Genomic DNA, 57,671 nt, shown 5'->3' on the forward strand with positions numbered 1-57,671 from the left:
TAACTTGATTCTACAAGAAAAGGGCTCCCTTTTTCTATTTATTCATTTACACAAACTATTTTACGCTCTCCTTCGTTTCAACAATTAACATAAAAGGCTAATTTAGAGTATAATTCAACGAGAAACATAATCCTAAAAAGTGGAGATAGTACAAAAATATGATTTCATTCTTTTTAACCGCACTACGCTTATTGAAAGCCATTGGTAAAGCATTATCCCGTCCTGCATTCAAGTCGCTGTTATTCACGTTGTTTGTGATTCTCTTATCGGGGACGTTATTTTATACGAGTGTAGAAGGATGGGGTGTGCTGGATACCATCTATTTTGGTGTCGTCAGCCTCATTCCGAGCAGTGTCGAAACGGGCCTGACGCCTGTCACCAACGCGGGAAAGATATTCACCATGATGTATTTGGTCGTAGGGGTTGGCGTAATGGTCAGTATGCTTGGAATGATCGCTAAAGAGGTCATTGACTTTAAACCTGAGCAAAATAAAGGCAACGATAAATGATTGGATTTCTAAGTATACGAAAGCACCCCTAAAGTTGAGTTCTGGCATTCAACTTCACGGGTGCTTCTTAATATCATTAATTTTTTAGAAAGCGTAATTCTAAAGAAGTGGGGATACTAGCTGCGCGAATCCTTCTTTTATTTTAATCCAGTTGCTGCGGGCTTTATATTTTTCTTCAGTAAGCAAAGTGGCATCCTGAATATCAGCTTCGTATATCTCACGGTAATGCTTAGCCTGTTCTTTATCATATATGAAGGCATTGACTTCAAAATTCAAGGAGAAGCTTCTGACATCGACATTTGTGGTGCCGATGCTGAGGACTTCATCGTCCACCATAACGATTTTCTGGTGATTGAAGCCTTTTTCATAAGTGTGCACGATCGCGCCCATTTTGACCAGTGTGCCGGCATTGGAATATGTCGCCCAATAGACGAAGGGATGGTCTGGGAAGCTCGGAATCATAAGGTGGACCTTGACCCCACTTAAAATGGCAATTTTCAATGCTTCAAAGAAGGCTTGATCTGGGATGAAATAGGGTGTTTGGATATATATGGAGTCTTTAGCGCTGTGTATCATTTGCATATACCCATATTTAATCTGCTCCCATTCTTCATCGGGTCCACTGGTGACGATCTGGATTGGTTTCTCGCCGTGGGAGGGTACTTCAGGAAAATAGCGATCTTCATTTTCTATGCGATCGCCGCCAGGCTGGGAATTCCAATCCAGCAGGAAGCGAAGTTGTAGCGATCTCACCGCATTACCCTGTATCTTGAGGTGGGTGTCCCGCCAGAAGCCGAACTTCTTGTCCCGTCCCAAATATTCATCGCCCACATTAAATCCACCAACGTATCCGATGTTCCCATCAATCACGACAATCTTCCGGTGGTTACGATTGTTCACACGTGGGTTGATCAATGGAAATATGCTGGAGAAGAATGACTTGGCGTCCCCGCCTTCTTTTTTGAGCGTGCTGAAGCTTTTTAGGCTGAGACGCCGGGACCCCATGTCATCATACAGGATTTTAACCGTAACGCCTTCCTTCTGCTTTTCGAGCAGCGCATCATAGAGCGTCTGACCGATCCCGTCCAATTTTAGAATGTAGTACTGGAAATGGATGTGATCCGTTGCGTTGCGGATATCTTCAAGCAGGGAATCGAATTTATCCCGTCCGTTTGTAAATGTCTGGATGCTGTTGTTCGTCGTCAGGAAAGACTGGTCGTTATAGAGCAGCATGTGGATCATCTGGTGATATTTTTTTGTGGTTTCGTTCGGAAACTTAAATGATCCATCCTCCAGGGATTCCAGTTGATTTTCAACAAGATGGGACATGCCCAATTTCTCATCTTCTGGAATGGCGAATATGCTTTTCCTGTATATGGTGCGGCCAAACAGCATGTACAGGATGAACCCTATGATGGGCAGGAAGAATAGAATCAGCAACCATGCCCAAAGGCTTTGTGCATTGCGCCGTTCAAGAAAGACAAGGCTGATCGCCAGCAGAATGTTTAAAATGATGATGACTGTAGTGATGATGCTGAGAATATAAGTATCAAATATATAATCGAAGAAAAACCAGTCCATTTATCCACCTCGTAATCATTTTGATGTCACTGAAATCCTCTGCGCATTATACCATAATAAACTGTAGAAGAAACTGCATAGTGCATCGAAAGCGATGGCGTCACGTCTCAATCAACTGGAAGATAAGAAGCAGCTGGTTGATCTGCAGAAATAAAAAACAAATCTCCCCTAATCTACAAAAGTAGGTTGGGGGAGATTCATGTTTGATGATTTTTTTATATTGGAACAGATTCAGTTTTTTAAAGCATGGAACCGAGATCAGAAGCAGCGGTAGGATAGGCATACGTCATCTGTTTAAGGTCCTCTGTCTTCAGCTTGAACTGGATCGCTGTGGCGAAATGATTGATGAGTTCATCCGCTTCCCGGCTGAGCAGGTGGGCGCCGAGCACCTGATCGGAATCTTCATCGATGATGATTTTAACCATTGCGTACCTTTCATTGGTCCGCTTGTAGGTGTACCATTCCGAAGTATCAATTTTATTGACTCTGACGTTGTACCCTTGTTCTCTGGCCGCTTCTTCCGATAACCCCACTGCCGAGAGTTTGGGCAGTGAAAATACAACACTTGGCATCACGTCGTAGTTTGGTGTGCGCTGATTGCCGCCGAGTAGATTGGCAGTCACGACTTGTGCTTCCATGGAGGCGACCGGAGTCAAGGGCAGCCCTTTTGTCGCGGCTGCATCTCCCGCTGCATACACGCGGGGGTTGCTGACACTCTGTAGATATTCATTGACGGAGACGCCTTTTTTCTCCCAATCCACATTTCCCTTTTCAAGGTTCAAATCATCGATTTCAGGGACACGGCCTGCGCCATGGACGACGAGATCGCCGTCCAGTTTGAAGGATTCGTCCTCTTTAATGCCTTCGACCGTAAAGGCCGCCCCTGTCTTTTCAATGGATTTGACTTCTGTGTCCAGGTGGATCTGAATACCGTTTTCTTCAGAACTTTTCACCAGCAGGTCGACAAGCTCCGGATCAAAGTTCTTAAGTGGCTGCGCCCCACGTTGGATGATGTGCACTTCGGCGCCGGCACGGGCTGCGATGTGGGCAAATTCGAACGAGATATATCCGCCACCGACAAAAATTATTTTTTTAGGCAAGGCATCGAGTTCCAGAAACTCATCACTGTATGTCAGATGCTCAATCCCTTGGATTGGCAGCTCGACCGGCTTTGCACCGCTCGCAATCAGAATGTGCTTGCCTGTAAGCTGATCTTCTCCAACTTGAATCGTTTCTTCATCTGCAAATGATGCCCGTCCGTGGAACGTATGGATCCCTGCCTTATGCAGCTTTTTGACTGTTCCGTCGGGCACCGGTTCTGTAAATGTCCGCTTGAACGCCATCAGTTCGGACCAGTTGATGGTTGCACCGGGCACCACGCCTTTGCCGCCCATTCGTTCCATACCGTCAATCATCTCTGCCGCCCCTACCAGAACTTTTTTGGGGTCGCATCCTCTTAAAGGACAAGTGCCTCCGTAGGGCCGAGAATCTATCATGGCCACTTCCCATCCCGCTTCCCTGCATTTCATTGCTGTAGAGGATGCAGCGGGCCCTGTACCGACTACCACCAGATCAAAATTCGTTTTCATTATCAGACAGCTCCTATTCGTTTTAAATGATTTCCTACACATCTTCTCTAAAATCAGGGTGTTTAAACTTATATGCCTTCTATTTTCAAATCGGCATCATCGTATCCAATGGTCAAAGAGTGGACCGTCCTGGCCGAATACGGGGTCGTCATCGGGGAGTGGGACGTGTGCGATATTTTCGATTGTTTCAGGCCTTTCTTCCTGTTTACCGTAGCACATATCAAAATCGGCACCGCCCGGATAGGCACCGTAGTTGGCATAGTCATCACTTGCTTTGATTCTTTTATGGCCATAGCCGGCTGGCAGGATGATGACGTCGCCTTTCTCCGCTTCAATCGTTTCACCTTGCGCACCGCCCAACTGCAGTGTGGCATGTCCTCCTTTGACCGCAAGCACTTCATGGGTGTTGCTGTGGTAGTGGTGGAAAGGGTGGACGGACCCGAGCCACTCCCCGGACCAATCATTGGAGTTAAGTGTGGCGGGAATGTCGTCACCATCTTCAAATACGCTTTTATAGATCAACAGGGGAAAGTTGGGGTGGTTGGGTATCTTGCCATCGTCTTCTAACTTTATCGGAATGACTTCAATAGCTTCAGCACGTTTCATCTTCATCCCTCCATATACTGATTACTATCCTTTTACCGCTTCTGTCTGAAAATACCCCTTCCCTCTATTTATCAATCCATTTCACAGTATTCCATGCACCAGTCGCGCTAATTTATTATTGTCTTGCCAGGCGACTGACTCGTAGAAATCGCTGTTGATAAACGGGTAAGTTTTGCTTAAAAACCACATTTTGTTATATAATAAAGAGTATTGATAAAGTCTGTTTAATATTTGTAAAATTCTGATATTTTAGCGAAACGAATGAAATCATCTATAGAGACTCTACATAAGGGATAATGCTTCGTTGAAGTGGATGAAGTAACTGTCCATATATTGGCGTTAAGTTATCGCAACTCTTGATATTAAAGCGTTTCAACTTTATTTAGTGCCCGTCATCCCCCCTCGACGTTATTTGCGGGATAATCTTATATTCTACTCTATCTTAATTCGCTATGAATCATCTGTATAGAACCTTTATGATTCATTGGAGGTTAAGGGACAAGGTAGAGAATGAGGAAGTGAAAACATGTCAAACATAAAAGAGTTATTGAATAGACGCTATGGATATTTCATCCTATTCCTTTTTCTATTCTGGTTGAAAACATACATGGCTTACTGGATTGAATTCAGTCTGGGCGTATCCGGTATATTCGAACACATCATTTTGTTCATCAACCCGATTGCGACGGGCGTCATATTGTTGTCCATCGCACTATTTTTCAACAATCCTGTGTTAAGGAAATGGGCAATGTTCACAATACTACTGCTCATGTCCGTATTATTATATGCGAACATACTATATTACAGGGAATTCGCTGACTTTCTGACGTTTAACATCGTATCGGGCACCAACAATGTGACCGGCGCCTTATTCACTTCCACATTTGAAATGATGCGGGTCTGGGACGTGTTATATTGGGTCGATCTCATGTTGTTTGGCTATCTATTCTTCTATAAAAAGGAGGCACCGCTCGCCGAAGATAGGAAAGAACAGAAGAGGCGTACCAAAGCCTTCGTTACATTAGTGGGTGTCCTGCTTTTGGCAGGAAACCTGATATTGGCGGAGATCGATCGCCCTCAATTATTGACGCGCACTTTTGACAGGAACTATATCGTCAAATATTTAGGTTTGAATTTCTTTACCGGTTATGATGTGTTCCAAGCATCGCAAAAAAACCAAATGCGAGTGAGTGCCGACGAGTCAGATTTAGCGAAGGTGTTTAACTTTTCGGCCGAAAACCATGCAGCGCCAAATCCAGAATACTTTGGGGCGGCAGAGGGCCGCAATGTCATTATGATTGGATTGGAAAGTGTGCAGCAGTTTTTAATTGATTACAAGCTGGAAGATGAATATGGCAACACTCAAGAAGTCATGCCATTCCTTTCCAGCATCTATGACAATGAGGCCTCATATAGTTTTGAGAACTTTTTCCATCAGACCGGCCAGGGCAAGTCATCGGATGCTGAAGTTTTAGGGGAGTTGTCATTGTATGGTCTCCCTCAAGGCAGTATGTTTCAATCGTTGGGAGCGACAAATACATTCCATTCAGCACCAAATATTTTGGCGCAGCATGGGGGCTATACTTCAGCTGCTTTTCACGGAAATGTCGGCTCTTTTTGGAACAGGACGGATACTTATCAAAGTTTCGGCTATGATTTCTTCTTTGATTCCGAGTTTTATGATGTGTCTGGAGACAGATCAATGGAATATGGCTTGAAGGATAAATTGTTTTTCCATGACTCGGTGGAGTATCTTGAACAGCTGCCTCAACCATTCTACTCCAAGTTCCTCACTGTCTCCCATCACTTCCCTTACCCTTTGGATGAGGAAAATGTGACGTTTCCAGCGGCCCGAACAGAGGATGACACAATCAACAACTATTTCGTCACCGCACATTATGCGGACCAGGCGTTGGAGGAATTTTTCAATTACCTGAAGTCAAGTGGCTTATATGAGGATTCGATCATCGTCATGTATGGTGACCATTATGGTATTTCCAACATGAGAAACCCGACATTGGCACCGTTGGTGGGGGAAGAGTCGGGAGAGTGGAATGAATACAATGATACGCAAATGCAAAGAGTGCCGTTCATCATGCATGTCCCCGGCGTTGAAAATGGTGAAGTGTTCGACACATACAGTGGTCAGGTGGACATGCTTCCAACCTTAATGCATCTACTCGGCGTGGAAACAGATGGCTATCTATTTATGGGACAGGATATTCTATCAGAAGAACACGATAATACCGTCCCACTCAGAGATGGACGTGTGGTGACGCCGGAATATACTTTCTTGGGAGAGGAAATCTATGATACAGAGACAGGGGAGGAACTGCAGGATCAGTTTACCGAAGAGGAATTGGAAGCACTTTATCGCTATAGAGATAATGCGAGAGAAGAGCTGAATCATTCCGACGAAGTTTTGATGAAAGATCTACTGCGTTTCTATAACCCTGAATCTCTGGATGGATTGAAAGAAATCGATTATTTATACCGTGATCAATTGGATATTCTCAAGGATCACCCAGAGAAAGACGAAAGCCTGATTGAACAAAATGGTGGAGCATCGAGCGTGCATCTGTATGAAACAGATGCACCGGAGCTCGAAGGATCAGAAAGTGGTGCACCATATGAAGGTTATAATCCACCAAGTCCGCCGGAGTGAAGCAGGTCAAAACTGAAATAAGAATATTGAAGCTTAAAAGACAATATATTAGTCTTTAAAAGCCTCTTCAGAAAAGTATGGACTGGACACATTCAAGTAGACAGTTAAAAAAGAATCGGTTATGGTTGGCACAGCTCATCGGAGCTGTGCCATTTTTAATGTGATGCGTTCGGTGTTGAAGAATGTGATGAATCGGTCGATATCGCGCTTCAAGGCATCGAACGTCTGATACCTTTTGAAACATTGAAAGAAGTCAAAATTAAAAAAATCAAAAAAGAAGACTTGGTTACATGATTCAAACGTCTTTAGGGAAAGAGAGGAATAATTACAGTTATTTCTATTATTTCCAATACAAATTATAAAAGGAGTGTAGGTTATGTATTTGATGCATCGTATCAGTCATGAAAATAACGCTTCGGTAAAGTTGCTTAAAGAAGAGAATTTGCTTCCTATCGGTTGGTCTATGTTGAAAGGCGAGAAAGCCGAGAGGGTCTTAAGAAATGCAAAAGAAATGGAACAACATGAATTTAGAGACGATTTTGTAGAGTTGGGCAATGAAATCAACAATGATTGGTTGACTGCAAGGAGAAGCAATTACCTGTACAGGTTTTTGAAGTTGGATAAAGGAGATAGGGTGCTGATTCCGAAATCTGGTGAACTGGATCTTTGTGAAGTGACCGGGTCCCCTTACGCCTACGATAATCCGGAAGATATAGATATAGGATTTGTAGTCCCGGTTAGAATGATCAGTACGGGAATAAGCAGGCATCGATATGTCCCAGCTGATTTAGCGTCCAAGTTGAAATATAGAGGAACTAACCTATATCTTAATGATAGGGATATAGATACAATAGAGAAGATGATTATAAAACATGGAAATAAAGTCCCGGTCTATGACTTCACTCCTACAAGAGATAGCATCGTAAAGAAAATTCATGACTATCTCACTCAATTAAATGATCAGCATTTTGAAGAGTTAATTAAAGCCTACATGGTATCCATTGGTGCAGATGTTACTGTCATACCACCTAAAAATTCGAACTCCCAAAAGAACAGTAGCATCGCAGATGTAGATGTAAAGGCAGCTTTCACTACTTTAGATATAGTTATATATGTACAGGCCAAGAGGCATACTGGCAAGTCTGATGACACGGGAATCAGACAACTGCTTGCCTATAAATATGAAGAAGACGATAGATTCGAACATCTGGAACCTTTCAAATGGTTCATCACTACAGGTGAATTCGATAAAAATACAGCGGACATTCCACAGGATGAGCAAGGGGAAAGAATAAGGGTGATTCAAGACACAGAATTTGCCTCCATGTTGGTTGATTCGGGATTTGTGTTCAAAGATGATATATTCAATAAAGGTTGAATAAAACAATGTTGCCAATTGGATTTTAGGAACAAAAATAAAAGCTTTGGAATCATCTTTTTGATGAATCCAAAGTTTTTTCTTATTATCCCTTTAAATATAAAAGAGTTTAAAGTGAATTCAACCAACATGTTCTTTTCGGAGGGGCATCTATAGTATAATGGAAGCAACTTCCAATAGATAAGAATGGGTGAATGGCATATGGGATATCAAAGTGAAGCGGCTCTCGAGCGCGATGTCATGAATCAGCTCGAAGCAATTGGATATGAGCGGGCACTTATACACACTGAAGATCAGTTGAAGGAGAACTTTAGGAACCTGTTGAATGAGCGGCACACGAAGCTGAAGGAGGAACCGCTCTCCGACAAGGAGTTCAGCCGCCTGATGACGCAGATCAACAATAAGAGTGTGTTCGATAGTGCAAAAATCCTCAGGGACAAGTTTGTCCTGAAGCGGGACGACGAGACAGAAGTCTATCTTGAACTTTTTGATCAGAAGAATTTTTCCAATAACATATTTCAGGTTACCAACCAGGTGAGTGTGAATGATGAATTTAGTGGACGTTATGATGTGACGATTCTCCTCAACGGCCTGCCAGTGGTGCAGATTGAGCTGAAACGTCGGGACGTTTCCATACATGAAGCCTTCGATCAGGTCGGTAGATACCAGGATCATAACTTGAGAGGATTGTTCCGGTATGTACAGATGTTCATTGTAAGCAATTATAATGACACTCGGTATTTTGCGAATAGTGACAAGGCCTTTCTTAGAGGACTGATGTTCTACTGGACGGATGAAGAGAACAACCTCATCGTAAATCTCGATGATTTCATGCAATCTTTCCTGATAACAGGACACTTGGCCAAAATGATTTCCAGATACATGATCATCAATGAATCAGAGAGAAAGTTGATGGTCATGCGGCCATATCAGATATATGCAACGGAAGCATTGATTGAAAGGGCACTTACTACAGATGGAAATGGCTATGTCTGGCATACAACGGGAAGCGGAAAGACGCTTACATCGTTCAAGGCAAGTCAGCTTCTGTCCTATGAACCTGAAATAAGTAAGGTCATATTCCTCGTCGACCGTAAGGATCTGGACGCCCAGACACAGGAGGAATTCAATAAATTTGAACATGAATCGGTGGATGAGACCAACAGCACGAAACAGTTGATCAGCCAACTTGAAGACAAGAGCAGGCCAATGATCATCACAACAATACAGAAGATGTCTAATGCGATAAGCAAACATCAGCATGTCATGGAGCAGTATCGAAAGGACAAGGTGATATTCGTCATTGATGAATGCCATCGTTCCCAGTTCGGGGACATGCATATGAAAATAAAAAAGCATTTTGAGCGGGCACAGTATTTCGGGTTCACCGGTACGCCAAGATTTGAAGAAAATCGAAGTCAGGATGGCCGGAGTACAGCAGATATATTCGACAAATGTCTGCACAGCTACCTTGTCAAAGATGCCATACGAGACGGAAATGTGCTTGGCTTCTCCATAGAATACATCAATACGTTCAAAGACAGGATAAGAGAGCAGAGTGGAGAATATGTGGCGGGCATCAATACGGACGAAGTATGGTTGGCAGATGAACGGATTGAGAAAGTAGCCCGACATATTCATGGGATACACAATAATAAGACCCATAATCGAGCATATGTTGCACTCATGGCGACGCAAAGCATAGAAATGGCGATGAAGTACTATAGAATGTTCAAAGCAATCAATGCGGAGCCCGGTGTGCGCCCACTGAAAGTAGCGACCATATTCACTTATCAGCCCAACCAGGATCGGAAGGATGGGGATGTGAAGGTACACGCGAAGAATGAGTTGCAAAGTGTCATAGAGGACTACAATGAAATATATGGACAGAACTTCTCGCTGGACACATACAATGCCTATTTCCAGGATGTCTCCAGCCGGATGAAAGGGAATAAGGCTAAAGAAAAAATAGATATCCTAATCGTCGTCGATATGTTCCTGACGGGATTCGACAGCAGAATGCTGAATACACTTTATGTCGACAAACATCTGAAGCATCACAATCTGATTCAGGCATATTCGAGGACGAACCGTGTGGATAAAGGTAAGAAGGTGTTCGGCAATATCGTTGTATACCGCAACCTGAAGAAGGAAACGGATGAAGCCTTGAGAATATTCTCCGATACTGAAAATACAGATGTTGTATTGAGTAAATCCTATGAAGAGTATCGGAAGCGTTTCGCCGGATACCTAGAAAAGCTGCAACAGATTTCCTCCACACCAGCATCAGCGAAACGACTGGAGGATGAAGAGGATATCAAAGAATTCATTCTGACATTCAGGGGACTCGCCCGCACCCTTGCAAGACTCAAGACATTTGAAGCTTTCGAATTCACTGAAGAAACCGTTGGGATGGATGAGCAGGAGTACAAGGATTATGAGGGCATCTATAAAGGGGTCTATTATGAGCACATCAAGCGGGAACGTGAAGGGCAGAAGGTCTCCATTTTGGATGAAATCGACTTTGACATAGAAGTCGTACGAAACGACCGCGTCAATGTGAACTATATCCGGCGGCTGATTGAAAATATTGAGCTCAAGGACAAGAAGCAGCAGGCTGAGGAGAAAAGACAGATCAAACTGCTGCTGGAACAGACGGATGATCAGCAGCTCAGGAATAAAGCAGAACTCATCCGGGAGTTTCTGGACAAGGTGGTCCCCCACCTTGAGAAAAACGATAAGGTTCGGGAAATCTACTTGAATTTCGAAGAGGAAAGAAAGCTTGAAGAAATCAATCGATTCTCTGAAGAGATGAACTATCCGAAAAGCAAGCTGCAGAAGCTGATCAGTGAATATGAGTTCAGCGGACATCTATATAATGATGATATAGAAGCGGGGATTTCTGCACCTTTCCTCGAACGGATAGAAAAGTTGGATAAAGTACGCAGTTTCATCGAAAGTCTATCTGATAAATACGGCTTTGTTGAATAGGGGAGTATAATTGATTTATAGCGTAGTCAAGTAACAGGAGGAAACATATAAATGATGACAGTAACAGAAAAACAGCGCCAGCAGCAGGCAGAGCTGCACAAAAAACTCTGGAGCATTGCGAACGATCTCAGGGGAAATATGGATGCAAGCGAGTTCAGAAACTATATACTTGGTCTCATCTTCTATCGATTCCTGTCAGAAAAGACAGAAGAGAAAGTGGAGGAAATGCTCGGAGACGAGATGACTTTTGAAGATGCTTGGGAAAATGAACAATATAGGGAAGCGTTGAAAAAGCAGCTCACGACACGCATCGGCTACGTCGTCGAGCCGCGCTATCTCTTCAGCACGATGATCAGGGAGATAGAAGCGGGAGACTTCGACATCGAGAAGTTGTCAGAAGCCATCTCGGCAGTCGAAGCATCGACGCTTGGAGAGCAGAGTGAAGACGACTTCACCCATCTCTTCGATGATATGGACCTTACATCCTCACGCCTTGGCAATAGCGTATCCGCCAGAACGAAACTCATCTCCAAAGTCATGTTGAACTTGAACACATTGCCTTTCGTGCATAGTGAAATGGAAATCGACATGCTCGGTGATGCGTATGAGTACATGATTGGGCAGTTCGCCGCCACAGCCGGCAAGAAGGCAGGGGAGTTCTATACACCACAACAGGTGTCCAAAATTCTTGCTGAAATCGTGACGACCGGAAAGACAGACCTCAAGAACGTCTATGACCCGACATGCGGTTCCGGATCCCTCCTGCTCCGTGTCGGCAGGAATGCCAATGTCAGACACTACTATGGCCAGGAATACAACAGCACGACATACAACCTCGCCCGAATGAACATGCTTCTGCATGATGTGAACTATAAGGCATTCTCCATCGAGAATGGCGATACACTCGAAGAGCCGGCATTCGGTGACATGAAGTTCGAAGCCGTCGTCGCCAATCCACCATACAGTGCCAAGTGGAGTGGAGATGCTTCATTCCTTGATGACGATCGGTTCAGCGACTACGGCAAGCTCGCACCGAAATCAAAGGCCGACTTCGCCTTCATCCAGCACATGGTGCACTACCTTGATGACCACGGCACGATGGCCGTCGTCCTGCCGCACGGTGTCCTCTTCAGGGGCGCAGCAGAAGGTACAATCCGCAAGTATCTCATTGAAAATAAAAACTATCTCGATGCCGTCATCGGATTGCCGGCTAACATATTCTACGGCACCAGCATCCCGACATGCATCCTTGTTTTCAAGAAGAGCCGGCAGGCGGATGACGATATCCTGTTCATCGATGCCTCAAGTTCGTTTGAGAAGGGCAAGAACCAAAACCATCTGCGGGACGAAGATGTCAATAAGATTCTCGAAACATACCGTGGTAGAGAGACAATAGATAAGTACAGCTATGTCGCGACACTCGAGGAAATTGAAGAGAATGATTATAACCTGAACATCCCAAGATATGTTGATACGTTCGAGGAAGAAGAACCCGTCGATCTCGAGCAAGTCCAGAAAGATATTAAGGAAATTGATGCAGAAATCGAGACACTTGAGAAAGAAATAAATGGATATTTAAAAGAACTGGGTGTGTTGTATGATAAGTAAACAGAATGTGCCTGAATTGAGATTTCCTGAGTTTAGTGGGGAGTGGAATACGAGAAAACTCAATGAAGTATCTTATAAAGTGAGAGAAAAAAATAAGGATACGAGGGTTACTGAGACTTTTACTAATTCTGCTCAATTTGGTGTTGTCAGCCAAAGAGATTATTTCGATAAAGACATATCAAATTTAAAAAGTTTAAGTAATTATTATATCGTAAATCCAGATGATTTCGTTTATAATCCTCGAATTTCAAATCACGCGCCCGTAGGTCCAGTAAAGAGAAACAAATTAAACAGAGTAGGAGTGATGTCGCCTTTATATTATGTTTTTAGGGCTAATAATATCAATAAGGCTTTTTTGGAACATTACTTCCAAACTACAAAATGGCATAAGTTTATGTATTTTAACGGTGATAAAGGAGCACGTTCTGATAGGTTCTCAATTAAAGACTCTGTTTTTCAGACTATGCCAATACCTTACCCAGAAATAGAGGAACAACAAAAAATAGGTGACTTTTTCAGCAAACTTGATCGATTAATTGAACTGCAAGAGAAGAAGCTTGAGTTATTGGAAGAACAGAAGAAGGGGTATATGCAAAAGATTTTTTCTCAAGAATTAAGGTTCAAAGATGAGGATGGTAATGATTATCCAGAATGGGAAGAAAAACAGTTAGGAGAAGTGTGTAAGATCGAGACTGGTAAATTAGATGCGAATGCGATGGTAGAAGGAGGAGAATATAATTTTTACACTTGTGCAAAAGAAGTGTATAAAACAAATATATATAGCTTTAATACAGAGGCCTTACTCATATCTGGAAATGGTGCTAATGTGGGATATATACATTATTACAATGGGAAATTTAACGCCTATCAAAGGACATATGTATTAAGTGGTTTTCAAGAAAAAAATACAGTATGTAAGATTCTTTCTATCACATAACTTAATGAAAAGACTGTATTCAGAGAAACGAATAAGCAACACTCCTTATATTACATTATCAACATTGAGTGAAATGACTATAAGTGTTCCTTCGAGAGAAGAGCAAATTAAAATTCTGAATTTATTTAAGAGTTTTGATAAAATTATTCAATTAGAGGCGTCTAATCTATCTAAGTTATATGATATGAGGCAAGGGCTTTTAAATAACCTATTCGTTTGATTATTATTATAAAAGTTGAAATTATTCGGCTTTCTTAGTTTGCGAAAAATTTTAAATTAGTACTGCAAAAATGTATCATATCTTGCAGTACTAAACCTCTACATATTTTCTTTTAAACTCTTGATAGTTTATTATTGAAAAATATTTTTTTTATGTTACTTGTTAAGTTAAGCGCTGAATTTTGGTAAATATAAGTATGGTGTGATTTGATTATGAGGTGTTTTTACACTAATCAAGGGAAATGTGATATATTTTTTGTTCACTTGTCCAAAAAGCTGGGAGATAGACATTTTTAAATAAACATTTACTCTTCTTATGATATTCGTTGATTAACTTTTCAAATTCATCAATTTCTTCTTTATCGCTTATAAAACTTTGTAGATATAAATTCAATTCTTCAAATTGCTTATACTTCTTTGCTTTTTCTTCTTTATCCTTTACTGCCTGTAACATCATCTCTGGAAGGGGTCCGACCCATTGGGCAGGAGGAACAACTAATTTTATATTATCTTTTTCATCTAATTCAAATTGATACTTAGAATAACTAGTTAAGTATATTTCTTGTTTTGGTCTTAAATCCTGAATTTCATCCCGTGTAGTAACGTGATGAGCTTTACCATTCTTATCGTATACGGGCTTAGAATTAATAATTTCTTGTAAAGCTACATCATTGTCAGTAACCTCCAGTAAACCTTCTAACTCTTTCTTCTTAATCTTATAGCAGTTAGTCATTTTAAGAAATTGGAGAAATGGTGCACCAAATAATTTATCTAAAAATAAATTCTCTTTAAAATCTACGACAACAACTTCGACTCCTACATTAGTAATATCATTTTGTATATCTGGCATTTCAGATTTGTAGGCATCTTTATACTTCTTGCTATCATACTCTTTAAGGAGTTTTAAGGCTTTGATTTCTACATCTTCTTTCTGAAAACTTATCATGGCTTCTATCTCCTATATAAATTTAATTAAAATATCAAAACATTTTTAATAATCGCCGATTGTAAAATTAAGCTAGACACATAAAACGGTCACACATGATACACTCAAAATGGTTTTCCGACAAAAGAAATCATAGGAGTGATCATGCATGACCGACACCCATATTACCACGGATGAATTAGTATTCATAGAAGCCTATTTCCGACACGGAACTACCGTGGCTCAGATTGCGAAACGGCTCGGACGTGCCCGGCAGACTATCCACAATGTCATCAAGCATTTCAAGGCCGGGCACACCGCCATCGACTACTATCAGCGCTATAAAGAAAATAAGAAGCGATGTGGTAGAAAACAAAGTGTCTTGCCGACCAGTCAACAGAAGTACATCGAAGAGAAGGTCGCTCAGGGCTGGACACCGGATGTGATCGTCGGCCGGCAGGAGATGCCAATTGACTGCTCGGGTCGCACGCTGTATCGGATGTTCAAACGGGAAACCTTTGATGCGGCCAAGCTGCCAATGCAGGGCAAGCGAAAACCGAATGGCCGTCAGGAACGCCGGGGCAGACAAGCCTTCAGGCGTAATATCTCTGAAAGAGTGGATGACTATCCCACTTTCAATGAAGCGTTCGGCCACCTCGAAGGCGACACCCTTGTCGGTGTCCGTCACAAGAGTGCGGTCATCACGCTGGTTGAGCGTCTGTCAAAAGCCATCATCACATTAAAACCCAAAGGCAGAACCGCACTGGATATTGAGTCTGCCATTAATACATGGTGTCAACAGATGCCTAGAAACCTATTCAAATCCATCACCTTCGATTGTGGCAAGGCGTTCTCCAACTGGCAGTCGATGAGCAATCGAAATGATCTATCCATCTACTTTGCCGATCCGGGCACACCATCACAGCGGGGATTAAACGAACATTCCAACGGCTTGCTCAGAAGGGATGGCCTGCCTAAAGATATGGATTTCAACACGGTCGACCAAGCTTTTATCTCATCGGTTGCCGCCAGAAGAAACCATATCCCAAGAAAATCATTGAACTATCGTACACCATTGGAAGTCTTTTTGGGTTACATGGGTGAGAAAGAACTGTCTAGCTTATTTTGACAAACGAAAATATGATTTCCAAAGGGCAATCGCGTTTATACGTAAAGAATAAAATGCAATATCTTGCCAAAATATGATTTGAATAGAGAAGGATATTTAAATTCGTATACTTCTCCGCCTAAGTGTGAGAGTCCATGTATAGGTTAGTGAGGTTTTTATGTGAGGAACTTTCCATAGAACATACACGATCAACTATAAATCGTGTGTTTTAGTAATGTCTTCTGACTATGCTCGCTAAAACGGGACTAATCAGCTGTATTAAATTCAACCAACATATTCTTTTCGGAGGGGTGTTTATAGTATAATGGAAGCAACTACCAATTGATCGCGATGGGTGAATGGTATATCAGTTACTAAAGTGAAGCGACTCTCGAGCACGATATAATGAATCAGTCCGAAGCAATTGAATATGAACTGACGCTTACTACAGATGAGAATAGTTATATATGGTAGACGATGGTAGAAGGAAAGACTTTTACGTCGTTCAAGCCCTCAAATAAACTAAGTTTTACTTCATCTTGATTTATTGAGTAGCTTACAATGTACAAACATATTTTGTTCTTCACTATAAATATTATGTATTTTAAGATTATAATTTAAGTGAGATGAAAATTAATTATGGATAAAGATACTTACAATATAGGTAAAATATTGAAAAAGTTAAAACTTGAAGATAGAGACGATGATAAGCCTCATTTAGAGAGTAATATAAGAAACTTTTTCAATAATGCCAATATAGACGCAGATACTAAGAATATTGTTAAGAATTTGATGTACCAATTCACTTATTTTTCTAAGAGAGAAATTAAGGAACAATTTATACCCTATATAGGAATCACTGTGTCTAACATAAGTACTGATGTAAAAATAATTTTTTCAAATATCACAGATAAACAGGCTAAGTACAATAGCTCATCTCATATATTGAGTTTATTTCTTGACGAATTTAATTTGCCGAATCAAAATGTGCTTAATCTTCATCATATATTATTCACTACGGAATATGAAGAAAATCCATTGCTTGAAAAATACAAAAAAATACTAGAAGGTAAGAATAGTATAGTTTTTATAGACGACTTTGTAGGCTCAGGTAACACATTGAAAAATTTTATTGAGGAGCTTAAAAGAAATTTTAATCTACATGGCAAAAATCTCATCTTCATAATTTTAACATTACGCAAAGAAATTGAAGAGGAAATAAAAAAGACTTATATAGATGAAGAGTTTCATATCGAATTTTATGTTTATAATTATACTTGTAACTTAATTGAGAATCTCTACTTAGATTCTAATTTTTATAATCAAGTAAAAAGACTAGAGAGAGATAAGATAAAAGTAAGTAAGAATTATATCTTAGGATATGATAGATCAATGCTTCTCGTTGGCTCTTATAGAAATACACCTAATAACACTCTAGCATCCTTATGGTGGGAAAATAGAGGATATAAGGGGCCATTTGAGAGGAAACGAGAAATAAATCCAATACAGGATATTAGGAAGAAGATGTCATATGGAAGAAAAAAATAAAATTGAATATAAGAAAGATATTGTATTGTTATATTTCAAAGAAATGGGAGGGATAGGTGAAAAATACGAAATTAGAAGTATATTAGGATTTGAAAAAGAGCAAATAAACAAATTTTTAGAAATAATGATTGAAGAAAATTTACTAGATGAAAGTTATAACCTTACTAACAAGTCTAAAATGTATTTAAACGAAAAGTATAATGATAAGATAGATTTTATACAGAAAGAAAGTTATAATGAAACTATTATTCCTAATGATTCACCGTTAGGAATTAGTGAAATCTATATTCCGGATAACTTCCATGCTTAGAAAAGAAGACGAGTCGTCTTCGTTTAATTTAATGGTTCTAAACCATTATAGCAAGTCATCTGAAAACCAAGATGACTTGCTACAATAAATTTAGCAATTTATTGTGTCAAGAGTAATTACTCTTGACGTAAAACAAATACAGTTTTTGGTAAGTATGGGGGTTCTGGATATGGATATTATTGAACTAGAAAAAAATTTGAGGAAACACGACCATAAGGAAGAGATATTAGAGTATGTTAAAAACTTAAATAAAAAAGAAGTCCCTGTGATTTTTGACAATATTCATTTAGCAAGATTAATAAATATAAATGAAGATCAATTTTTCAGTGTGCTTTTTTCACCAAAAAACCATATGACAACTTTTTCTATTCCAAAGAAGAGGAATGGAAAGAGAGAAATAAGCAAACCATCCCCAGTGTTAATGCATTGTCAAAGATGGATACTTGATAATATATTATATAAGTTAAAAGCTCATCATAAAGCAAAAGGATTCAAAAAAAATATTTCAATAGTGGATAATGCTAAAGAACATATAAATAAAGAGTATGTTTTGAATATTGACATTAAAGATTTTTTTAAAAATATAAATAATAAAAAGGTATTTATTCTTTTTAAATCTATAGGATATAGCGAGAAAGTATCCCTAACATTAAGTAATCTATGTACATTTAATAATTATTTACCGCAAGGAGCTCCTACAAGCCCCCATATCTCTAACCTTATTTTAATAAAATTGGATAATCGTATTGAAGCATATGCACAAAAAAATAATCTTACATATACCAGATATGCTGATGATATAACACTCTCGGGTTCGAAAGAAGTTTATAAATCTATAAAGGTAATTTCTGAAATACTGAATGATGAAGGCTTTGAAATTAAAAAAGAAAAAACTAGAGTTCAACCTTATTATTCAAGACAAGAAGTAACAGGGTTAGTTGTAAATGATAAAGTTTCTGTACCAAAAGAGTATATAAAACAATTAAGGCAAGAACTATATTATATTAGAACGAGAGGGATGGAAAATCATTTAACTTTTAATGACAAGTTTTTTGTCTCTAATTATAGAGAATATATATTGGGTAAAATAAATTTTTTAAAAATGGTAGATTCAAAAAAAGGAAATTTTTATTTAAATGAATTTTTGGAAATATGGGACAAGAGATAATGTGGGTTTTATAAGTTGCTCAAAACATATATGTTATAGCTTTTTAGAGAGTACCGTTAATTGTTGCTTTAGTAATAACTCAATAAAAAATTATGAATAATTCTATTAGCAACTATGAATTTTTCTTACTTTCAATTGACAGCGTTAAAGAAGGATTTCAATCCAACTAGTTCCACTTTATGCTATTAGAATGAATTTCTCCAGTAATCGAATAACGATCCACCTTGACCAAACACTGGGTCAAACTCAGGTTTTGGAACCTTCTTTATATTCTCCAACTTTTCAGGCCGCTCTTCAGGTTCTCCATAGCACATGTCAAAACTGAGGCCACCGGGGTAGGCACCGTAGTTCGCATAATCGTCACTTGCTTCTAACTTTTTATGGCCATAGCCGGCTGGGAGGATGATGACATCGCCTTTCTCCGCTTCTACCACCTCACCCTGCTCACTGCCAAGCTGCAGTGTGGCATGTCCTTCCTTGACCGCAAGCACTTCGTGGGTGTTGCTGTGGTAGTGGTGGAAAGGGTGGACGGAGCCGAGCCACTCCCCGGACCAGTCATTGGAATTCAGGATGGCGGGAATATCGTCTCCATCTTCAAACACGTTCTTATAGATCAGCAGGGGGAAGTCGGGGTGGTTGGGTATCTTGCTGTCGTCTTCGACCTTGATTGTAATGACTTCAATCTCTTCAGTGCGTTTCATCTTCATCCCTCCATATATTCATTATTATACTTTTACCGCTTCTGACTGAAACTAACCATTACATCATAAGTCCATAAAAAAGGAGCAGATTGCTCTGCTCCAATAGATTCAACATATGGGAGTCTCCACAGTGGTGGAGGCTCCTCTTATTTTTCAGTCCATCTCATAATACGCGCTGAACGGGTCGAGCTCCTCGATGGTCGTGATGTCATGGGGGAGCAGGGGCACGCGGATGAGGTTCTGATTCGTGAAGGTATCTTCAATCTCCTTCAGATACCGCTGCTCATGCTCCTGCCGCTGGGCGAGGAAGGTGCCGTCGGCTTCATCAGGCAGCACCTTATTGATTATGAGCGTCTTCACATGCAGGTGATACTTGTCGAGGAGACCCACAGCCTTCTTGGTTTCAAGAATCGGCAGTCTTTCGGGATTCAGGACGAATATAAACCCCGTCTTGCCGGACTCGAGCATGATCTCCCGTGCCCGTGAGAAGCGGTTCTGCCGGGTGAGCAGAACATCATAGATCGGGTCCTCAACCGGTTCCCCGTTATTCAGCAGCTGAGTGTAGTTCTCGTTCGTCTTCTGCCGCTTCTTCAGCAGCCCCTCGACCCACACGCCCATCAGCTCCGGCAGTGTGAGCAGCCTTATCGTATGACCGGTGGGGGCGGTGTCGAATACGAGGTGGTCGTATTCACCTTCCTCCTCGAGGATGATGGAGACGAGCTTGTCGAACAGCGCCGATTCATCCGCACCGGGTGAGGCCTGGGCGGTATCGAGCTGGCGGTTGACCTCCTCGATCATGCTGGACTGGACGGTGCCCTTGATGTTCTCCTTTACAGAGTCAATGTACTTCTTCGTCTCATGCTCCGGGTCGATCTCAAGCGCATGGAGGTTCTCTGCAATTTCCACCGTCTCCCCGCCGATGTCACGCGAGAAGATGTGCCCGAGATTATGGGCCGGATCGGTCGAGACGAGCAGCGTCTTCTTCCCTGATTTTGCGAGTTGCCATGCAATGGCGGCAGCGGACGTAGACTTGCCCCCCCGCCCTTGCCGCCGATGAACAGGATCTTCTTTGTATGAATGCTCATGGATATGCTCCTTTAGTATAGTCAGCAGCAGCGGATGCCGGTCAGCGGCGACTTGTCCATCCCCATGCGGAGATGCCAGTCGTGGAAGTCCTCGATGATGTGCGGATACAGTTCCAGCGTGTAGTAGTAGACCGGATTCGGTATGCCGATCATCTCGGAGTAGAGGAGCAGCAGGAAGAGGTCATCCTGGTCCCTCAGCTCCCTGGCGACCTCCGTACGGTGCGGCATTTCGAGCACTTCCTCGTAGTACCGGATCAACTTCTTGATATTGTCGAGCATGGGTTATCCCTCCTTACTCGTCATTGCGGTGCTTCGCGAGTTCATCATCGAACTTGCCGGTAAGTGCCTGGATGGACGTAATGACGATCCAGATGGCGAAGAAAATACACCAAATAAAACCCCAAATCTACTGCCATAGATTGGAGGTTCTGTGTTTCATGTACAGCCTCCTATTTATTACTTGTATTATAACATCATTATCTTTGGAAATACGGTGTGGATAGAAGGAGGTGGGCTCCGCCAGTAGTGACAGAGGGACTCATCGGTATTTCATCAATAATTCCTTCGGGATATGGCAATAGTCATCGGGGCATCTCTCCAGTCGATCCTGGTGCTCGTCTGCACTTCTTACATAGTGTGTAAGGGGAAGGACTTCGACGGCGATTTTCGCGTGATCCTCCCTCTGCTGTATGAAGGCTTCCGCTTCTTCCAGATGCATCGGGTCTTCGCTATATAATCCAGTTCGGTATTTTCTGCCGACATCTTCCCCCTGGCGGTCGATACTATATGGATTGATGATTTCAAACAGATGGCCCATCAATCGATCGATGGATGTGACGGTCGGATTGAATTCGGTCTTTACACACTCGGCATAGCCGTCATACACGCCTTCGAGCGTGTCACTGGTGCCGTTTGCCCTACCAGCTTCTGTAGATATGACACCAGGCAGGGTCTTGATGAAGGCCTGGACGCCCCATAGGCATCCGCCGGCCAAGTATACGGTCTCCATATAAGCTGCTCCTTTCAGTCACTTGAATACTTTTCTCGGAAACTCCAGGATGAGTGGGCTGCCGAGTTGAAATAGACGCTCAACGCCCTCTCACCACTCTGATTGCGCCGCAGATAATGTCGATGCTCCCTGAGGTGGGAGATGTGCTCCAGCTTATACCGCTCGACCCCTGGTTGTAGCCATGCACCATCTTCTCGAGCTGGTCGAGGGTGATGATGGGTTTGAAGTCCGCAATGCACTGGTCATATATGGACTTCGGCTTTCCCCTAGGAAAGCCTCCTCGAAATTTTCAGGGTCGATTTTGCGGTTGTAACGATTATTACTCACATGCCCATCCATTTTGTCATTGGTTTCACGTTTCCATATTATCATTGTCGGGAAGAGGAGGGTAATAATAGCTATTGTTTACAAAAAGTAATATGCGATGATTATACTTTTTTTAATTTATTGGGAGGGGTGTAATTATGAGTCCGGAACATATTGGATTTGCGTTGCTTTGTCTGGGGATTTTCCTCCTGATCGGAAAATGGATCCGGATGCGCGTGGAATTGATGCAGAATCTTTTCCTCCCGGCGTCCGTCATCGGAGGATTCGTGGCATTGTTTTTAGGTCCGGGAGTACTCGGACGGATTGCTGGGAACTTTGTCGGGGAAGACTCGTTCTGGACAACAGGAATATTGACGGAAGAAATTATGGAAGTCTGGTCGTCACTCCCGGGTCTCATGATCAACGTCGTGTTTGCGACGCTGTTCATCGGTACGGTTTTACCGAATGTGAAGCGGATATGGAATGTGGGTGGACCACAATTGGCCTTCGGCTGGTCTCTTGGCTGGGGGCAGTACGTCATTGGTCTACTGCTGACAGTTCTGGTGCTGGTGCCGTTTTATGACATCCCGCCGTTTATCGGTGCGCTTGTTGAAATCGGTTTTGAGGGCGGCCACGGTACGGCAGCCGGTTTACAGGAAACGTTTGCAGAGCTTGGGTTCCCTGAGGCCTATGATCTCGCTGTCGGCATGGCCACCGTCGGTATCCTGAGCGGGGTGATCTTCGGTATCATCCTGATCAACTGGGGGGTCCGCCGGAACAAGACGAAAATCATCAGCGATGTAAAAGGAATGTCAGCTACGAAGAAAGCGGGCATCGTCGAAGAGGAAGACCGTGGTTCCGGTCCTGAAAAGACGGTACGCGCCGAATCCATTGAAACACTTACTTTCCATTTTGCCATAGTGGGCCTTGCCATCTTTATCGGCTATCTTCTGCTAGAAGGTCTCAAATGGCTGGAAGCTGTCTCATTCGGCTCGGACTTCATGACATACGTCCCACTGTTCCCATTGGCGATGTTTGGGGGACTGGCGGTCCAATTCTTCGTGGACAAATACGATACAGCCCGCCTCGTAGACAGGCAAATGATTACGACTATACAAGGATTTGCCCTTGATATCCTCATCACCAGTGCGATTGCGACTGTTTCCTTGGCGGTACTGGGTGAATATCTGGTGCCGTTCCTACTCTTGGCATTAGCCGGCATCGTATGGAACGTCTTCGGATTCTTTGTATTCGGTCCAAGGATGATTCCGGACTACTGGCTGGAGCGTGCCATCGGGGACTTCGGCCAGTCGACCGGGGTGACAGCCACCGGTCTGATGCTGATCCGTGTGGCCGACCCCGAGACGGAATCGCCTGCACTTGAAGGTTTCGGCTACAAGCAGCTGGTCTTCGAACCGTTTCTTGGCGGCGGGCTCGTCACTGCATTATCCGCACCGCTCATCTTCCAGTTCGGCCCGATACCGTTCCTGATATTCGCCTCGGTCATGCTGCTGATTGGGTTGCTTATGGGTCTGCTTTATTTCGGGAAGAAAAGGGCGGAATAATCGCTCCAGGATTTCGGAATAATCATTGCTTATGAACAAATATTAGATGAAACCATTTCACAATAAAACCGCTGATCTATTTAGATCAGCGGTTTTATTGTGCAATTTATGGGCCGTGTTGAAGCTTATTTCTTTCTTGGTGCGGGGAACCAAAATCTTGAGCTTCAGATCTGTATCGTCTGCAGTTCCGTCGGGAAAGTGGTGAGGACTTCCGCTTCTCCCGATTCGTTGATGTACACTTCTTCCTCTATGCGGACACCGCCGTAGCCTGGGATGTAGATGCCGGGCTCGATGGTGAACAGCATGCCGGGTTTGGCGACATCTTCGTTCAAGTGATGGATGGACGGCGCTTCATGGACTTCGATGCCGAGGCCGTGTCCAACGCGGTTATTGAAGTATTCGCCGTAGCCGTGGGACTCGATGACGCTGCGCGCTGCGATGTCGAATTCCTTGAGTGGTACGCCAGCTTTGACGGCGTCAACACCGGCTTGAGTAGCGGCCTTGACGATATTATAGATATCTGTCTGCTTGTCGGTCGCTTCGCCGATGATGAAGGTGCGTGTGATGTCAGAGCAGTAGCGGTCATGAGTGATGACACCAAAATCGATGAGCAGGAAATCACCGTTTTCAAGCGTTCTGTCGCCCGGGGTACCGTGCGGCAGTGCAGCTTTCTCGCCGGCCAGGACCATAGTAGAGAATGATGGGCCAGCAGCGCCATGGACTTTCATCAAGTATTCGAATTGGGCGACGAGCTGGGCTTCGGTCATGCCTGCTTTAATGGTTTTGAGGCCTTCTGCGAGCACGGTTTCAATGATGCGCACGGCTTCTTTCATGCCGTCCACATCTTCACGGCTCTTGAATGTCCGCTGCAGGTTCAAAGCTTCCTGGATATCGGTGAAGCGTGCTTCAGGGAAGACACCTTTCAGTCCATTGTGGTGGGCGACAGTGACGACATTCGTCTCGATTCCCATTGTCTTCACGTCACTTTTGATGGTGTCTTTTATGATGGCGAATGGATCTTCTTCATCGGAAATCGGGATGATGTGATCTGCATCCGCAATTTCTGCTGCATCCTTATCGAGTGCCGGAAGGAAAAGGTGCGTTTCCTTACTTTCTACATCGATGAAGAGCGACATGTAGCGCTCATGGGGATCGGCAAAGAAGCCGGTCATATAATAGATGTTTGACGGATCAGTGATGAGTGCGGCGTCAACCGCCTGCTCTTTAAGATTGGAAATCAGTGCATTTTTTCTGGATGTGTAATCAATGGTCATAGTAGTAGTCCTCCAAAATTTTGATTCTTTCCAGTATATCGAAAAGCAGGCAATGCGTCTAACCGGAAAATTATGGCACGGAAATTTCTTTATACTCTATAACAAGGAAAAGGAGGGAATGAATTGAACTTCAAAAGAATGATCAATACCATCGACATGCATGTGGCAGGAGAGCCGCTTCGGATCATCATGAGCGGGTTGCCAACCATTAAAGGAGAGACACAGCTGGAACGCCGTGCCTACTGCATCGAGCACCTGGACGGTATCCGAAATTTTTTGATGAATGAACCAAGGGGGCATGAAGGGATGTACGGCTGCATCATTACACCGCCGGCTGAGGAGGGGTCTGACTTCGGCGTGCTATTCATGCATAACGAAGGATGGAGCACGATGTGCGGGCACGGCATCATTGCGGTCGTCACTGTGATGATCGAGACGGGCGCCTGCGGGGACAATTCCGATAAGAGAAGGTTTGTGATAGACAGCCCGGCAGGAAAAGTCATTGCCCAGGCGCAATATGACGCAGATGGCGAACTTTTGGTTACGTTTGAAAACGTCCCTTCATTCGTCTATCTGGAAGATATCACTCTGGATATTGAGGGGAAGCAGCTGAACGCCGATGTGGTTTTTGGAGGCGCATTTTATGTGTTTCTTAACAACAGTCTTCTAAATTTAACACAAAGGCGTGAGAATCTGACGGAATTTAAAAACTGGGGTGCCGCGATCAAAGCGGAAGTCGAGAAAAAATATACCATCCAGCATCCACTCGAGGAAGACTTGAACGGCATCTACGGCGTCATCTTTTCGGAAGAATTGAAAGAACCTGGAACGTGGCAGAACGTCACGATTTTTGCAGACAAGCAAATTGACCGTTCCCCGTGCGGCACGGGTACGAGTGCGAAAGCAGCCCAACTCTTTAATGATTCAACCATCGGGGGAGGGGACGCGTTCATGAACCGGAGCATTACCGGAGGAATTTTCAAAGGAGAAGTGACCGCTGAAACGAAAGTTGGTGAATACGAGGCAGTCATCGCAAAGGTCTCCGGAAAAGCGAATACAAGCGGCTTCCACACTTTTGTATTGGAAGCGTCTGACGAGATGCCTGAAGGATTTCTGCTGCAGTAGCCTAGAGGCAAAAATTTTTAATATTATAGTTCAGAATATTTAAAAAATGGAGGGTTATAAATGAAAAAATCAAGATTATTTATGATGATTCTGCTCGTTATGATGGCCGCATTGCTGACAGCATGTTACGGGGGAGGCGGAGAAGAGTCGGCAAAAGACTCAGGTGGGGACGGAGGAGAATCTGAAGGCACTGCTGATGGTCCCAGTGGCGGAACACTGCATATGGCTACTCCTGGGGAACTGCCGACGGTCCAGACGAATGGCAACTTGGATGGCTTGTCCCAGACAATCATGCTGAACATTTATGAAGGCTTGTTCAGATTGGATCAGGACAGTGAACTGACTGAAGGCATGGCTGAAGATTATGAGATGAAGGAAAATGAAGATGGTGGCGTAACCTATACGTTTAATATCAGGGAAGACGCAGTGTGGTCCAATGGTGAACCCGTTACGGCACATGATTTTACATACGCATGGAAGCGGGCATTGAATCCGGAAACATTTTCTCCACATGCATACTTGATGGCACCCATAGTCAATGCCAATGAAATCCAGGATCCTGACGATGAGTTGTATGGCAAAGTAGATGAACTCGGTGTGGAAGCGACTGACGATAAAACACTAGTGGTTGAACTCAATAATAACGTCCCGTACTTTTTGGAAGTGCTGACCAATCCAGTCATGTTTCCACAAAATGAAGACTTCATCGCTGAGCAGGGGGATGACTATGGATTGGAACCTGAAAATGTCATCTCCAATGGTCCTTTTTATCTTGATGACTGGAATCATGACCAGGGCTGGGTATTGAGCAAAAATGAAGAGTATTGGGATAGTGATGCGGTTGAACTCGATGCCGTCGACTATAAAGTCGCCAAAGATGCTTCAACTGAAGTGAATCTATATGAAACAGGTGATATTGATGTTGTAAATCTCACTTCTGAATTTGTAGATATGTATGCGGACAGTGAAGAATATACGACAAACATAAATACAGAAGTGTATTTCGTCAGATTCAATTTCCAGAATGAAGATTTGAATAATGGCAATATCAGAAAGGCATTGGATATGTCCTACGATAAGGCAGAAGCGGCAGATTCGATATTGAAGAATGGTTCGATACCTGCATACTTCCTGGTTCCTGAAAACTTCGTTGAAAATAGTGAAGGGGAAGATTTCAGGGAGAAATATGGTGATTTCAATATGACTGATGTTGAAGAGGCCCAAAAAATCTGGGAAAAAGGCCTGGAGGAATTGGGGAAAGATTCGGTCACTCTGGAGTTATTGAGTTATGACGATGACCAAAGAAAATCCATGGCTGAATATATGAAGAACCAATGGGAGAAGAACCTTCCAGGATTAACGGTGAACATAAACCAGCAGCCGAACAAACAGAAGCTTGACTTGGAAAGCCAACAAGATTACGATATGTCATTTTCGGGCTGGAGAAACGATCTGAGCGATCCTGTCGAGTTTTTGAATATCCATTTATCTGATGGGCCTTACAATTGGCAGGACTTTGAGAATGAAGAGTACGACAGCCTTGTCAAAAAGGCACAGACGGATTTTTCCGATCTGGATCAGAGGTTTGCTGACCTGCAGGAAGCAGAACGCATTCTAATCGATCAGGAAACGGCGATTTCCCCAATCTACCAGTCAGCAAACGCCAGGCTCATAAAACCGGAAGTCAATAATTTCACCGCGCACCCGGATAATACATTCTCATTCAAGTGGGTGACCATGGAAAAATAACATTGAATGAAACGATTCTGTGAAGATATCCAGGAGGTGTCCAAGTGGCAAAATATATACTAAGCAGATTAGGGTATATGATTTTCACATTTTTATTGATCGCATCATTGACTTTCTTCCTGATGCAGACATTGCCGGGATCCCCGTTTAATGATGAAAGACTGAGTGAAGCCCAGGAAAGAATATTGAATCAGAGATACGGCTTGGATGAGCCTGTGGCGGTACAGTATTTTAAGTACCTTGGAAATATAATGGTCGGCGAATTGGGCGTCTCATTTCAGTTCGACGGTCGTTCAGTAGCCACCATCATTGGAGAAAGGATAGGAGTATCAGCAATACTCGGGGCCCAGGCGATGGGCCTTGGGCTTGTTGTTGGAGGGCTCCTTGGCATCATTGCTGCGATAAGGCAGAACACACTGGTCGATTACTCGGCGATGATTGCAGCTGTTTTGGGACTATCGATCCCCAACTTTGTCTTTGCCGGCCTTCTCCAGTATTGGATAGGCGTGAGACTCCAATGGCTGCCGGTGGCGTTTTGGGACGGATTTGAATACTCCATCCTGCCGACAATTTCCCTGGCCGCGTTTGTAATGGCGACCATCGCCAGGTATATGCGCTCGGAAATGCTCGAGGTGCTTGGGCAGGATTATATTACGACCGCTCATGCAAAAGGTGTGGATAGATGGAAGGTGATCAGGAAACATGGAATCCGGAATGCAATGATACCAATCATCACCATCATCGGTCCTTTAACTGTGTCACTTATGACAGGTACGCTTGTGGTGGAACGTATTTTCAGCATCCCAGGTCTCGGAGAACAATTTGTAAATTCAATACTGACCAATGATTATCCAGTAATTATGGGAGTTACACTATTTTTCAGTCTCCTGTTCATAGTCGTCATCTTCATCGTCGATATCCTCTACGGCATTATAGATCCGAGAATCCGACTTTCTGGAGGTGGCAAAAATTAGCATACCTGAGCATAAATTGACGGATGATCTGTTTGAAGTGGAAAATCAGCTGCATAGCGGCAAAGAAGTCATTTCGACAAAGCCAATAAGTTATTGGGGAGATTCATGGCGTCGTCTCAAACAGAATAAAGGGGCGATAGTGGGACTGGTGCTAATCATACTCATCATCCTCCTCGCCATTTTGGGCCCTTATATGAATGATCACGAATTTGATGAACAGAATCTCCAAATAAGCAACATGCCACCTAAAGTTCCAGTTTTAGAGCATGTGCCATTCTTGAATTTGAATGGAACGGATATCAACGGTGTTGATATATACGAAGCGGAGAATGTAGAGGGCTATTATTGGTTCGGGACGGATAACCTCGGGCGGGATGTCTGGACGCGGATATGGGAAGGCACCCGTATCTCCTTGTACATCGCGTTTTTGGCTGCGCTTCTGGATTTGCTTATCGGTGTCACCTATGGCAGTATTTCTGCTTACTATGGCGGCAGGGTAGACAATGTTATGCAGCGCATTATAGAAGTCCTTATAGGAGTTCCGAACCTCATTGTAATCATTCTGCTCATACTCATCCTCCAGCCTGGAATCATGTCGATTACACTGGCGATGGTCATAACAGGATGGGTGAATATGGCAAGGATCATAAGAGGACAAGTCCTGAAACTGAAGGGTCAGGAATTCGTCTTGGCTTCGAGAACACTAGGGGCGGGAGACACGAGATTGATCTGGCGTCACCTCATCCCAAATTCAATGGGGCCGATTATAATAACGACGATGTTCACTATTCCAACCGCAATATTTACAGAAGCATTCTTGAGTTTTATTGGTTTAGGGCTGCAGCCTCCGATAGCTTCCTTAGGGACGATAGTGAACGATGGGTTTGAACTGATTCAGATTTACCCCCATATGCTCATGTTCTCGTCTATCATAATCAGTCTGATCATGATCAGCTTCAATCTATTGGGAGATGGTTTGAGAGACGCGTTTGATCCTAAAATGAGAAAGTAGGAGTGATGAGTTTGGATGAAATACTTTCTGTAAAAAACCTCGATGTCACTTTCGATACTTATGCCGGGGTGGTCCAGGCAGTCAGGAACGTCTCCTTTGATTTGAAAAAGGGCGAGACTCTGGCAGTTGTAGGTGAATCCGGTTCTGGCAAATCAGTGATGTCGAAAAGTATCATGGGGCTTATACCCGAACCTCCGGGGAAAATCAGCGGAGAATATATAAAATATAAAGATGAAGATATATTGAAATATAATAAAAAAAAGTTGAGGAAATTGAGAGGATCAGAAATATCAATAGTATTCCAAGATCCGATGTCATCCTTAAATCCGACCATGACCGTGAAAAACCAGATTATAGAAGGGATTTTGACACATAGTAAAATATCGAAGAAAGAGGCTGTAGGGAGGGCAATCGAAATATTGGGTTCAGTGGGGATACATGAACCTGAAAAAAGGATCAATCAATATCCCCATCAGTTTTCCGGAGGCATGCAGCAAAGAGTGGTCATAGCCATGGCATTGGCATGCGATCCCGAAATACTGATAGCGGATGAACCAACGACTGCTTTAGACGTTACAGTACAGGCGCAGGTGATCGATCTGTTCAAGAAAATTCAAAAGGAACGCGGCACCTCAATCATATTCATCACCCATGACTTGGGTGTGGTAGCCAATATTGCAGATCGGGTTGCGGTCATGTACGCCGGAAAGATAGTGGAGATAGGAAAAGTGGAAGAGATCTTCTATAATCCGCAGCATCCCTACACCAAAGGCTTGTTGAAAGCCATGCCGAATCTGGAGCATTCCCACGATACATTGATCTCGATTCCAGGCTCACCCCCAAATTTGATGAACCCCCCTGAAGGGGATGCATTTGCGATACGCAATAAAGCACCTCTGAAAATAGATTTCCTATATAATCCACCCATGTTCGAAGTGACGGAAACACATCACGCGGCGACTTGGCTGCTGCACGAAAAAGTGAGTAAGGCAGTAGAGGATGAAGTTGAAGAGATATTTGAATCCGATAAGGATGAGGAAGTACGGAGCGAGAAAAAGATAGGAAGCAACAAGCTATTGGAAGTGAAAGGCCTTAAACAGCATTTCAATAAAGGCCAGAAAAACGAAGTAAGGGCAGTAGACGGGGTGAGTTTCGAAATCTACGAGGGGGAAACCTTCGGGCTGGTAGGTGAGTCGGGGTGCGGGAAATCGACCACGGGCCGGAATCTAGTCAATTTATATCAATCGACAGAAGGCGAGATACATTTTAAAGGCAAGAGTCTGGCAGAGAAGAACAAATTGGAACTTCATAAGCAGATGCAGATGATTTTCCAGGATCCGTACTCATCTCTGAACCCACGTTGGACCGTAGAGGATATCATCGCAGAAGGAATGGATATACACGGTCTATATCAAAATAAGAAAGAACGTAGGGAAAAAGTAAAGGCATTATTGGAAACAGTAGGGTTGAATTCTGAACATGCCACCAGATACCCCCACGAATTCAGTGGGGGACAGAGACAGCGGATAGGGATTGCCAGAGCCCTCGCCGTAGAACCGGAATTCATCGTTGCGGACGAACCCATTTCAGCATTGGATGTATCAATACAGGCTCAAATAATCAATCTGCTGAAAAAACTGCAGAATGAGAATGCACTGACATACTTATTCATCGCCCATGACTTGTCGATGGTGAAACACATCAGTGACAGGATCGGGGTAATGTATAAAGGTAGATTAGTGGAAGTTGCAGATAGTGATGAACTATTCGAAAACCCTTTGCATCCATATACGCAGTCTTTGCTTGGCGCCATACCGGTGCCTGATCCGCGCAATGAAAAGAACCGAAGTAAGGAAGAAGACATCGCCTGGGAGAAGGTCAAGGATCCCGGCCAGATGAGGGAAGTGACCCCGGGGCACTTCGTGTCATGCACCGAAAAAGAAATGGAAGCATATAGACAAGAGCAGGTTGAAGGTAAAGGGGTGGAATGGATTGAAGACAGTAAGTAAAAAAACAGTTTTAATTTATCTCACTGCAGCAGCCTGTCTCATATTATTGCCTGTTGCCGTAAACATACCGATAGAATATCTTAACTTATTTTTCATGGTTGGGCTACTGCTGTTCATAGCCGGCGGATTCATGTGGATGATGAATAAAGGGGTCTACAATGCGATATTCAATAACTTCAAGAAAATCTTAAGACATGATTCGAAATTGGAGACATTCGTTGCGGAGCAGGATGCTGAGCTTAAAGATAAGCGGAACTTTCGAAGAACTGGCTCAGGGTTATGGGTGTTGTCCATGGGCATCTTACTTATAGTATTTTCCACTATTGTTTCCATGTATTGAGAAAAAATGAATTTCATTAAAAGGAGAAATCGATTTGAACAGAATAGATGAGCTGATCGGGGAATTCGATGATTTTGGGATAGAAGCAGTGATGATTTCGGGGCTTTGGAATATACGGTATCTCTCCGGGTTTACCGGCAGTAATGGCGTGCTGATCATCACCCGCAATGAAAAACTATTGGTTACAGACTACCGGTATTTCGAGCAGGCCAAACAACAGACTGATTTCGAAATAATCCTCCATGCAGGCCACACGGGCCACAAAGGGAAAATCTATGAAGCGGTGGCTCGTCAACTCAACGAAAGAAATATAAAAAAATTGGGTTTTGAAGAGCGGCATATCAGTTTTGGTCTGCATAAGTGGCTCGATGAAATGTTCGATGGTGAGTTGGTGCCATCCTATGACATTGTAGAAAACATCAGAATGATCAAATCACCCGATGAATTGGATAAAATCAGAGAGGCTTGCCGGATTACGGATGAAGCCTATCTACACATTACAAACTTCATCAAAGTAGGCATGACTGAACTGGAAGTGGCTGGTGAACTGGAAGATTTCATGAAGAAAGAAAACGGCTATGCAGCTGGATTTCCACCCATTGTCGCCTCTGGTTCAAGGTCTTCCCTGCCGCATGGGAGGGCGACCGGCAAAAAGATTGAGAAAGGTGAAATGATCACTATAGATTTCGGGGCATGTTACGACGGGTATTGGGCAGATATTTCCAGAGTCGTATCCATGGGCGAACCGTCAGATAAAATGAAGGAGATACATGATGTCGTGCTGACTGCGTTCAATAATTGCGTGGATAACATCAAACCCGGCATGCAGGACACCGAGGTCGACCATCTGATGCGGGAGCATCTCATTAAGACGGGCTACAATGCGCAGTCAGGGACAGGGACGGGTCATGGAATTGGATTGGAAGTACACGAGAAGCCCCTGTTTTCTGTCCAAAAGGATAAAGTACTGGAAAAAGGCATGACGGTCTGTGTGGAACCCGGCATCTACCTGCCTCGTGTCGGCGGTGCAAGGGTGGAGGATGTCTTGCTCATCAACGATCAGGGATGCGAAGTATTGACCCCGTCAACAAAAGAATTAGTGGTTATTGAAGTATAAAAATGAACCCCAATTCCACATGGAATTGGGGTTCATTATGTTATCTGCAAGGTGCTAGACACCCTGCATCATAATGCTTCAGAAATCTAGAGGTCCATTTCATCCGGTGTCATGCCGGAGAATCCGACGTTGTCCATCGCGTCCATCTGCTTCATGTCCTCATCGCTGATTTCAAAGTCGAAGAGGTGTGTGTTTTCTTCGATGCGTGAAGGGGTCACGGATTTCGGCAGTGGCAGGATGCCATTCTGCATGACATATCTGATGCACAGCTGTGCCACGGATTTATCATATTTCTGGGCAATTTTCTTGAGGTCTTCATTTTCGAGCAGGCGGCCGGACCCGATCGGGCTCCATGCTTCAACGAGAATGTCGTGCTGCTTGCAGTAGGCGACGGTCTCATCCTGTGTGTACCCCGGATGATATTCGATCTGGTTGACCATTGGTTTGATTTCCGTGTTGACGAGCGCTTCCAAATGGTGTGGCATGAAGTTGGAGACGCCGATGGCTTTGATCTTGCCTTCTTTATAGAGCTCGGTCATCGCTTTCCACGTATCGAGGTTAATGGTTTCCCAGTCGTCAGACTGTTTCTTGTTTGCTGGCCAGTGGATGAGGTAGAGGTCAAGGTAATCCGTACCGAGTGCTTTCAGAGTGCTGTCGAAAGCGGCTTTCGTCGTCTCATAGCCCCGTTCGGAATTCCATAGCTTGCTGGTGATGAACAGATCTTTACGGTCCACCCCGGATTCCCTGATTGCCTGGCCGACGCTGCCTTCATTTTTATATGCAGCTGCCGTATCGATGTGGCGGTAGCCGGATTCGATCGCCTTCTTGACGGCGTTGACCGCAGTTTCCCCGTCTGGTGTCTGCCATGTGCCGAAGCCGACGCCCGGAATCTCGGTGCCGTTGTGCAATTTGAATGTATCTGTCAATGTCTTCATCTGTCTATCCCTCGCATTTCCTCTGTTTATTTAATACAGCCCCCATTTTATCACGCATGGAAATCGAGCGTTAATGATGTGCACGCTGTGCCAGGTCATGGGCGCAAAAATGGTATGATTGGGGAAAAGAGGGAGGCAGAATCTTATGGAACTGTATCATTTTGAAGAAGAGATGTCGGGCACACCGGAGAGATTGTTCACCATAGTCAATGATGATGAGGAATTGAAGTCGTGGAGCCCGATCTTTGAAGGCAACGACTATCTGACTGAGGCAGAACGGGGAGTCGGCGCCCGCTTCATCACAAAGTTGAAGGTGCTGAACCGTACATACCGCTTCCGGTCTGAGATTACGGAATATGAAAAGAACCAGCATGTTGAAGTGAAGACCGTGCTCAAGCAGGGTGTGATTGTATCAACTTTTAAATTGGACTCTGCTACAGCACACACGACGATGGTGCAGGTGACAAGCACATTCGATCCCGGAAAGCGGAAATACGCGTTTATGCTTAAAGGGGTGAAGCCGGTCATCAAGCAGGTGCTGGACCGTCAGATGAAGAAGCTTGGCGATATGGCCGGGCGCTGAAGGCATAAAAAAAGAAGCGGATGACATTCATCCGCTTCGGTAGTACGCTACAACAATTCGAATTTGAGCATATCGATGACGCCGCTTGAAGGGCTTGGGAAGGCGAAAATCATGGCAGAGAGGTCCTGCGCCGTCACTTTCTGGTTGACTGCGAAAGTGAGGACGTTGACCAAGTCAGCTGCATCATTGCCGTATATTTCAGCGCCGACCAGACGTTTGTCCTGGTCGATGATGATATCCATCTGGGCATCGGTTTCGTTCTTGTACTCAAACAACAGCCGTTTGCCGAACTCGACCGTTTTGACGGTGAGGGCGTCATCTTCCTCCGCTTCGGCAACTGTCGTGCCGATTGTGGCAAGGCGCGGCAGTGTATAGAGTACATTCGGGATGGCCGGGTATTTGAGCGGTTCCGTATTCATGCCGGTGATATGCGCGGCAATGTATTCCGACTCGAATGTGGCGGTCGGCGTGAGTTTTGGAATCGTCTTGTCCAGCACATCGCCGCTTGCGTAGATGTTCGGTTGTGCGGTACGCAGGTAGCCGTCTGTCTGGATGCCGTTTTTCGTATATCTGACTCCGGCATTCTCAAGACCGAGCCCGGCGACGTTCGGTACGCGTCCGGTGGCATCGATGATGCAGTCGGTGGATAGTGTCATACCGGATTCGGTACGCAATGTATAGCGCCCGCCATCCTTCGAGATTTCGGCAGTATCTTCATTGTAGTGGAAATGGACGCCTTCCGACTCGAGTTTTTTGGTGAGCATGCCGACATGCTTGCGGTTGAAGCCACGGAGCATTTCATCGGAATGGGTGATGATATGGACTTCCGCCCCCGTCTTGATGGCGATGGAGGCGAATTCTGCCGTGATGAAGCCACCCCCGATGAATGTGATGTGTTCCGGCATGGACTCCATATCCATGAAGTCACGGCTGTTGCTGGTGTATTCTTTGCCCGGTATGTCGAGTGCGTTGCTGTGCTGGCCGGTTGCGATGATGATTTTATCGGACGTGAACGTCTCTTCACCGACTGCGATGGTGTGGGCATCCTGCAGGGTGCCATGATTCATGTGGATGTCGATGCCCTGCTGTTCGAACATCTGCCTGAGGCCTTCTGACATCGGTGGGATGACTTTTTTCTTGTAGTCCATCAATGAGGGCCAGTCGACTGTAGTGTCTTGGCTGAGGATGCCTTTATAGTGTCCGAGTTCTTCAAGCACTTCAAATGGTCCTTCGAGCAGGATCTTCGGGTTGCAGCCGAAGTTGGTGCAGGTGCCGGCGATGGTGTCCTCCTCGATGATGGCAACTTTCATGTCCGCTTGGACGAGCGCCATTGCAGCGTGCCATGCAGCATGTCCACTGCCGATGAACGTCACATCGTAATCATATCGTGTCATAGTATCCGTACCTCCGTTGATTTGAATCTGGTCTGTCACACTTAAAGATTAAATAAGCGCCTACGTGATTACAAATGATGTGCCTTGAGATAATATTCATTTGCACAAGGCGGGCGGCTCGTCTACTATAAAATTAACACAATGAAGCGGGAGGCCGTAGTATGAAGAAGAAGGAAAAAAGCGCGCAGCTCGCAGGAAGACATGCGGATATATTCCGATGTCCAATATGTGGGGCAGATATGCATGTCAGGGAGCAGGCCTCACTCGTGTGCCGTAATGCACATGCATTCGATTTCGCCAAACAAGGCTACGTCAATATGCTGAACAAGCCGGTCAAGACCCAATACGACAAGGCGTTGTTTGAACACCGGCATGCCTTTATTACAGAAAGTGGCTTCTATCAGGCACTGCATACGGCGATTGCCGAAACGGTGGGCCAGATGACGGGTGAGTCAAGTTTGAAGGTGTTGGATGCCGGCAGCGGGGAAGGGTCCCACCTTGCCGGCATTATGTCACACATCGATGGGGCGGATGCGGTCGGTGTGGGGGTCGATATTGCGAAAGACGGCATCATGATGGCAGCGAAGCACTATCCTGAACAGCTGTGGCTGGTGGGCGATCTGGCGGATCTGCCGATTGCCGATGCCAAGAGCGACGTCATCTTGAATATACTGTCGCCGGCGAGCTACGACGCCTTCAATCGGGTGTTGGCGCCAGGCGGACGTGTCATCAAAGTTGTGCCAGGCGCGGATTATCTGAAGGAACTGCGTGAGGCACTCTATCAGGGAACAGATAAGGCGCGGTACGACAATGCCGACACGGTGGCATTGTTCGAAGCGCAGTACGGGCCTTTTGAGCGTGTGCATATCAAGGAACAAGTACCGCTCGATGAAGCGGCCCTGCGGCATCTTTGTGGGATGTCCCCGCTGGCCTGGAACCAGGCGCCGGGCGAACTCGATGATTTCATCACACAGGCGCAGACGGTGACGCTCGACCTTGAAATTTTGATTGGACATAAATAAGAGCAGCCGGAAGGCATACAGGAAGGAGGCGGTCGCATGGATGAGTGGTACAAGATAGATAATACCGGAAAGATATTCCATGCGGTATCGGATGCGACGAACTCTGCGGTATTCCGGGTGGCGATGATCCTGGGTGAGAAGGTCGATGGACAAACACTGCAGGAAGCGCTCGATATCGTCGCAGTGCGTTTCCCGACGCTCAAGGTACGCGTGCGTAAAGGGCTGTTCTGGGACTTTATGGAGCATAATGATGAACTGCTCAGCGTCAAGCGGGAGGGCGCACATCCATGTGCCCCGATTGATGCGAAGGAAAATAACGCCTACCTCATCCGGGTGCTTTATTTCGACCGGCGCATCTCGGTGGAAATCTTCCACTCGGTGACCGATGGCGGCGGCGCGGTGGAGTTTCTGAAGACGCTCGTCTACCAATATCTGATGCTGCGCGGCATGGAAGACCCGGTTGGGAATGATATCCTGGTGCCGGAAGACCCGCCGCGGCCGGAGGAGATGGAAGACAGCTTCGAGCGCTTTGCGACGTCCCGGAACATCAAGCGTACGGGTCCGCGGCTGAAGCCGTCCTATCAGATCAAAGGCGTGCCGATCGAACCGCCGGGCATCAACGTCATCCACGGGGTGATGGATGCCGGCAAGGTCAACGCCTTCGCCAAGGCACAAGGGACTTCGCTTACAGGTTTCCTGCTCAGCGTATTGATCCAGGCGATCCACGACGAGAAGAAAGCAGGCGACAGGCGGGAGGAACGGATCGCGATAGCGGTGCCCGTCAGCCTCAGACGGCATTTTCCATCCACAACATTGCGCAATTTCTTCTATGTCGCGAACATCGACGTCTCGATGGACGGCTATGTGACGTTTGATGACCTCATCAAAGATGTGTCGGCCCAGCTTGCCGATAAGACGGATAAGGAGAACCTGCAGGCCGGCATCAACCGCTTCGTCTCACTGCAGACCAACCCCCTGACCCGTGCTGTGCCGGTCATGCTCAAATATCCGGTCATGCGCTTTGGCTTCAACCAGCTCGGCGAACGGCTCAAGACGATGACGTTGTCGAACCTCGGCAACATCAAGCTGCCGGAAGCGATGAAACCATACGTCGACCGTATGGAAGTGGTGCTGTATCCGACCCGGAAGAGTCCGATCAACTGCGGCATCGGCACGTTGAACGACCGCCTCACGATCACATTTTCACGCTCGATCATGGCGCAGGAAATCATCCGCACATTCTTTATGCTGCTTAAGGAGAAGACTGGACAGGATATCACCGTCTACTCTAACGACTGGGGGGATGGGATATGACGGAATGCCCGAATTGTGGTGTCTGGGTGGGGCAGGTGGAATGTCCGCTGTGCGACGCACCCACCGGCATTGACAAACAAGACGGCGAAACCTGGTATCCGGACTACAACCGGGAGGAACAGCGCATAAAAGCCCGCATCACCAGAATCGCCATTTTCCTCGGGGTGCTGGCGGTGATTGCTTCATTGGCGGTCAACATCATCGTCATGCCCCAGTTCCTATGGGTATTCTACGTCGCCGTGGCCGTATTCTATGTGCTGGTATCACTCAGCCATACAATACTCTCGGCTTCCCATATCGGCGGCAAGATCACCGCGCAGGTGGTCAGCCTGACCATCCTGCTGTTGGTGATCGACGCGATGTCCGGCTCCGTCCAGTGGTCCGTCGATTACGTCGTACCGTTCCTGATCATCGGCGGCATCCTGCTGATGTCGATCTTCATGTTGCGTGTGCGCCTGAAATGGAGCGGCTATGTCAGCTTTCTGCTGCTGATGATTGCGCTCAGCTTCGTTCCGGGTCTGCTCCATTTGGTCGGCATGGCGACCGTCATGTGGCCGAGCGTCGTCGCACTGCTCTTTGGCGTCACGACGTTCACGCTGATCTTTGCATTCGCGACCCGCGCCTTCATGACCCAGCTCGGTCGGCGTTTCCATCTGTAATGGTACTCAGAGAGCCGCTCCTCTTCAGAGGGCACTTCAAAACGAAAGGGATGATTGCATGAAAGATGTCCTCAAAGCTTCAGCCATACTGGCGGGCGTCGGGGTTTTATCGTATTCGGTACGGGCGCGTCTGGTGGAAGAGCGGAGCATCGGCAGCAAGCTTGCTGAAGATATCATCCGCTTCGTCAACTTCGATCTCGAAGATGTGGATGAAAAGATGCTTGCCGATAACTTCAGGGAGAACCAGAAGGAACATAAGATACCGGAAGGCATACTGCGGTCGGAAATCGGCATCTCTCAACAGGCCGATATGAAAGTCTATCGGCTCCAGCCGCGCCAGAAGCAGGGTGACAGACGGGTACTTTATCTCCACGGCGGCGGCTACATCCATCAGCCATCGCTCTTCCATTGGATGTTTTTAGATGGGATGGTGGAGGATACGGGACTTGAATTCATCGTGCCGATCTACCCGAAAACCCCGGAATTTACTTATGATGATGCGTATGACGCGGTGGACCGGCTGTACCGTGAACTGCTGGATGAGGACCCGGAAGTGCCCGTGCTCATGGGGGATTCGGCCGGCGGCGGACTGGCTTTAGGATTCACCCAGTGGCTTGCGTCGATGCAGCTGCCCAAGCCATACGGGTTGATCCTCATATCACCCTGGCTCGACGTCACGATGACCCATCCCGAAATGAAGAAATATGCGGCACTGGACCCGATGCTGAAACCCGCCAACCTGAAAGTCATCGGCCGCATCTGGGCGGGTGACGCGGATCCGACCTACTACAAAGTGTCACCGATATACGGCAGTATCGACGGTCTGCCGAAGATCCATCTGTTCGTCGGCGAGCATGAAGTGTGCCTGCCGGACGCCCGGAAATTTGCCGGCATGCTTGAAGCGGCCGGTGCACCATATAGGTACTATGAATATCCGAAGATGAACCATGTCTTCCCGCAGTATCCGATCCGTGAAGGGGCACGGGCACGCCGGCAGATGCAGGAGATATTAAAAGACTGGGGGCAGGTGGCGCACAATGTATAAAAAGTTATTTTTGATTGCGGTTGTAATCCTAGTGTTCCTCGGCCTCTACGTCTTCGATTGGGTGGGACCGAAAAACCGGTCCATCGTCATTGTGGCATTCGTCGTCGGCATGCTGCCGCTCTATTTCCTTGTCAGCATAAAAGAGAAAAAGAAGAAGCGTAAAGAGGCGAAGATGGAAGAGTCGAGGTAAGAAATCTAGATCGATTGACGATGATTGTAAGGGGGAAGCAGCTATGGATATGGTCTTAAATCGATTTAAGGAGGAAGGGGGGCAAACTGATCTGCTCGCGCACTTCACACAGGGGGTGATGGAGCGGTCGGCAAAATTCCACCAGAGTGTGCCGGAGTATGCCGCTACACCGCTGGTTCACCTGGATGATTTGTCACAACAGCTCGGCGTCGCGAACATCTATGCCAAGGATGAATCGGAACGCTTCGGGTTGAATGCGTTCAAGGGGCTGGGCGGAATCTATGTCATGGCGGAATATTTCAGGCGGTACGAAGGCTTGGATTTCAATGATTACAATGAATTGCTGAAAATGCTTAAAACGCATCCCGGCGTGACATTCGCGACTGCGACAGATGGCAACCACGGCAAAGGGGTGGCGTGGGCGGCCAGTCTGCTCGGGCAGAAGGCCAAAGTGTTCATGCCTGAAGGGGCGGCCGAACACCGTCTTGAAGCAGTGCGGCAACTCGGGGCGGAAGCGACCGCCACCACACTCAACTATGATGACACCGTCAAAGAGACGGCCAACTTGGCAAAAGAGCATGGGTGGGTGCTGCTGCAGGATACAGCTTGGCCAGGGTATGACGAGATTCCGCTGATGATCATGGAAGGATACACGACGCTCATGTCCGAAGTCCATGCACAATTGGGGGATACTTCCTTCAACGACATCACGCATGTATTTCTGCAGGCTGGAGTGGGATCGTTCGTTGTTGCGATGACAGCCGCGGTACTCAGCAAAATGGACGGTAACCGCCCGCGGATCATCGTGGTTGAGGCCGGGGCGGCGGATTGCTTCCATCAATCGATGAAGGATACTTCCGGTAAATCGCAACAAGTCACAGGAAGCTTAAATACTGTGATGGCCGGCCTGGCATGTGGGGCGCCGAGTACCCAGGGCTTTGAGATGCTGAAAGCGTCAGCGGACGCCTTCATCCGCTGTGGGGACGGAACGAGTGAGCATGGCATGCGCCTCTATGGCAGGCCGACCGGTTCAGATGAACCTGTCGTTTCGGGTGCCTCCGGAGCCGTCACACTCGGCGCGCTGCACGCGCTGATGACAGAAGACGGATATTCACAAGCACGGCAGGCCCTCGGCCTGGACGGGTCATCCAATATCCTCCTTATCAATACAGAAGGGGATACGGATCCCGATCACTATAGGCAAGTGATGCGGGAGTGACAGTCACAGTGATTGAACCAGTGTCACATCTAAAGGAGGGGTAGCATCAATAAAGAAAGGAGTTTGATGACGGCCATCATCATCGGCTTCATCCTGTTTGCTGCAGCAGTCACGTACAGTATGACCACAGACGATAGCCCGTACAGACACCATACGGGTTTGGGTGAATCGATCGATATTTCTCCGGACGATGATCAGGTGGCCTTCTCCTACTATGATGACGGTAGGGAATCCATCTATATAGGAAATATCGGCGGGGGTACGGAAGAAATCGCGCTGACAGAAGAGGCGGATCATACCCAACCCCAGTTCACTCCGGATGGTCAAGGGTTGATGTACTTGAGCCGCTCGGAAGAGGGGGTACAGACACTTCATCTCCTGCCAGAGATAGGTGGCGAACCCATCCAGCTGACAAGCACTGACACTCATGTCTTTGAGGCTGCCATGTCACCGGATGGAGAAACAGTCTACTATATCGCAATGCCTTCAGAAGATCTGCTCGCGGCTCCTGAATCGACGGAAAACGGACGGGATCTCCACCGCGTCAGTAGAGAAGGCGATGCCCATGAAAAACTGACGGATAAGGATGCATTCGATATGCGGGGATTGAATGTTTCCGCGGATGGGGAGATGCTCCATTTCATGGAAGAGGAGATGCGTTCATATGACCTTAAGACCAAAGAAGAACACCCCTATGTGGGAATCGGAAGACCTGGCTACATCGGCGTCCCGACCCTGTCGTCTGACGGCGCTTCACTTGCCTATACAGCCCAGGCAGGCGAGTCGGATAAAGGCACCTACATCTATGAGCTGTTTCTGACGGACACTGAAACGGGAGAGATGGAGCAATTGACCAACCAAGATGCTTCGGTGACGTCCCCGGCATTCTTCAACGGTGAAGAGCGCCTCGCATTTTTGGTGCAGGAGGACTGGCCGTCCGAGCCGGCTGTCTATGAGATACAGACGATTTCCTATGAAGGGGATGACATGGCGCCGCTTGAAGTCGAGATGCCGGAAACTTCGGGTGGGGTGGATTTTGGGGCGATGTTGGATAAATCGATCAACACCGCAACCTTGACGCTCCTCTATCTGCTGACATTTGGGCTGGCCATCGTCTATGCGGAACTCCATGGCCGGGCACTCATTCCTGTTGCAGCCAGCGCCTTGTTGACTGTGCTGGTTATCACCACGATGTTTTTCGGGCTCGATGACCCATGGAGAACAATCGGAATGATGATGCTTTCCGTATGGCTGCTCGGTTGTACAGGTGTACTGCTGGTGTTTGCCTTGCTCTACAGAAGGACGGTGCGACACAGAAGAAAGTGAAGATGCTCAGATTATACAGAGAAAGCCTCCACCAAAAGGGTAGAGGCTTTCTTTATGTGTCATTCTGGATTGCTGATATAGCGTCTGATGTGTTTGGCCGTCACCGATGACTCGACATCAAGCAGGCCGGAGGGCGCACCGCTGTAGAGTATGGCACCGCCCTTTAGACCGGGGCCTGGACCGACATCGATGATCCAATCGGCATGGGTCATCATGGTGAGGTTATGTTCGATCAGGATGACGGTGTTGCCCTGGTCGATCAGCTCCTGGAAGCATTCGAGTAGAGTCGGAATGTCATCTTCATGCAGCCCGGTCGTCGGTTCATCAAATATGAAGACCTGGCCTGTCGCCTCGCCATCGAGGTAGCGGCTGAGCTTGACCCGCTGTATCTCACCGCCAGACAATGTATCGAGCGACTGGCCGAGGGTCATATAGTGGAGCCCTGTATCCTGCACGGTTCTCAGGCGTTCGATGACATGGGCGTTGGTCTTGAAGACGCTCAATGCCTCCTCGACGGTAAGCGCCAGTATATCAGCGATGGAATAGCCATCGACTGTGGCCGCCAATGCTTCTGGCTTATAGCGGGTGCCGCCGCACACTTCACAAGTCTGGGAGAAGTCCGGCATGAAGGCGAGCTCCGTCTTCAATACGCCTTTGCCGTTGCATTCCGGGCAGGCGCCTTCAGAATTGTAGCTGAACATGCCCTTGCGCAGTCCCGTCTGCTTGCTGAAGAAGGTCCGGATGTCATCGAAGAGGTCCATGTAGGTCAGCAGGTTCGAACGGTTCGAAGCATGGACCGGCTTCTGGTCGATGAATATCGCATCCGGATCATCGCGGAAGCCAGTCTTGATCAGTGTACTCTTACCGGAACCGGCCACCCCGGTCACGACGGACAGCACATTTTTCGGGATGTCGACGGAGACATCCTTCAAGTTGTTTCTGGTGATGTGCTTGAGGCTGATGAAGTCTGACGGGCGCCTCGGCTGTGCTTTCAGCTGATGCGGACGGTCGAGTGCCGTCGCTGTCGGCGTATCGGTCTTCATCAGTTCCTCATACGACCCCGTAAAGATGATTTCGCCACCGTGCTGGCCGGCACCGGGACCGATGTCGATGACATGATCGGCGATCTGGACGACGTCGGGATCATGTTCGACGACAAGGACGGTGTTGCCCTTATCCCGGATGGAGCGCATGATCGTATTGATCTTTTCGATATCTTCCGGATGCAGGCCGACACTCGGCTCATCGATGATGTAGACCAGATCGGCCAGCGGACTGTTCAAGTGGCGGATGAGTTTGATGCGCTGGGATTCCCCGCCTGAGAGGGAAGGTGTCTCACGGGCAAGCGTCAAATAGTTGAGTCCGACATACGACAGGGACTCCATCTGCGCGAGCAGCGGCCGGATGATGTATTCGGATTTCGGGTCGTCGAGCTGTTTGAGAAACGGGATGGCCTCCTCGATGGACAGATTTGTGAAATCCGCGATATCCATGCCATCGATCTTGCATGACAGCACCGTGTCGTTCAGGCGCTTGCCGTTGCAGTCGGGGCAGTCGCGGCTTGTGACGACGCGGTTGACATCGTTGATGAAGCGCTTCTTCTCGAAGTTGTCATTGAGCAGGAACGACCGTCTGAAGCGGTGGATCAGCCCTTCGAACTGTGCCGTACGCGGCCAATTCGAAGGTGGGTTCTTAAGACGTGTCGGCTTCGTGTACAAGAAGGTCTCCATTTCCTCATCCGTATAGTCGCGCAGCTTCTTATCGTTGTCGAACAGACCGCTGTAGAGATAGCGTTTGCCGCGCCAGCTGTCCGGGCGGAAGGATGGGAATTTGATCGCATCTTCATTCAGCGACTTGTCGTAGTCGAGCAGTTCATCGAGGTCAATATCTTCGACATACCCCAATCCCTGGCAGCGTTGGCACATGCCGCTTGGATTGTTGAACGAGAAGACGTTGGAGTAGCCGACGAACGGTTCCCCGATCCTCGACCACAATAGACGGACCGACGAGTATATGTCGGAAATCGTGCCGACCGTGGAACGGGAATTGCCGCCGAGGCGCTTCTGGTTGATGATCATCGCCACCGGCAGGTTCTCGATCTGATCGACGTCCGGCTTCTCGTACTGCGTCATCTGATTCTGCAGATAGCTTGAATACGTTTCGTTCAACAGGCGTTCCGATTCAGCTGCGAGTGTATTGAACACAAGCGATGACTTGCCTGAGCCGGAGCGTCCAGTAAAGACAGTCAGGGTATGTTTTGGTATATCGACGCTCACATTCTTCAAGTTATTCTGATTGGCGCCTTTGATGCGTATATATGACATTCGGTTCACCTCCCTGTCACTCTACCCGAAAAACAGGCGTTTAATAGGGAAGAAATCATTTCTTTCCGGTTTTAGTAATTTTCGAAGAAATCCTGCAGTACACGCACGCCCTGCTGGATATCCGCAATATGGGTGAATTCTGCCGGATTATGGCTGATGCCTGCAATGCTCCTCACGAACAGCATGGTAATCGGGTGCCTTGTGCCGATGGCCATGGCGTCATGCCCCGCGCCGCTCGGCAGATGGACGGGCATCAATCCATTGCGGTCGAAGGACTGCTCCATCTTTTCGATGACCTCAGCCTGGATGGGGATCGGCATGATGCGGGTCGTCAGATCGACATCGACCGTGACGCTGCTGCCTTCAACCGTCCGTTCGGCATGGTTGCGAACGGCATCGATGAGCGCAGATTGCAGCTCGACGTCTATATCCCGGGCATCGACGACAAGCGACACTTCGCCCGGGATGACATTGACGCCGCCCGGTTCGACATTGATCTTGCCCACTGTGGCGACTGCCGTCTCACTGATGCCCTGGGCGACCTGGGGTAGAGTCGAGATGAATTCGGATGCCTTGACCAGCGCATCCTGACGTCCCGGCATCGGGGTGCTGCCGGCATGGCCCGCTTCTCCATGGAATACGACACTGGTGCGCGTCGCCCCGGCAATGCCGCTGACGATGCCAAGCGGCAGATTCTTCTCTTCGAGCTGTCTGGCCTGTTCAATATGGACCTCCGCATACATTTCAATCGGATAATCAGGTCCCTCCGCGTCCAGGAAATGTGTGCGGTCCAACCCGGCTGCGTCCATGACGGCGTCAAAGTCCTGACCGGAAGGGTCCTTATATTTATCCACTTCCCCTTCCGTCAACATCCCCATAAAAGCCCGGCTGCCGGTCAATCCGCTGTTGAAGCGGCTGCCTTCTTCATCGCTGAAGACGGCTACTTCATAGGAGTACTTCGGTTTGTATCCCGCCTCATGCCACAGTGTTGCGATCTCGAGCGCGGTAAGCACGCCGGCGACACCATCAAAATGTCCCCCGTCCGGCACGGTGTCGAGATGCGAACCGGCCATGAAGACTTTCGAATCGTTTTGTCCCGGGTATCTGCCGAAGACATTACCGGCGCCGTCGCGGCGCACCGTCATGCCGATCTCCTCCATCCATTTGATGACCTGCTGCTTAGCTGCCTCCTCTTCCTTCGAATACCCCATGCGCCGCGACCCTTGATTTTTCGTCATGCCGATTTCGGCGATGGTCATGAACCGTTCGTGGAGTCTATGGCCGGAGGCATCCTCCAGCTGTTCTGCCTTCATCCTATCCAAGAAGTATCGTGTCATTTTTATGCTCCTTCATTTAAGTAATGGTCTTTCATCTTTGTCCATAATAGTATACGATATTAGATGAAAAAAGTGTGAAAATTCAGTTTGGAGGCAAAGGCATGAAAATCAGACAGTTTGCAGAAGATGCACTGACGATATATTTGGGCGACGAAATCGATGAAGCGGTGAATCGACAGATCGTCGCCCTGCGCCATCATATAGAAGCACAGTCCTTTGAAGGCGTGGTGGAGGTCATACTGTCGTATACAAGTCTCATCATCCATTTCGAAGTATTTTCTGTAGACTTGGAAAAACTTAAGGCAGCTCTTGAGAAAATAGATATCGATGCACTTGTGCAGGAGCCGTTCCAGTACCGGGTCATCGAAATACCCGTGTGCTACGGCGGGGAGTATGGGCCGGACATCGGTCATTTTGAAGCATCGGGCTTGTCCGAGGAAGACGTCGTGCGCCTGCACGCGGATACCGAGTATCTCGTCTATATGCTTGGGTTCATGCCGGGGTTTCCATTCCTTGGCGGTCTCGACGAACGATTGCATAAAGATCGGCTGGAAACGCCCCGGGTCAGCATTCCGGCAGGTTCTGTCGGGATTGGGGGACGACAGACGGGCATGTACCCGTTCGAGTCACCAGGCGGCTGGCACCTGCTCGGCCGCACGCCCGTTCCACTTTTTGATGCGGATAGAAACCCGGCGATCCTCTACGGGGCGGGGGACCGCATCGTCTACCGTTCGATCGGGGAAGACGAGTACAAGGATATCGAAAAGCGTGTCGCCCAAGGGGACTATGAAGTGAACAGCGAGGTGAGGAACAAATGACGGGGATTCTGAAAGTACTGAAGCCAGGGGTCTACACGACCGTCCAGGACCTCGGCCGCTACGGCCATCAGTCAGAGGGCTTTTCGCCCGCCGGGGCGATGGACTACCGGGCGTTCCGCTTGGCGAACCAGTTGCTTGGCAACACGGAAAATGCCGCCGCACTTGAAATGACGCTGCAGGGCGGCACATTCGAGGTGCTCTCTGACACTTTCATTGCGACGGCCGGCGCCGAGATGCCGATTGATATAGATGGCAGCAGCCATCCTTCAGGGATTGCCATCCCAGTCCTAAAGGGCAGCATAATCACCATCGGTGCAGCCGCCAGTGGTGCCCGCACTTATCTTGCCGTAGCCGGTGGCTTCAAGGTCAGGCGGGTGCTCGGCAGCGCCTCAACCCATGCCAGAAGCGGCATCGGCGGATATAGTGGGCGTCCACTCAAGGCTTCCGATCGGCTTGCTGCATACGGTGGACAGGTGCACAAAATCGCTCAGCAACGTGTTCAGATACCTGCAGGGGATGATGTCGTCCATGTGGTGCCGGGCCAGCAGTTCGAGCGTTTCGATGAAGCCATGCAGCACACATTTTTTGAAGGCGAGTATGAATTGACGAAGGACGCAGACCGCATGGGAGCCCGCCTGAAAGGGCCAGAACTTGAAGCCGACTCCCATGATGTATTGTCGGAACCGACACAATTGGGCAGTATACAAGTGCCGAAGGGCGGTCAGCCGATTGTGCTGCTGAATGACCGGCAGACCGCCGGCGGCTACGCAAAGATCGCAACGGTCGTCCGGGCGGATATCCCGAAATTCGTCCAGAAGCAACCTGGAGAGACAATCAGGTTCAAGGCCGTCACAGTGGAGGAAGCGACAGATATGTACAAAGCGGAAATGGCGCGGATTGAAGACGGCGCTTATATGAAGCCCAATAATGATTTCCGTGCGCATATTCGCCCGGTGTCAAAAAAGATCGAAAAATTAATGGGAGGTTAATTAAATGGATGTCAAAAAAGTGAAAGCCTATGCAGCGCTTATGCAGGAGCAGCAGTTGAAGGTGCTGACGGTGGAAGACGGGGACTTCAAGATTCATCTCGAAGCACAAGAAAAAACAAGTGCTCAGCCGCAGCCCGCAGTGAAGGATGATGCGGGAGACAGTGGGGCCCACACCATAGATGCCGGACAAGTGGGCACTTTCTATATAGACAAGGATGAAGACGGCAAGGAGACGTATACAGCTGAAGGTGAGGCTGTCAAAAAAGGGGACGTCCTCGGCGTCATTGAGGCGATGAAAGTATTCAACGATGTCGTGTCGGATGTTGACGGTACGGTGGAAGAAATACTCGTCGGCAATGGGGAAGGGGTCGAATATGGCCAACCGCTCATCTCCATCCGGCAGGAGGGGGACTGATGTGGAGAAAGTATTGATTGCGAACCGGGGAGAGATTGCCGTCAGGATCATCCGGACACTGAAGGAAATGGACATCAGGAGCGTGGCAGTCTACTCGGTAGCGGACGCAAGGAGTATGCATGTTGCGCTGGCGGATGAAGCGGTGTGCATCGGCCCCGCCCAGAGCGCAGACAGCTATCTGGACATCGACGCCATCGTCTCGGCAATTGAGGTCACAGGGGCGGACGCAGTCCACCCGGGCTACGGCTTCCTGTCGGAATCGGCGGAGTTCGTACGGCGGCTTGAAGAAATGGACGTGACCTTCATCGGGCCTACTGCGGAGACGATCTCCCGGATGGGGGACAAATCGGAAGCAAGGCAGACGATGAAGCAGGCGGGGGTACCCGTTATTCCAGGCAGCGAAGGCGTGGTGGAGACGTTCGAAGAAGTGGAGGATATTGCTGAGGAGATCGGCTTTCCGCTCGTCATAAAAGCGGCATCCGGCGGAGGCGGTAAGGGCATGCGCTTTGTGCATGAGTCTTCTGAACTCGAAAAGTACTTCAAGGAAGCGAAGAAGGAAGCGAAGAATGCATTCAACGACGACCGCATCTATGTCGAGAAGTTCATCGAAAAAGCGCGCCATATCGAGGTGCAGGTGATCGGGGACGGAAAAGGCAATGCGGTCCACCTCTACGAGCGTGACTGTTCGATACAGCGCAATAGCCAGAAGCTTATAGAAGAAGCGCCCGCCGCCATCCTGCCTGAGGCTTCCCGCAAAGACATTACAGAACGGACGGCCGCTGCCGTCGCAGACCTCCATTACCGCGGCGCCGGCACAGTCGAATACCTGTATGTTGAGGAAGAAGCCGCCTTCTACTTCATTGAAATGAATACCCGCATCCAGGTGGAGCATACGATATCGGAAGCCATCACCGGCATCGACATCGTACGTGCCCAAGTGGAGGTGGCCCGCGGCAAGCCGCTATCCATCAGACAGGAAGATGTAGGGATCTCAGGTTTTGCCATAGAGTGTCGCATCAATGCTGAAGACGCGGCAAACAACTTCATGCCCGCACCCGGCAAGATTGATATGCTCCACTTCGGCATGGGGCACGGCGTACGCATCGATTCCCACGTCTACCCGGGGTATGTGATTCCACCGCACTACGATTCCATGATCGCAAAGATCATAGTGCATGCCGAGACGCGCGCGCAAGCCATCCTCAAGATGCGCCATGTACTTGACGAGACAGTGATCGGAAGCATCTCGACAAACCTTGATTTCCAGCACTTTTTGATGAACCATCCAAACTATGGGAAGAATGACGTAGATATAAAATTCCTTGAGCGCAACGCAATAATCAATCAGGAGGAGATATGAATGCTTACAGTGGATTTGAATGCGGACCTTGGAGAAAGCTACGGCAACTACACGATCGGCAATGATCAAGACATCATCCCGTTCATCTCTTCGGCGAATGTGGCGTGTGGTTTCCACGCAGGGGACCCTTCCGTCATGCAGGAGACCGTGCGGCTGATAAAGGACAGTGGCGTAACAGGCATCGGGGCCCATCCGGGGTTTCCCGATTTATCGGGCTTCGGCCGGCGCTATATGGATATGACGGCAGATGAAATCAGCACGCTCATCATCTATCAGCTTGGCGCCCTTGATGGCTTCTGCCGTGCTCTGGGCCAAAGGATGAATCACGTCAAGCCGCACGGCGCGCTCTACAACGCCACATTCACCGACCCGGATCTCGCCCAAACCATTGCAGAGGCTGTGAAAACTTATAACCCCGACCTCAAACTCATGGGGCTATCCAATCAGAACTTGGTGAAAGCAGGGGAAGCTGCCGGCTTGGCAGTGCGGCACGAAGTCTTCGCCGACCGGGCATATGAGGCCGATGGTACACTGGTCAGCCGCCGCAAGGCGGGTGCGATGGTGACCGATACGGACGAAGCGGCGGCGCGCGTCATCCGGATGGTGACCGAAGGCCGAGTGGAAGCAATAGATGGATCTGATATCGAAATACAGGCCGACAGCATCTGTGTGCACGGGGATGGTGAGAAGGCGCTTGAATTCGTCCGGGAGATACGCCGGCGGCTGAAAGAGAATGACATTGAAATCAAAACGATGTAGGGAGTGGGATAATGGATAACAAGCCCAAAATGACAGCGATGCAGCGCAGGCTGCTGTTCGGAGCGGTTTTCCTGATGGCGACTTCTTCCATCGGACCCGCGTTCCTGACACAGACCAGCGTCTTCACCGAGCAGTTCCTCGCCAGTTTTGCATTCGCGATACTTGCTTCAATCGTCATCGATATCGGGGCGCAGCTCAACATCTGGCGCGTCCTCAGCGTCTCCGGGAAGCGGGGGCAGGATGTCGCCAATGATGTCTTCCCGGGGCTCGGTTATGTAATCGCGTTCTTCATCGTGCTTGGAGGGTTCGCATTCAACATCGGCAACGTGGCCGGTGCGGGGCTCGGCTTCAATGCCATCTTCGGATGGGACCCGAGGATCGGTGCGGCGTTGGCCGGCGTCATCGCCATCGTCGTGTTCCTGCTCAAGAACGGCCGGGCGGTCATGGACATCATCATCCAGATACTCGGCGTACTCATGATCGGCATTACAGCTTTCGTCATGATCAAATCCGATCCCCCGTACGGGGAGGCAGCCTATCGCGCCGTCATGCCTGAAGAGCCGCTGGCACTGTTCCTGCCGGTGGTCACATTGGTCGGCGGAACCGTCGGCGGCTATATCACATTCGCAGGCGTCCACAGGCTGATAGAAGCGGGTATGACGGGACGTGAGAATTTGGGCTTTGTCAGCCGTGCCGCCAATTATGGCATCTTGACGACTGGCGTCATGCGCATCTTGTTGTTTCTCGCAGTCCTCGGTGTCGTATCCGGTGGTGTGGCACTCGATCCTGACAACCCACCGGCATCGGTCTTCCAGATCGCGCTTGGCGACATCGGCATGCAGGTGTTCGGTATCGTGCTCGTGGCAGCGGCGCTATCTTCAGTCATAGGCTCCGCCTATACAAGTGCCTCATTCCTAAAATCACTGCACCGCGTGTTCGATGAATATAACAATATTGTAATCATTTCCTTCATCGTCATCTCCACCATCATCTTTACGTTTGTGGGGCGACCGGTCACATTGCTTATTCTGGCAGGCGCCTTCAACGGCCTGATCCTGCCGTTGACCTTAGGGGCGGTGCTGGTTGCTTCCCGCAAAAAGAAAGTGGTTGGAGAGTATCACCACCCAACCTGGATGATCGTCTTCGGTATCATCGCCATCATCATCACAATCATTGCAGGAGTCATGTCGCTGCAGGGTCTGCAGGACTTATGGGTGAACTAGAGGAGAGATACCATGGAAGCGAAAGAACTTAGAAACCAGATCAGAAATGGCATATTCAATAGGACGACGTCAGGGGCGGCGGGCGACCATGTGCAGGCCAACGTCGTCATCCTGCCAAAGCGTTACGCATTCGATTTCCTTCTGTATGCAATGCGCAACCACCAGGCCGTTCCCATCATCGAGGTGCTAGAGGATGGCCGGACGGAGAGTGTTTATGCAGAAGGATCGGATATCCGTACTGATGTGCCACGCTACAATATATATCGGGACGGTAAATTATCGGAAACCGTCGACGACATAAGCGAGTGGTGGCAGGACGACTTTGTGACGTTTCTGATCGGCTGCAGCTTTACTTTCGAGCAGGCCATCACTGGTGCCGGGTTTGAGATGAAGCACATCATGCAGGGCAGGAATGTCGCGATGTACCGCACCAACATCAAAACCGTGCCGGCAGGCATCTTCAGTGGTGAACTTGTGGTTTCGATGAGACCGTTCAAGAAAGATAGTGTAGAACGTATAGCCGAGATCACAGGCAAGTTTCCGGATATGCATGGCCGTCCCATCCATCATGGCAATCCTGGAGGGATCGGAATCATCGATATCGGAAAGCCTGACTACGGCGACAGTGTCGAGATTGAAGAGGATGAAGTGCCTGTATTCTGGGCGTGCGGCGTCACACCACAGAACGCTGCATTGAATGCCAGACCGGAAGTGATGATCACCCATGCTCCAGGGCATATGTTCGTCACGGATATATACAATGAAGAATTTAAAGTTCAGCGACCTGAGTAAAGGCATTGCACCGCTTCAAAAAGGTTGGATTCAATACATTTAGATTAAATTTAATGTTTTTTTGAGCCAAGGGGTTGCGTTATCATCCATCATGGCTTATAGTACAAATATATTAAATTTAATATAATTGAATTTAAACTAATTTTAAGGGTGTGCAGATATGGTGAATATCGACCCGCGCATCAAAGCCTTCACCGTCTTCATCAAGTCTTCACAGTCCGTCCAGAAGCTGATCAAACAGGATTTTCTGAAGAAGGAGATCAATCTGAATGAGTATGCAGTGATGGAACTTCTCTACCATAAAGGGGAACAGCCGATTCAATCCATCGGGAAGAAGATTCTGATGGGTAGCGGCAGCATCACATATGTCATCGATAAACTGGAAGAGAAGGGTTTCTTATACAGGAAACCCTGTGAAAAAGATCGACGGAAAATGTTTGCCTGCATCACTGAAGCGGGTACGCAATATATGAATAGACGCGTAGCAGAACAGGAAGCGCTGATTCATACCATTTTCGATGAATGGACGGATGATGAAGTTGAAGAGGCGATCGATCTGTTGAAACGTGTCGGTCTGCATGCAGAAGGATTATTGAAATGAAGCTTGTGCCGCGCACAGGCTTTAAAAAAACTAATTATCTCTAATTGAAGATAATAATTGGGCAAATCATATAAAAGGAGTTTTTGAAATGACTGAAGGACTACTCGGTATTCACCATGTTACAGCGATGACGGACGACGCAAAGCGGAACTATGAATTCTTTACTGAAGTACTCGGCATGAGATTGGTCAAAAAGACTGTGAATCAGGATGATATCCACACCTACCATACATTTTTCGCGGACGATGTAGGGTCTCCCGGTACAGACGTAACATTCTTCGACTTCCCGAATATCCCGAAAGGGTCACCGGGTACGAACTCGATTTCACGTATAGGACTCAGAGTGCCAGATGACGCGGCACTGGAATATTATTTGGAGAGATTCGAAGAATTTGATGTAAAAAACGATGGCATCAAAGAGATTTTCGGGAAAAAAGTGCTGCCGTTTGAAGAGGCGGATGGCCAGAGGTATCAGCTGTTCTCCGATGAAGGGGATACAGGTGTGGCTCCCGGCATACCATGGAAGAACGGTCCGGTGCCGGAAGATAAAGCAATCTATGGTCTGGGGCCGATTGAAATCACGGTAAGCTACTTCGATGAGTTCAAGCAGATCCTTACAGGAATCTATGATATGAAACCGGTTCTGGAAGAGCAGAATGTAACGCTGTTTGAAGTCGGTGAGGGCGGCAATGGCGGTCAAGTAATCTTACGAAAAGACGAATCGGCTCCTGGCCGTCAAGGTTATGGACAAGTCCACCATGTGTCATTCAGGGTGAAAGATCACGAGACAATCAAAAAATGGGAAGAAAAATACAATCACAACCGCATGGGACACTCCGGTAACGTAAACCGCTTCTACTTCGAGGCACTGTACACACGGATTGGTGACATCCTGGTCGAAATTTCAACCGACGGGCCGGGGTTCATGGGTGATGAACCATATGAGACGCTCGGCGAGAGCCTTGCCTTGCCACCGTTCCTTGAATCACAACGCGAAGAAATCGAAGCGCAGATACGTCCTTTCGATACAAAGCGTTCTTAATGTGCATATAGGAGGAATTGACCAAATGGAAGCGATAAGAAGAATCCATCACATCAGTGCCATAGTCGGTGACCCAAATGAAAACCTGAAATTCTATAGGGACGTTCTGGGTCTGCGCCTCATCAAGCAGACAGTCAATTTCGACGACCCGGGCGTCTATCATCTCTATTTTTCAGACCACGATGCGACACCAGGAACAGTCATCACATTCTTCCCATGGACCAATGATCGCCGCGAAGGCAGGAAAGGCAGCGGTCAGGTGGGCAGGATCGCCTTCAGGGTGCCAAAAGGCAGCCTTGGTGAATGGCAGGACCACATCAGCAGTCAGAACATTGATGTCGAAGTGACTGAACTGTTCGGGAAAGACACCCTGGAATTTGAGGATACACATGGGCTCGAACTCGCCCTTGTAGAAGGGGAAGCGTCTGCTGAAGACAACGCGATTCAAGGATTCCACGGTGCTGTGCTCCTGTCCGCTGATCCCAGCGGCACGAAGGCGATGCTGACTGATATGATGGGCTTGACGGAGCTCGATTACGACGGCCAGAATCTCCATTTCGAGACAGTTGGTGAGGAGAAGCATCATATCATCACAGCAATCCCGCCGCTTGCCCCAGGCAGGTTCGGCATTGGTACAGTGCATCATATCGCATGGTCTGTACCGGATATGGGTGTGCTCAATGACTGGCAGGCTGCACTGAAAGATGAAAACTTCGGCGTTACTGAAATCAAGGACAGGCATTACTTCAATTCCATCTATGTGTCTGAAAAGGGGCATGTCGTATTTGAATTTGCGACTGCTGGTCCGGGATTCGATAGGGATGAAGATAAAGATGCCTTAGGCACCGCCCTGAAGTTGCCGCCGCAATACGAGCATAGGCGTGGGGAGTACGAAAGTCTGTTGCCGAAGTTGGATGTATAGATATGCGCAACATGCTGAACTTCGCGCCGCATGAGGTGACGGCAAAAGAGAAAAAGAAGTTTATGATCGGTTCCGTCATCCCAAGGCCGATTGCTCTGGTATCGACGCAGTCCGGGTCAGGGGTCGTCAATATCGCCCCGTTCAGCTACTTCAATATCGTCACCTACAATCCACCCATGCTCTCCATTGCGGTGCAACGGGCGGACGGTAATTCGAAGGATACTGCAAGGAATATCCTTGAGAGTGGGGAAGCGGTTGTGCAGATGGTCGATACAGAAAATGTAGAGTCGGCCAATGCCGCTTCAGCTCCCTTGGCGCCCGAGGAGAGCGAGCTTGATGTTTCGCAGTTTACGGCAGTAGCATCCGATTCTATTGGAGTCCCAGGTGTGAACGAGGCCAAAGTACGCTTTGAAACAAAATTATACGATTCGATTGTAATCTACAATGATGACGGTATTGCCACAGCAGATGTCCTGCTCTTGAAGGTGCAGCACTATCATATAGATGATGGCATATACCAGGACGGCTATATCGCCCCTATAGGATTAGGTGCCGTAAGCAGGCTCGCAGGCAATGATTACGCAGAAATAGGACGTATGTTTACAGTAGAAAGACCACAATGATAAGGAGATGACCGGTAATGGAACACTTATACAATGAAAAGAAGAAAGGTGCACCAGTATTCGTCCTGCTTCACGGTACGGGCGGTACAGAAAGGGATCTGCTGCCGCTTGCTGAGCTGTTGAACCCCGAATATAATGTCTTGTCTGTTCGGGGGAATGTACAGGAGAACGGCATGAACCGCTACTTCGAACGTCACGGGGAAGGCAAGTATGATTGGGAAGACCTTGAATTCCGTGGCAATGAACTTTATGAGTTCATCGTTGAAAAGTCTAAGGAGCATGATTTCAAACTGGAAGATGTCGTCTTTGTCGGCTTCTCCAATGGCTCCAACATCGCGATACAAATGATGCTTCAGCAGCCAGGGACCTTCAAGAGGGCGGCCTTGTTCGCGCCCCTCTATCCGGCAGATGTAGAAGAAAAGCAGGACTTCAATGATGTGGACGTATTCCTATCCCTAGGCAAAGGTGACCCGATTGTGCCTGAAGCGGAAAGCGATCGTGTGATCAACCTGTTTGAAGAACGCGGTGCAGACGCCACGGTGACATGGGTGAATGGCCACAGCCTGACCCAGGATGCCGCGATGGAAGCGAAGAACTGGCTGAATGGATGATTGGGTGCCAAGATGCGGAATGAATGGAGAGTGAGTGTGGAAAATGGGATTTCTGGATAAATTATTAAACAGGTCAAAGGAGAATGAATAAATGGAAAATGTTAAAGTAGCAGTTATATTCTACAGCATGGGTGGTACAAATCTTCAGATGGCGAAATGGAGCCAGGAAGGTGCAGAAGCGGCAGGTGCAGAAGTCAGGCTCCTCAAAGTCGATGAACTGGCACCGCAATCGGTCATCGATGCAAATGAAGCATGGAAAGCCACGTATGAAGCAACCAAGGATATACCGACTGCGACATCTGAAGATATAGAGTGGGCGGACGCCATCATCTTCAATACACCAACCCGTTTCGGTGGCATGGCATCACAGATGAAGCAGTTCATCGATACACAGGGCGGCATATGGGCCCAAGGCAAGACGATCAACAAAGTCGTCAGTGCGACATCTTCTGCGCAGAACCCTCATGGCGGTCAGGAGGCGACCATCTTGAACCTCTATACGACAATGATGCACTGGGGCGCCATCATCGTGCCGACAGGCTATACGGATGATACGCTATTTACAGCAGGCGGCAACCCTTACGGTACAACCGTCACCGTCGGACCAGACGGCAAAATGATCGAGGACGTTGAACCGGCAGTGAAGCATCAGGCGAAACGGACGGTTTCCGTTGCACAATCGATTGCAGCCAACCGATAAGGCCATCAATGAGCAGCACACAACACTGATCCCGAAGGGTTTGATATAGGGAAGAACCCA

General features: G+C 47.4%; 50 protein-coding genes and 3 pseudogenes. 40 read left to right on the plus strand and 13 right to left on the minus strand.

Annotated features, from left to right (window positions below):
• Positions 1 to 158 precede the first annotated feature (158 nt).
• Complete coding sequence (locus ACFFLE_RS03435; RefSeq protein ID WP_380569757.1) at positions 159 to 509, plus strand: ion channel; 351 nt, start codon at positions 159 to 161, stop codon at positions 507 to 509.
• A gap of 99 nt (positions 510 to 608) precedes the next feature.
• Here the strand turns inward: ACFFLE_RS03435 and cls are convergent, their stop codons facing one another.
• From cls to ACFFLE_RS03450, 3 genes are all read right to left on the minus strand, one after another.
• Positions 609 to 2,090 carry a cardiolipin synthase gene (cls, locus tag ACFFLE_RS03440; RefSeq protein WP_380569758.1) on the minus strand — a complete coding sequence of 494 codons (1,482 nt, stop codon included), beginning with the start codon at positions 2,088 to 2,090 and terminating at the stop codon, positions 609 to 611.
• Between the two features lie 239 nt (positions 2,091 to 2,329).
• Complete coding sequence (locus tag ACFFLE_RS03445) at positions 2,330 to 3,679, minus strand: dihydrolipoyl dehydrogenase family protein (protein WP_380569759.1); 1,350 nt, start codon at positions 3,677 to 3,679, stop codon at positions 2,330 to 2,332.
• 96 nt (positions 3,680 to 3,775) lie between these two features.
• Complete coding sequence (locus ACFFLE_RS03450; protein WP_380569760.1) at positions 3,776 to 4,285, minus strand: cupin domain-containing protein; 510 nt, start codon at positions 4,283 to 4,285, stop codon at positions 3,776 to 3,778.
• 526 nt (positions 4,286 to 4,811) lie between these two features.
• On the opposite strand from ACFFLE_RS03450, the gene ACFFLE_RS03455 reads away from it, so the two are divergent.
• The 6 genes and pseudogenes from ACFFLE_RS03455 to ACFFLE_RS11225 form a co-directional block, all read left to right on the plus strand.
• On the plus strand, positions 4,812 to 6,950 hold the full coding sequence (locus tag ACFFLE_RS03455; protein ID WP_380569761.1) for an LTA synthase family protein: 2,139 nt from the start codon (positions 4,812 to 4,814) through the stop codon (positions 6,948 to 6,950).
• A gap of 376 nt (positions 6,951 to 7,326) precedes the next feature.
• Positions 7,327 to 8,328 carry a restriction endonuclease gene (locus ACFFLE_RS03460; protein ID WP_380569762.1) on the plus strand — a complete coding sequence of 334 codons (1,002 nt, stop codon included), beginning with the start codon at positions 7,327 to 7,329 and terminating at the stop codon, positions 8,326 to 8,328.
• A gap of 201 nt (positions 8,329 to 8,529) precedes the next feature.
• Positions 8,530 to 11,319, plus strand: a complete 2,790-nt coding sequence (locus tag ACFFLE_RS03465) for a type I restriction endonuclease subunit R (RefSeq protein WP_380569763.1) — start codon at positions 8,530 to 8,532, stop codon at positions 11,317 to 11,319.
• Positions 11,320 to 11,373: 54 nt separating this feature from the next.
• A complete protein-coding gene (locus ACFFLE_RS03470; RefSeq protein WP_380569827.1) occupies positions 11,374 to 12,927 on the plus strand; it encodes a type I restriction-modification system subunit M in 1,554 nt (517 codons plus the stop codon).
• A pseudogene (locus ACFFLE_RS11220) lies at positions 12,917 to 13,648 on the plus strand (restriction endonuclease subunit S); the annotation flags it as partial. The gene ACFFLE_RS03470 and the pseudogene ACFFLE_RS11220, both read left to right, overlap by 11 nt.
• Positions 13,637 to 14,084: pseudogene (locus ACFFLE_RS11225) on the plus strand (restriction endonuclease subunit S); the annotation flags it as partial. The pseudogenes ACFFLE_RS11220 and ACFFLE_RS11225, both read left to right, overlap by 12 nt.
• Positions 14,085 to 14,312: 228 nt before the next feature.
• Here ACFFLE_RS11225 and ACFFLE_RS03480 read toward each other — a convergent pair.
• The gene (locus ACFFLE_RS03480; protein ID WP_380569764.1) at positions 14,313 to 15,029 is read right to left on the minus strand and encodes a hypothetical protein; all 717 of its coding nucleotides are present in this window, start codon (positions 15,027 to 15,029) and stop codon (positions 14,313 to 14,315) included.
• Positions 15,030 to 15,177: 148 nt separating this feature from the next.
• On the opposite strand from ACFFLE_RS03480, the gene ACFFLE_RS03485 reads away from it, so the two are divergent.
• The 4 genes from ACFFLE_RS03485 to ACFFLE_RS03500 all read left to right on the plus strand — a co-directional run bounded on the left by ACFFLE_RS03485 (position 15,178) and on the right by ACFFLE_RS03500 (position 19,142).
• Positions 15,178 to 16,137, plus strand: a complete 960-nt coding sequence (locus ACFFLE_RS03485) for an IS30 family transposase (protein WP_380569765.1) — start codon at positions 15,178 to 15,180, stop codon at positions 16,135 to 16,137.
• Between the two features lie 618 nt (positions 16,138 to 16,755).
• On the plus strand, positions 16,756 to 17,664 hold the full coding sequence (locus ACFFLE_RS03490) for a phosphoribosyltransferase-like protein (RefSeq protein WP_380569766.1): 909 nt from the start codon (positions 16,756 to 16,758) through the stop codon (positions 17,662 to 17,664).
• Positions 17,648 to 17,974 carry a hypothetical protein gene (locus tag ACFFLE_RS03495; RefSeq protein WP_380569767.1) on the plus strand — a complete coding sequence of 109 codons (327 nt, stop codon included), beginning with the start codon at positions 17,648 to 17,650 and terminating at the stop codon, positions 17,972 to 17,974. The genes ACFFLE_RS03490 and ACFFLE_RS03495 overlap by 17 nt, the downstream gene beginning before the upstream one ends.
• 169 nt (positions 17,975 to 18,143) lie before the next feature.
• The gene (locus ACFFLE_RS03500) at positions 18,144 to 19,142 is read left to right on the plus strand and encodes a retron St85 family RNA-directed DNA polymerase (protein WP_380569768.1); all 999 of its coding nucleotides are present in this window, start codon (positions 18,144 to 18,146) and stop codon (positions 19,140 to 19,142) included.
• Between the two features lie 185 nt (positions 19,143 to 19,327).
• On the opposite strand, the gene ACFFLE_RS03505 is transcribed toward ACFFLE_RS03500, so the two are convergent.
• The 4 genes and pseudogenes from ACFFLE_RS03505 to ACFFLE_RS03520 all read right to left on the minus strand — a co-directional run bounded on the left by ACFFLE_RS03505 (position 19,328) and on the right by ACFFLE_RS03520 (position 21,937).
• Positions 19,328 to 19,843 carry a cupin domain-containing protein gene (locus tag ACFFLE_RS03505; RefSeq protein WP_380569769.1) on the minus strand — a complete coding sequence of 172 codons (516 nt, stop codon included), beginning with the start codon at positions 19,841 to 19,843 and terminating at the stop codon, positions 19,328 to 19,330.
• Positions 19,844 to 19,996: 153 nt separating this feature from the next.
• Positions 19,997 to 20,928: pseudogene (locus ACFFLE_RS03510) on the minus strand (ArsA family ATPase).
• Positions 20,929 to 20,949: 21 nt separating this feature from the next.
• The gene (locus tag ACFFLE_RS03515) at positions 20,950 to 21,207 is read right to left on the minus strand and encodes a cory-CC-star protein (protein WP_040105886.1); all 258 of its coding nucleotides are present in this window, start codon (positions 21,205 to 21,207) and stop codon (positions 20,950 to 20,952) included.
• Between the two features lie 259 nt (positions 21,208 to 21,466).
• Entirely contained in the window at positions 21,467 to 21,937 is a 471-nt protein-coding gene (locus ACFFLE_RS03520) for a peptide-methionine (S)-S-oxide reductase (protein WP_380569770.1), read from the minus strand.
• A 464-nt stretch (positions 21,938 to 22,401) separates the two neighbouring features.
• Here ACFFLE_RS03520 and ACFFLE_RS03525 point away from each other — a divergent pair, with 464 nt between their 5' ends.
• A complete protein-coding gene (locus ACFFLE_RS03525; protein ID WP_380569771.1) occupies positions 22,402 to 23,808 on the plus strand; it encodes a sodium/glutamate symporter in 1,407 nt (468 codons plus the stop codon).
• Between the two features lie 164 nt (positions 23,809 to 23,972).
• On the opposite strand, the gene ACFFLE_RS03530 is transcribed toward ACFFLE_RS03525, so the two are convergent.
• On the minus strand, positions 23,973 to 25,082 hold the full coding sequence (locus tag ACFFLE_RS03530) for a M24 family metallopeptidase (RefSeq protein ID WP_380569772.1): 1,110 nt from the start codon (positions 25,080 to 25,082) through the stop codon (positions 23,973 to 23,975).
• Between the two features lie 123 nt (positions 25,083 to 25,205).
• Here ACFFLE_RS03530 and ACFFLE_RS03535 point away from each other — a divergent pair, with 123 nt between their 5' ends.
• Genes ACFFLE_RS03535 through ACFFLE_RS03565 form a run of 7 tightly spaced genes read left to right on the plus strand, consistent with a single transcriptional unit; the run spans position 25,206 to position 33,408 of the window.
• Positions 25,206 to 26,207 (plus strand): proline racemase family protein, encoded by a 1,002-nt coding sequence (locus ACFFLE_RS03535; protein ID WP_380569773.1) that lies wholly within the window; start codon positions 25,206 to 25,208, stop codon positions 26,205 to 26,207.
• 60 nt (positions 26,208 to 26,267) lie between these two features.
• Positions 26,268 to 27,956, plus strand: a complete 1,689-nt coding sequence (locus ACFFLE_RS03540) for a peptide ABC transporter substrate-binding protein (protein ID WP_380569774.1) — start codon at positions 26,268 to 26,270, stop codon at positions 27,954 to 27,956.
• A 44-nt stretch (positions 27,957 to 28,000) separates the two neighbouring features.
• A complete protein-coding gene (gene opp3b / locus ACFFLE_RS03545) occupies positions 28,001 to 28,930 on the plus strand; it encodes an oligopeptide ABC transporter permease (RefSeq protein ID WP_380569775.1) in 930 nt (309 codons plus the stop codon).
• 1 nt (position 28,931) lies between these two features.
• Positions 28,932 to 29,942 (plus strand): oligopeptide ABC transporter permease, encoded by a 1,011-nt coding sequence (opp3C, locus tag ACFFLE_RS03550; protein ID WP_380569828.1) that lies wholly within the window; start codon positions 28,932 to 28,934, stop codon positions 29,940 to 29,942.
• An 11-nt stretch (positions 29,943 to 29,953) separates the two neighbouring features.
• Positions 29,954 to 31,951, plus strand: coding sequence for an ABC transporter ATP-binding protein (locus ACFFLE_RS03555; RefSeq protein ID WP_380569776.1), 1,998 nt, complete (start codon positions 29,954 to 29,956; stop codon positions 31,949 to 31,951).
• Positions 31,935 to 32,291, plus strand: coding sequence for a DUF3899 domain-containing protein (locus tag ACFFLE_RS03560; RefSeq protein WP_380569777.1), 357 nt, complete (start codon positions 31,935 to 31,937; stop codon positions 32,289 to 32,291). Before ACFFLE_RS03555 ends, ACFFLE_RS03560 begins: the two co-directional genes overlap by 17 nt.
• A gap of 34 nt (positions 32,292 to 32,325) precedes the next feature.
• On the plus strand, positions 32,326 to 33,408 hold the full coding sequence (locus ACFFLE_RS03565) for a M24 family metallopeptidase (RefSeq protein ID WP_380569778.1): 1,083 nt from the start codon (positions 32,326 to 32,328) through the stop codon (positions 33,406 to 33,408).
• 86 nt (positions 33,409 to 33,494) lie between these two features.
• Here the strand turns inward: ACFFLE_RS03565 and ACFFLE_RS03570 are convergent, their stop codons facing one another.
• Entirely contained in the window at positions 33,495 to 34,343 is an 849-nt protein-coding gene (locus ACFFLE_RS03570; RefSeq protein WP_380569779.1) for an aldo/keto reductase, read from the minus strand.
• A gap of 145 nt (positions 34,344 to 34,488) precedes the next feature.
• Between ACFFLE_RS03570 and ACFFLE_RS03575 the strand changes: the two genes are divergently transcribed.
• A complete protein-coding gene (locus tag ACFFLE_RS03575) occupies positions 34,489 to 34,926 on the plus strand; it encodes an SRPBCC family protein (RefSeq protein ID WP_380569780.1) in 438 nt (145 codons plus the stop codon).
• A gap of 47 nt (positions 34,927 to 34,973) precedes the next feature.
• Here ACFFLE_RS03575 and ACFFLE_RS03580 read toward each other — a convergent pair whose 3' ends face one another.
• Entirely contained in the window at positions 34,974 to 36,320 is a 1,347-nt protein-coding gene (locus ACFFLE_RS03580; RefSeq protein ID WP_380569781.1) for a dihydrolipoyl dehydrogenase family protein, read from the minus strand.
• A gap of 161 nt (positions 36,321 to 36,481) precedes the next feature.
• On the opposite strand from ACFFLE_RS03580, the gene ACFFLE_RS03585 reads away from it, so the two are divergent.
• The 7 genes from ACFFLE_RS03585 to ACFFLE_RS03615 all read left to right on the plus strand — a co-directional run bounded on the left by ACFFLE_RS03585 (position 36,482) and on the right by ACFFLE_RS03615 (position 43,095).
• A complete protein-coding gene (locus ACFFLE_RS03585; RefSeq protein WP_380569782.1) occupies positions 36,482 to 37,342 on the plus strand; it encodes a putative RNA methyltransferase in 861 nt (286 codons plus the stop codon).
• A gap of 399 nt (positions 37,343 to 37,741) precedes the next feature.
• On the plus strand, positions 37,742 to 38,656 hold the full coding sequence (locus ACFFLE_RS03590) for an alcohol acetyltransferase (RefSeq protein ID WP_380569783.1): 915 nt from the start codon (positions 37,742 to 37,744) through the stop codon (positions 38,654 to 38,656).
• Complete coding sequence (locus tag ACFFLE_RS03595) at positions 38,653 to 39,315, plus strand: DUF6320 domain-containing protein (protein WP_380569784.1); 663 nt, start codon at positions 38,653 to 38,655, stop codon at positions 39,313 to 39,315. The genes ACFFLE_RS03590 and ACFFLE_RS03595 overlap by 4 nt, the downstream gene beginning before the upstream one ends.
• Before the next feature lie 58 nt (positions 39,316 to 39,373).
• Positions 39,374 to 40,360 carry an alpha/beta hydrolase gene (locus tag ACFFLE_RS03600; RefSeq protein ID WP_380569785.1) on the plus strand — a complete coding sequence of 329 codons (987 nt, stop codon included), beginning with the start codon at positions 39,374 to 39,376 and terminating at the stop codon, positions 40,358 to 40,360.
• Positions 40,353 to 40,550, plus strand: a complete 198-nt coding sequence (locus ACFFLE_RS03605) for a hypothetical protein (RefSeq protein WP_380569786.1) — start codon at positions 40,353 to 40,355, stop codon at positions 40,548 to 40,550. Before ACFFLE_RS03600 ends, ACFFLE_RS03605 begins: the two co-directional genes overlap by 8 nt.
• A gap of 43 nt (positions 40,551 to 40,593) precedes the next feature.
• The gene (locus tag ACFFLE_RS03610) at positions 40,594 to 41,769 is read left to right on the plus strand and encodes a diaminopropionate ammonia-lyase (RefSeq protein ID WP_380569787.1); all 1,176 of its coding nucleotides are present in this window, start codon (positions 40,594 to 40,596) and stop codon (positions 41,767 to 41,769) included.
• Between the two features lie 66 nt (positions 41,770 to 41,835).
• Positions 41,836 to 43,095: a TolB-like translocation protein gene (locus ACFFLE_RS03615; RefSeq protein WP_380569788.1), complete on the plus strand. Its 1,260-nt coding sequence runs from the start codon at positions 41,836 to 41,838 to the stop codon at positions 43,093 to 43,095.
• Positions 43,096 to 43,154: 59 nt separating this feature from the next.
• Here ACFFLE_RS03615 and ACFFLE_RS03620 read toward each other — a convergent pair whose 3' ends face one another.
• Together ACFFLE_RS03620 and ACFFLE_RS03625 are read right to left on the minus strand one after the other, a co-directional pair.
• Positions 43,155 to 45,419 (minus strand): ATP-binding cassette domain-containing protein, encoded by a 2,265-nt coding sequence (locus ACFFLE_RS03620; protein WP_380569789.1) that lies wholly within the window; start codon positions 45,417 to 45,419, stop codon positions 43,155 to 43,157.
• 71 nt (positions 45,420 to 45,490) lie between these two features.
• Positions 45,491 to 46,756, minus strand: a complete 1,266-nt coding sequence (locus ACFFLE_RS03625; RefSeq protein ID WP_380569790.1) for a M20 family metallo-hydrolase — start codon at positions 46,754 to 46,756, stop codon at positions 45,491 to 45,493.
• Between the two features lie 101 nt (positions 46,757 to 46,857).
• On the opposite strand from ACFFLE_RS03625, the gene pxpB reads away from it, so the two are divergent.
• The 13 genes from pxpB (at position 46,858) to wrbA (ending at position 57,611) form a co-directional block, all read left to right on the plus strand.
• A complete protein-coding gene (gene pxpB, locus ACFFLE_RS03630; RefSeq protein ID WP_380569791.1) occupies positions 46,858 to 47,574 on the plus strand; it encodes a 5-oxoprolinase subunit PxpB in 717 nt (238 codons plus the stop codon).
• On the plus strand, positions 47,571 to 48,563 hold the full coding sequence (locus ACFFLE_RS03635) for a 5-oxoprolinase subunit C family protein (protein ID WP_380569792.1): 993 nt from the start codon (positions 47,571 to 47,573) through the stop codon (positions 48,561 to 48,563). Before pxpB ends, ACFFLE_RS03635 begins: the two co-directional genes overlap by 4 nt.
• Positions 48,564 to 48,567: 4 nt before the next feature.
• The gene (locus ACFFLE_RS03640; RefSeq protein WP_380569793.1) at positions 48,568 to 48,978 is read left to right on the plus strand and encodes an acetyl-CoA carboxylase biotin carboxyl carrier protein; all 411 of its coding nucleotides are present in this window, start codon (positions 48,568 to 48,570) and stop codon (positions 48,976 to 48,978) included.
• Position 48,979: 1 nt separating this feature from the next.
• Positions 48,980 to 50,338, plus strand: a complete 1,359-nt coding sequence (gene accC, locus ACFFLE_RS03645; RefSeq protein ID WP_380569794.1) for an acetyl-CoA carboxylase biotin carboxylase subunit — start codon at positions 48,980 to 48,982, stop codon at positions 50,336 to 50,338.
• On the plus strand, positions 50,339 to 51,097 hold the full coding sequence (locus ACFFLE_RS03650; protein WP_380569795.1) for a LamB/YcsF family protein: 759 nt from the start codon (positions 50,339 to 50,341) through the stop codon (positions 51,095 to 51,097).
• Between the two features lie 11 nt (positions 51,098 to 51,108).
• Positions 51,109 to 52,320 (plus strand): NRAMP family divalent metal transporter, encoded by a 1,212-nt coding sequence (locus ACFFLE_RS03655; RefSeq protein ID WP_380569796.1) that lies wholly within the window; start codon positions 51,109 to 51,111, stop codon positions 52,318 to 52,320.
• A gap of 12 nt (positions 52,321 to 52,332) precedes the next feature.
• Positions 52,333 to 53,112, plus strand: coding sequence for a putative hydro-lyase (locus tag ACFFLE_RS03660; RefSeq protein ID WP_380569797.1), 780 nt, complete (start codon positions 52,333 to 52,335; stop codon positions 53,110 to 53,112).
• A 160-nt stretch (positions 53,113 to 53,272) separates the two neighbouring features.
• Entirely contained in the window at positions 53,273 to 53,713 is a 441-nt protein-coding gene (locus ACFFLE_RS03665) for a MarR family winged helix-turn-helix transcriptional regulator (RefSeq protein ID WP_380569798.1), read from the plus strand.
• 88 nt (positions 53,714 to 53,801) lie between these two features.
• A complete protein-coding gene (locus tag ACFFLE_RS03670; protein ID WP_380569799.1) occupies positions 53,802 to 54,755 on the plus strand; it encodes a ring-cleaving dioxygenase in 954 nt (317 codons plus the stop codon).
• A gap of 25 nt (positions 54,756 to 54,780) precedes the next feature.
• A complete protein-coding gene (locus tag ACFFLE_RS03675; RefSeq protein ID WP_380569800.1) occupies positions 54,781 to 55,677 on the plus strand; it encodes a VOC family protein in 897 nt (298 codons plus the stop codon).
• A 2-nt stretch (positions 55,678 to 55,679) separates the two neighbouring features.
• The gene (locus ACFFLE_RS03680; RefSeq protein WP_380569801.1) at positions 55,680 to 56,300 is read left to right on the plus strand and encodes a flavin reductase family protein; all 621 of its coding nucleotides are present in this window, start codon (positions 55,680 to 55,682) and stop codon (positions 56,298 to 56,300) included.
• Between the two features lie 17 nt (positions 56,301 to 56,317).
• The gene (locus ACFFLE_RS03685; RefSeq protein WP_380569802.1) at positions 56,318 to 56,911 is read left to right on the plus strand and encodes an alpha/beta hydrolase; all 594 of its coding nucleotides are present in this window, start codon (positions 56,318 to 56,320) and stop codon (positions 56,909 to 56,911) included.
• Positions 56,912 to 57,002: 91 nt separating this feature from the next.
• Entirely contained in the window at positions 57,003 to 57,611 is a 609-nt protein-coding gene (wrbA, locus tag ACFFLE_RS03690) for an NAD(P)H:quinone oxidoreductase (protein ID WP_380569803.1), read from the plus strand.
• The last annotated feature ends 60 nt before the right edge of the window (positions 57,612 to 57,671 follow it).

The organism is Salinicoccus siamensis (assembly GCF_042429615.1).
Classification (GTDB): domain Bacteria; phylum Bacillota; class Bacilli; order Staphylococcales; family Salinicoccaceae; genus Salinicoccus; species Salinicoccus siamensis.

What these genes read in the sequence shown, in the direction of transcription:
- ACFFLE_RS03435 (WP_380569757.1), top strand. Translation starts at nt 159, where the DNA reads ATGATTTCATTCTTTTTAACCGCACTACGCTTATTGAAAGCCATTGGT.
- cls (WP_380569758.1), bottom strand. Translation starts at nt 2,090, where the DNA reads ATGGACTGGTTTTTCTTCGATTATATATTTGATACTTATATTCTCAGC.
- ACFFLE_RS03445 (WP_380569759.1), bottom strand. Translation starts at nt 3,679, where the DNA reads ATGAAAACGAATTTTGATCTGGTGGTAGTCGGTACAGGGCCCGCTGCA.
- ACFFLE_RS03450 (WP_380569760.1), bottom strand. Translation starts at nt 4,285, where the DNA reads ATGAAACGTGCTGAAGCTATTGAAGTCATTCCGATAAAGTTAGAAGAC.
- ACFFLE_RS03455 (WP_380569761.1), top strand. Translation starts at nt 4,812, where the DNA reads ATGTCAAACATAAAAGAGTTATTGAATAGACGCTATGGATATTTCATC.
- ACFFLE_RS03460 (WP_380569762.1), top strand. Translation starts at nt 7,327, where the DNA reads ATGTATTTGATGCATCGTATCAGTCATGAAAATAACGCTTCGGTAAAG.
- ACFFLE_RS03465 (WP_380569763.1), top strand. Translation starts at nt 8,530, where the DNA reads ATGGGATATCAAAGTGAAGCGGCTCTCGAGCGCGATGTCATGAATCAG.
- ACFFLE_RS03470 (WP_380569827.1), top strand. Translation starts at nt 11,374, where the DNA reads ATGACAGTAACAGAAAAACAGCGCCAGCAGCAGGCAGAGCTGCACAAA.
- ACFFLE_RS03480 (WP_380569764.1), bottom strand. Translation starts at nt 15,029, where the DNA reads ATGATAAGTTTTCAGAAAGAAGATGTAGAAATCAAAGCCTTAAAACTC.
- ACFFLE_RS03485 (WP_380569765.1), top strand. Translation starts at nt 15,178, where the DNA reads ATGACCGACACCCATATTACCACGGATGAATTAGTATTCATAGAAGCC.
- ACFFLE_RS03490 (WP_380569766.1), top strand. Translation starts at nt 16,756, where the DNA reads ATGGATAAAGATACTTACAATATAGGTAAAATATTGAAAAAGTTAAAA.
- ACFFLE_RS03495 (WP_380569767.1), top strand. Translation starts at nt 17,648, where the DNA reads ATGGAAGAAAAAAATAAAATTGAATATAAGAAAGATATTGTATTGTTA.
- ACFFLE_RS03500 (WP_380569768.1), top strand. Translation starts at nt 18,144, where the DNA reads ATGGATATTATTGAACTAGAAAAAAATTTGAGGAAACACGACCATAAG.
- ACFFLE_RS03505 (WP_380569769.1), bottom strand. Translation starts at nt 19,843, where the DNA reads ATGAAACGCACTGAAGAGATTGAAGTCATTACAATCAAGGTCGAAGAC.
- ACFFLE_RS03515 (WP_040105886.1), bottom strand. Translation starts at nt 21,207, where the DNA reads ATGCTCGACAATATCAAGAAGTTGATCCGGTACTACGAGGAAGTGCTC.
- ACFFLE_RS03520 (WP_380569770.1), bottom strand. Translation starts at nt 21,937, where the DNA reads ATGGAGACCGTATACTTGGCCGGCGGATGCCTATGGGGCGTCCAGGCC.
- ACFFLE_RS03525 (WP_380569771.1), top strand. Translation starts at nt 22,402, where the DNA reads ATGAGTCCGGAACATATTGGATTTGCGTTGCTTTGTCTGGGGATTTTC.
- ACFFLE_RS03530 (WP_380569772.1), bottom strand. Translation starts at nt 25,082, where the DNA reads ATGACCATTGATTACACATCCAGAAAAAATGCACTGATTTCCAATCTT.
- ACFFLE_RS03540 (WP_380569774.1), top strand. Translation starts at nt 26,268, where the DNA reads ATGAAAAAATCAAGATTATTTATGATGATTCTGCTCGTTATGATGGCC.
- ACFFLE_RS03570 (WP_380569779.1), bottom strand. Translation starts at nt 34,343, where the DNA reads ATGAAGACATTGACAGATACATTCAAATTGCACAACGGCACCGAGATT.
- ACFFLE_RS03575 (WP_380569780.1), top strand. Translation starts at nt 34,489, where the DNA reads ATGGAACTGTATCATTTTGAAGAAGAGATGTCGGGCACACCGGAGAGA.
- ACFFLE_RS03580 (WP_380569781.1), bottom strand. Translation starts at nt 36,320, where the DNA reads ATGACACGATATGATTACGATGTGACGTTCATCGGCAGTGGACATGCT.
- ACFFLE_RS03585 (WP_380569782.1), top strand. Translation starts at nt 36,482, where the DNA reads ATGAAGAAGAAGGAAAAAAGCGCGCAGCTCGCAGGAAGACATGCGGAT.
- ACFFLE_RS03595 (WP_380569784.1), top strand. Translation starts at nt 38,653, where the DNA reads ATGACGGAATGCCCGAATTGTGGTGTCTGGGTGGGGCAGGTGGAATGT.
- ACFFLE_RS03600 (WP_380569785.1), top strand. Translation starts at nt 39,374, where the DNA reads ATGAAAGATGTCCTCAAAGCTTCAGCCATACTGGCGGGCGTCGGGGTT.
- ACFFLE_RS03605 (WP_380569786.1), top strand. Translation starts at nt 40,353, where the DNA reads ATGTATAAAAAGTTATTTTTGATTGCGGTTGTAATCCTAGTGTTCCTC.
- ACFFLE_RS03610 (WP_380569787.1), top strand. Translation starts at nt 40,594, where the DNA reads ATGGATATGGTCTTAAATCGATTTAAGGAGGAAGGGGGGCAAACTGAT.
- ACFFLE_RS03615 (WP_380569788.1), top strand. Translation starts at nt 41,836, where the DNA reads ATGACGGCCATCATCATCGGCTTCATCCTGTTTGCTGCAGCAGTCACG.
- ACFFLE_RS03620 (WP_380569789.1), bottom strand. Translation starts at nt 45,419, where the DNA reads ATGTCATATATACGCATCAAAGGCGCCAATCAGAATAACTTGAAGAAT.
- ACFFLE_RS03625 (WP_380569790.1), bottom strand. Translation starts at nt 46,756, where the DNA reads ATGACACGATACTTCTTGGATAGGATGAAGGCAGAACAGCTGGAGGAT.
- pxpB (WP_380569791.1), top strand. Translation starts at nt 46,858, where the DNA reads ATGAAAATCAGACAGTTTGCAGAAGATGCACTGACGATATATTTGGGC.
- ACFFLE_RS03635 (WP_380569792.1), top strand. Translation starts at nt 47,571, where the DNA reads ATGACGGGGATTCTGAAAGTACTGAAGCCAGGGGTCTACACGACCGTC.
- ACFFLE_RS03640 (WP_380569793.1), top strand. Translation starts at nt 48,568, where the DNA reads ATGGATGTCAAAAAAGTGAAAGCCTATGCAGCGCTTATGCAGGAGCAG.
- ACFFLE_RS03650 (WP_380569795.1), top strand. Translation starts at nt 50,339, where the DNA reads ATGCTTACAGTGGATTTGAATGCGGACCTTGGAGAAAGCTACGGCAAC.
- ACFFLE_RS03655 (WP_380569796.1), top strand. Translation starts at nt 51,109, where the DNA reads ATGGATAACAAGCCCAAAATGACAGCGATGCAGCGCAGGCTGCTGTTC.
- ACFFLE_RS03660 (WP_380569797.1), top strand. Translation starts at nt 52,333, where the DNA reads ATGGAAGCGAAAGAACTTAGAAACCAGATCAGAAATGGCATATTCAAT.
- ACFFLE_RS03665 (WP_380569798.1), top strand. Translation starts at nt 53,273, where the DNA reads ATGGTGAATATCGACCCGCGCATCAAAGCCTTCACCGTCTTCATCAAG.
- ACFFLE_RS03670 (WP_380569799.1), top strand. Translation starts at nt 53,802, where the DNA reads ATGACTGAAGGACTACTCGGTATTCACCATGTTACAGCGATGACGGAC.
- ACFFLE_RS03675 (WP_380569800.1), top strand. Translation starts at nt 54,781, where the DNA reads ATGGAAGCGATAAGAAGAATCCATCACATCAGTGCCATAGTCGGTGAC.
- ACFFLE_RS03680 (WP_380569801.1), top strand. Translation starts at nt 55,680, where the DNA reads ATGCGCAACATGCTGAACTTCGCGCCGCATGAGGTGACGGCAAAAGAG.
- ACFFLE_RS03685 (WP_380569802.1), top strand. Translation starts at nt 56,318, where the DNA reads ATGGAACACTTATACAATGAAAAGAAGAAAGGTGCACCAGTATTCGTC.
- wrbA (WP_380569803.1), top strand. Translation starts at nt 57,003, where the DNA reads ATGGAAAATGTTAAAGTAGCAGTTATATTCTACAGCATGGGTGGTACA.